Origin of the sequence: Flavobacterium sedimenticola (genome assembly GCF_030053345.1) — a bacterium.
Classification (GTDB): domain Bacteria; phylum Bacteroidota; class Bacteroidia; order Flavobacteriales; family Flavobacteriaceae; genus Flavobacterium; species Flavobacterium sedimenticola.
On record NZ_JASGBP010000001.1, the window covers coordinates 807401 to 865071 of the forward strand.

The following is a 57671-nucleotide window of genomic DNA, read 5'->3' on the forward strand; positions in this document are numbered from 1 at the left end:
AGTCAAAGCCGATTTAATTACCAAAATCAATACCAATTCCTTGGCCTTTGTTTTTCAGCAAAACAATTTAAAAATCAACAAACTGCCGGTGGAATTCAACGGAAAATTCGACTTCCTGAGCAATGGGTATGATATGGATTTTAATATCAAATCCGAAGACAGTAAACTCAACGATTTTTTCACCGCTTTGCCGCCGGCCTATGTTACTTGGCTCGAAAAAACCAAAGTCAAAGGACGAACCGATTTGTCGTTTACACTCAAAGGAAAATACATCGCTTCAGTGAACCAAAAACCCGATGTGGCTTTCCATATGAAAATTCGAGACGGATTAATCGAATACAAAGACGCACCCTTTCCGGTGTCGAATATCTTCTTGAATTTTGATACGCAATTGCCTTCTTTGGATACCGAAAAACTAAAAGTCAATATCGATTCGGTTTTCTTTAATGTCGATAAAGATTACGTAAAGGCCATCATCAAAACCGAAGGATTGTCAACGCCAACGATTAAAGCCCGAATCCATTCCAAAATAGATTTGGCACAAATGGACAAAGCATTCGGATTGCAAAACATGGATTTGCGCGGTATCTTACAAATGGATATCCTGTCGAACGGAGTTTATGATAAAAAGAAGAACAAAATACCGGTAACCCACGGTAAAATCAATTTCCGAAACGGCTATGTAAAAACCGATTACTATCCCAATCCGATTCAGAAAATTAATGTCATCGCCACAATTCTAGATAAAAAGGGCTCGCTCGACGATCTCAGCATTCATATTACACCGGCTTCTTTGGAGTTCGAAGGCAAACCGATTTACGTCAATGCCAAACTGCGTAATTTCGAAAACATTCAATACGATATGAAAGCCAAAGGCGAACTCGATTTGGGCAAAATATACCGTGTCTTTTCTCAAAAAGGACTCGACTTAGAAGGCTATATCCATGCCGACGTGGCATTCAAAGGATCACAGGACGATGCGGTAAACGGCAGGTATCACAAGCTGCAAAATCAAGGTACGCTAAAACTTCGCAATATTAAAACCACTTCCGAGTATTTGCCGAAACCGTTTGTGATTAAAGAAGGTACTTTTGCGTTCCGTCAGGATAAGATGAGTTTCAACGATTTTGTTGCTGCATACGGTCAATCCGATTTTAAAATGAACGGCTACCTGCAAAATGTCATCGATTTTGTATTGACCGACAAAGCCGTTCTCAAAGGCAACTTCCAATTGCATTCGGACTATATCAATGTCGATGAGTTTATGATGCCGGTGGCATCAACTGCTGTAACCGATTCGACAAAAACTACCGAACCCGCTGTTGCTTCAGGAGTTGTGGTAATACCTGCTAATTTCGACTTGCAGTTTAATGCTACTGCAAACAAGATTAACTTTGACGGTTTGACTATCGATAATCTTAAAGGCAATATGACCCTTAACAAAGGACAATTAGGACTGAAACAATCGGGTTTTGAAATGGTTGGCGCCAAAGTCACTATGGATTTGGCTTACGGGAGTCAGTCGCCTGAAAAAGCCTTTTTCGATTTTAAAATTGCAGCCAAAGAGTTTGATGTGAAACGCGCCTACAACGAAGTCAAACTGTTCCGTGAAATGGCCACTGCAGCCGAGAGTGCCGAAGGCATTATCTCATTAGACTATCAATTGGCCGGAATCCTCAATGCCGAGATGATGCCGATTTATCCTTCACTTACCGGCGCCGGTACCTTATCGGTTAAAAAAGTCAAAATGAAAGGCTTTAAAATGTTTGGCGTGGTGAGTAAAAAAACCGGAAAAGAAGCTATTAAAAATCCCGATTTATCGCAGGTAGACATCAAAACCAAAATCAAAAATAACATCATCAATATTGAGCGTTTCAAATTTAAAGTGGCCGGTTTTCGCCCGAGAATAGAAGGACAAACCAGCTTCGACGGTCAATTGAATATCAAAATGCGATTGGGCTTACCACCGTTTGGCCTCCTCGGCATTCCCATTAAAATTACCGGTACCCAAGATGAACCCAAAGTGCGTTTGGGTAAGCAAACCGAAGACTTGCAGGAAACCGAATACGAAGGCGAGGTGCCGCAACCAATTTCTACCCAACCACAACCGAATTAGTAGGTTTGAAAGTGTATCTTTGCACTAATTAATTCAGTACTTTTTTACTATGAGTAATGCAGTTTCGGGCTTTTCTAAATTGTCCAAAGAAGAAAAAATCAATTGGATTGCCCAACAATATTTCAGCCAACCTGAAGTAGCGGTTGCTACACTAAAGCAATATTGGAACAGCGATACCCAATTGCAACAGCTTCACGATGAATTTATAGAAAATACGATATCCAATTTTTACCTTCCGCTGGGCATTGCGCCTAACTTTCTGATTAACGACCGCTATTATTCGGTACCGATGGTTATTGAGGAAAGTTCGGTGGTTGCAGCCGCAGCCAAGTCGGCTAAATTTTGGAGTACTCGAGGCGGATTCAAAGCCACGGTTATAAACACTGAAAAAATAGGACAGGTTCACTTTTTGTTTTCGGGAGAGGCAGACAAGTTACAGGCTTTCTTCCGTTCCGTAAAGCCGGCTTTATTGAATGCCACAGAAAGCATTACTAAAAATATGCAAAAAAGGGGTGGCGGCATCGTATCGTTAACCCTTCGCGATAAGACTGCCGATTTGCCTCAGTATTACCAACTCCATGTGACTTTTGAAACCAAAGACAGCATGGGTGCTAATTTTATCAATTCGTGCTTGGAACAATTAGCTAAAACACTACGAGAGGAAGCACAAAAATATGCCGAATTCAGTGAGGCCGAAAAAGACATTACGGTTGTGATGAGCATACTGTCTAATTTTGTCCCGAATTGCCTGGTTCGTGCCGAAGTATCTTGTCCGGTAGAAGATTTGGCCGAAAAGAAAATCGAGAATCCGCAACTGTTTGCCGAAAAATTTATACAAGCGGTTCGCATTGCCGAAATCGAACCGTATCGAGCGGTAACGCATAATAAAGGTATCATGAACGGTGTAGACGCCGTAGTATTGGCAACCGGTAACGATTTTCGAGCCGTAGAAGCCGGAGTACACGCCTATGCTTCTAAAAACGGGACGTATTCGAGTTTGTCACATGCCAAAATTGAAAACGGTATTTTTAGTTTTTGGATGGAAATCCCGTTAGCATTAGGTACCGTTGGCGGATTGACTTCTTTGCATCCGATGGTGAAAATGGCTTTGGAAATTTTAGGCAAGCCATCGGCACAAGAATTAATGCAGATTGTAGCCGTTACCGGATTGGCTCAGAATTTTGCGGCACTACGTTCGCTAACCACTACGGGTATTCAGGAAGGACACATGAAAATGCATTTGAATAACATATTAAACCAATACCAAGCCACCCCGGAAGAGCGAAAAGCCATCACCACCCATTTTCAAAACCATACCGTGTCGCATGCATCGGTGGTAGAATTGATTGAAAATTTAAGAAAATAAAACTGTATCTCTCGAGGATTTCAGGGAAACCAATAGCATGAAACAACGCTTTTACAGTAACGGAAAATTACTCATCACCGGCGAGTATGTCGTGCTCGATGGCGCCAAAGCTTTTGCGTTGCCCACCAAGTTTGGTCAAAGTCTCCAGGTGGAAGAAGCATCCGGTAATCTCATTCATTGGACCAGCTATGACAGCGACGGCAGTATTTGGTTTGAAGATACTATTTCGTTTGCTTCGGTGATTCGAAAAGAACACGCCGATGAAACCGGAAATATCAAAAATACGCTGATTGATATTCTTCACGAAGCCTATTTGATGCATCCCGATTTTATAACCCAAGGCAATGGCTATCGCATTGCAACCGAACTCACCTTTCCCAAAAATTGGGGATTGGGTACGTCTTCCACTTTAATTAATAATGTGGCGCAATGGTTGCACATTGATGCTTTCGAATTGCTGCAGCGAAGTTTCGGCGGCAGCGGGTACGATATTGCTTGTGCGCAGAATAATTCAGGGATTTTGTACCAATTGGTTGATGACAAACCAATGGTAGAGTTGGTGGAATTTCATCCTGATTTTGCCGATAAAATCTTTTTTGTTTATCTCAATAAAAAGCAAAACAGCAAAGCCGCCATCGCGTCCTATTTTGGGAAACACGGCGCTATTTATAAAACCATTCCGGTAATCGATTCTTTGACTCAAGAAGTCATCGAAGCCCAACAACCCCAAGATTTTGCCAAGGCATTGGCTCAACACGAAATTGAACTGAGCAACATCCTTGAGTTGTCTACTGTGAAGGAAATGTTATTTGATGATTTTGACGGTGTTATTAAGAGTTTGGGGGCTTGGGGCGGCGATTTTGTACTCAGTATTTCCAAAGAAAATCCAACCGCTTACTTTAAGAGTAAAGGTTTTGAAACGGTCATTCCGTACCATGAGATGATATTGTAATAAAAAAAAAACCCGTTAGTGAATCTAACGGGTTTTTTTAAGTTGATTTTTTATCTTAATAAAAATTAGCTCTGTTGTCTACAATATCAGCATCGTCTCTCAAAGCTTGTAAAAAGCGTTGTGCATTGCTGATGGCTTGTGGCTTCATTTTATTGATGTAGTCAGTATACTTTTGAATAGCCGGTGCTTTGGTGGTGGCTTTAGTCACGACAACATAAACACCCGAATTGCCGTCGATAGGAGCAGAAACTTGTCCCGCTTTAGAAGCAAAAGCTGTACCTACCACTTTAGGCTCGTAACCGGCACCCGGAACAGCAGGATTTTCAATAGTTAAATCCACTGCATTCAAAACCGTAACTTTGTTAGAAGAAGCAATAGCCGCTAAAGAAGAACCTTTCATTTTTGCTTTAATCATTTCCGCTTTTTTCTTGTTCTTAAGGATGAACTCTACTTGCGGACGCGCTTCTTCCACCGACATTAAGCCTTTCTCGGTTACTTTTTTCAGTTTGGCAATAATATGACCCATATTAATCACTTCAAAACGCTTTACATCACCAATTTTGGTATCGTCAGCAAAAGCCCATTTCACGATTTGTCTTTGATTGTTTACAGCACCAAAACTTTCGTCAATCGCTTTTACACGAACCGATGGATTTACCGTTAACTTCATTTGCTTAGCTAAAGCAGCAAAATCTTTAGTAGCCGCATCCATTTCAAATTGAGTAGCTTGCGTATAGATTTTATTGTTGGTTGCTTCTGAGGGTTCAATTTTTTGGGCAATAGTAGCCAAACGAATAGCATCTTGTTTGTCCGTTACATTGATGATGTGGTAACCGAATTCAGTTTCTACCAAACCGATTTTTCCAACCGGATTGTTGAATACAAAGTCATTGAATGGTTTTACCATTTGACCCGGACTGAAATAACCCAAATCACCACCTTGTTGTGCAGAAGAATCATCAGAATTGGTTAAGGCCAACATCATAAATGAGCTCGGATTGGCTTGTGCTTGCGCGAACAAACCTTCTGCTTTGGCTTTGGCTTGTTCTTTGGTTCTTTTTTCTTTTTGGTTCGGAACCTGAGTGCCTTCCCAGCTAATTAAAATATGACTGGCTTTGGCTTTAGCGCTTGCTTTTCTGCCTAAGGCTTTAGAGATACAATAGTAGTTGGCAAACATATACGGGCCGTAGATTTCTCCGGCAGCCAAATTGAATAATTTATCAGCATGTTCGGCCGGTAAATCTTGTTTGGCAATATAAGAAGAATCATAAGGGATATCAGAGTTGCTGTTTACAAACTCGGCAATGTTGGTAGCCGAACGGAAGCCCGGAATGGTGTCGTTTTTACCGGTTTCTTTATTGTACGTAACACTTGGCACCAATAAACGATCCACGTTTTTCTTAATCTCAGCTTCATCTTCAGCAGATGGCTTTTCCTGAATCATTACATAATCCAATTCGCGTGTTTCTTCTGACTTGAATTTTTTCTCTTTGGTTTTCATGTAAGCCAAGATTTCTTCATCGGAAATTTTAACATCGCTGTCTTTGATAGAAGAAAAAGGAACCGTCACAAAGTCAAAACTTACTTTGTTGTTTTCGGCTTCGTACTTAAATTTACCTTCGGCATCGGTTACGTACATAGCGCCTTTGATTAAAGATGCATAGATATCGTATTTTGCACGCAATTCAGCGTTTTCTTCTCGTTGTTTGAAAGCGGTCATGCCTTCCGGATTGGATTTGAAATAATCCTCGAATTTTTTCTCGTCAAATTTACCGGCGGCATTTAAAAAAGCAGGGTTCTGACCGATATTCGGATCGGCTTTGAAAATTTCTACTATATGTTTTTTGCCGACACGCAAACCTAATTTTTCAAATTCTGCGGAAAGTAGGGCAATATCCACCTCGTTATTCCAGACTTGATTAGAAGCTTGTAAGGTAGATACCGGCTGACCGTTTTGTCCGCCTTTTTCCACTTCAGCAACTTTGATTCTGAAGTCTTCATAAGAAATATCTTTTCCATTTACGCTACCTACTTCTTTAGAGATGCTGTTAAAGCCTTTGGTAAACAAATCTTGCACCACGAAAGCTAACAAAGCAAATCCGATTGCTAATAAAAGTAATCCTGAGCGATTTCTAATTTTTGATAAAACTGCCATTTCTATTCTTGTTATTTTTTATTTCAGTTTGCGAAAATACAATTATCTGTGAAATAATAATACTCACTTCCTTATAATTTCATTTAAAATATTGATTTTTTGACAGAAATTAGTCCAACAGAATTAATTTTACCAATTCAATCTTCTTGTCGGTGGCTTCTTCAATAACAAATTGGAAGTTTTCCATGGTAATTTGGTCGCCTTTTTGCGGAATTTCTTTAGAGAAATCAACAATAAATCCGCCTAAAGTCCCGTAAGAATCACTCTCGGGAATGTTTAATTTATAGGTTTCGTTGAGATATTCCACATCCAATCGGGCCGAGAGCAGGTAGGTGTTGTTGTCCAATTGTTTTTCGATAAGTTCCTCATCGGAATCGTGTTCGTCTTCAATTTCTCCGAAAAGTTCTTCCACAATATCTTCAATGGTTACGATACCCGAAGTACCACCGTATTCATCTAAAACCACCGCCACACTTTTTCTTTTTTTAGTAAGCAAATTCATCACTTCTTTAATAAAGATGGTTTCGGGGACAAATTCCACCGGAATCATAACCGATTTGATGGTTCTGGGTTTTTTGAAGAGTTCAAACGAATGCACATAACCTACGATATCATCCATAGTATTGAGGTAAACCAGGATTTTGGAATACCCGGTAGTGATGAATAATTGGCGCAAATCGGCTACCGAACTGTACAAATCCACAGCGACTAATTCCGTTCTGGGTGTCATGATGTCGCGTGCTTTCACACCCGAAAACTCCAGGGCGTTTTGGAAAATTTGGATTTCGGAATCGACCGTTTCGTGGTCTTCGACCGAGTTCATTTGTTCGGTGATGTAATGGCCCAACTCGGTTTTGGTAAACGATAAGTTGATTTGGTCGCCTTCTGTTTTAAAAAATTGTTTCAGAATAACATCGGAAACCCAAATCATAAAGGAAGAAATATAGTAAAACAGTCGGTAAAAAAAGTAGGCCGGCAGTGCAAAAAACTTGAGGAAACTGTTGGCGTAAATCTGAAAAAAAACTTTGGGTAAAAATTCCGAAGTCATTAATACAATGATGGTGGAAATAACCGTTTGAAAGAGCAAGCTCGATAAATCAGTCAAAGCCAAACCGAAATGGGTGAAGCAACGCATGAGCAAATCGCCCATAAAAAAACCATAGACAACCATGGCTACGTTGTTGCCAACGAGCATGGTGGCGATAAATTTCGATGGTTTTTCGGTGAGTTTGGTCAGGATTTTGGAAACAAAATCGTCCTGTTTTTTTTCAATCTCCAGATAAATTTTATTAGAAGAGATAAAGGCGATTTCCATTCCGGAAAAAAAAGCGGAAAGTATCAAACACAGAATGATGATTCCGATTTCCATGGGTTATGGTTTTTTGTTTCGCTCTTCGAATTTTTTGGCAAAATTTCTTCTGAAGAAAAACAGAAACACACAGCCCAAGGCAAAAAGCCCCATCAAAATCGCTTTGTTGTTGTCGCCTTCCTGCAGTTTCAAAAACGCTTCCACAGCAAAAAGAATGGCAGCAATAATGTAAGCGTACGAGGTAAATTTTAAATAGTTCATGTTATTCTGATTGGACTTGTCCTGATATTTTTTGTGAGTTTACTTTTTTGAAATCTTTGCTAAAATCGATGCCTTCACCGTAGGAAACGCCTTTGGGTGACGTAAATTTAAACTTTTTTTCGGTAAAAAACCATTCGTTTTTTTGGTCGTAATACAATTGCTCGGTTTCCAACTGTTCACCACTTTGATTGGAGATTTTTACATTCCCTCTCAAATCAATAAGATTGGTGTTTTTATAGGAAACGGCATAATTCGCATCGATATAGGTTTGCTTTCCCTTATTGTCATACAGTGTTAGATGCATGCCTTTAGGAAACTCGGTGTACGGAAATTGTACCGTGGCATAATCCAACATTTTCGGACTGATTAAGTTGGCGGTAATGCGTCCCGAATCGGTGTATTTTAAATTAATCGAATCGGCATCACCACTGGGAGCAAATTCGGAAACCCCCATTTTTTGAACGTCTTTAAAATTGCTTTCGCAACCAATCATCCACAGGCTAAGACCTAACGCCAAAAAACGGAAGCTATTTAGGCAATAACGATTCATTTACTTGGCGGGAAAGGTGATGGTTTCATTAATCCAACAACCAATAGCATAGTCTTTACCGGCCAATTTGGCTTTGTTGATGTCCGCCTGAGTCAAGGCTTGGGCTTTAAAATCGTCGGCCATTTTCTGAGCAGCAGCCTTCAGTCCCGGATCAGCTTCACCGGCTTTCAAAGCGGTCTTGACCGCCAAATAGTAAATGGCTTTCTTTTCAAAATCATCTTTGCCGCAATCTTTTTCCGGGGCATAAGAGTACATTTGGGCTAAGAACAATAAAGCCCGACCCATTTTAGGATCGTTTTGAACAGCCTTGTTTAAATTTTCTTTCGATTTCGCCATATCGTTGGCCAAAATTCCGGTGCCGAGTATGTAATAAATCTTCGCTTTTTTAGCCGGGTTGGTTTCTAAGTTGGCCGCTTCATTATAGTACTGTTCGGTTTCGGCAAATTTTCGTTGTTTGATAGAGGCTAAGGCCATGTATTCTGCCGAATTGGCCGTGGCTTTGATGCGGTACAGTTTTTCGGCCATACGCGCATAAATAGGATTGGCACTGCATTTAGCGGTTAGGGTAGAGAGGGCTTTATCCAACCAACCAGCGTTGTCTTTATTTTGTTCAAATTTTCCTTCGTAATATTTGGACAGGTTTTCACAAGTCATTAATTCACGGGTTATCGATTTGAGGCTGCGCATTGCGGTTTTGTATTCGGTGGCTTTGTCGGAATGTGTAGTTTCCAATTCGGTAAGCATGCCTGAAGCCAAGCTGTATTTGTCTATCAGGAAGTCGAATCCGTATTTACTGTCGCCTGTTTTGTATTTTTCGTGACACAAACTAAAATAGGTAAAGATGGTGTTGGCATCGGTTATGCTTTGCGGAACTTTGGAAAAAGCACTGTGTAATAGCCCGAAAATTTCTTCTTTGGCTTCTATTTTATTGTTGTACAAGGCCATGGCCTTTTTGACTTCAAAATCAGGAACGGCATCAGGAAAATTTTTGTTGTATTGGTCGTACAATTTCATCATCTCGCGAACCAAGGTCTCTTTTTCTTCGGCAGACGCGGCATTATCTGTTTTGTATTGTAGTATTTCAATACCATCGGTGTAAATGGTTTCACTTTGCTTGGGGCAATTTTTTCGTACTTCATTCCAACTTTCAAAAGCCGAATTCATATTTTTAGCCTTGTAAAAGGCTTGGTATTCGGCTGTTTTTGATGTGCAATCAAATTTTTGAGCGTTGGTCACTGCAAAAAGCAGTAAGGCAACTAAGGAAAAAATTGCTTTCATAATAAAAATGTTTAATCAAATTTACGCTTTACAAACCATTTATCACTAAAAGATAAACCGACACTGATGTTAAAATAGTTTTCTTCCACCAAATTGTAATACTGGGTACCTCTTTTGCCCATTTCCAAACCAATGTTGATTTTTGAAAAAGTACCGCTTAAAGGCAAACCAAAACCTAAGGTAGCAGCAAAGTCAGTTATGGATTTATTCTGAATGACCAAACCGGTATTTTCGTAACGAAGACCGGCCCGATACGTGATTTTCTTGAAATAACTTGAATACGAATTGTAATTCGGGATGTAATAACCTCCCAAGCTGTAACGCACCGAGTTTTCAAAAGTAGCGCCCTCAATATCCACAAAACGATTCGACATTACACTGTTGTTTATTAAGGTCACCTCTCCGCCTACTAACCATTTTTTTACTTCCCCGTAACCGGTTCCTATGGCCAGCTTTGAAGGCAACTTTATTTCGGTGTCTGCGACGTCAATATCTTGAGATTCTACCACGCTGGTGGTTCCTGATGTAATCAAGACTACGGCTATATTTCTGGAATTGTTGAGTCGTAGGGTGGATTCCGGAGTGTAAGCCAAACTTCCGAAAAAAGTGTGCTTACTGTTTACTTTTGTTTGATAAGTAGCTCCAAAATCAACATTAAAGCCTTGTATATCGGATTCGTTTTTTTCGCGAGTACCGTTTTCTACTAAATCAACACCGGTTTGATAGCGTAAATTCTGGGTTTCGATGGTTCCGAAATTATACTGAATGTCGGCTCCGATATTGATTTTTTTGGTTAACTGATACCCAATTCCGGTAAACACTTTATTAACACCTCCCACTCCGGTGTATCTTGAATACACGGGACTGTCGCCCTCTGTTAAATCTTGAATTTTGTAGCCCACAGAAGAATAAGGGACTAATCCTAAACTGAACCCGAGTTTTCCTGCCGGTATCCCTACGGCCAAATAATCTAAAGAAGTTCTTCTTGCTTTGCCTTCGTCGGTTTCGGTTTGAAATTTAGTAGTAGCATAAGTGGCACCTACAGAAAACGCAGTTAGTTTTAAGCTGGCTAAATGGGCCGGATTTTGCAAATTAATATGAATACTATCGGAAAAAACATTCAAACCACCCATGGTTCGGGTATCTACGGCGCCTTTAAATTTAATGTCACCGATACCATAAAAAGAATAAGGCGAAGAGGTTCCTTCTTGGGCTAAAGTGGTAAGAGATAAAAGCAAGCACAAGCTTGCCGCCATTTTTTTAATCATTTTTGATTGTATTGAAAAGTTTGGTTCAAACTTTCAAGCAGAAAATTTGAATGGGCAAATATGGTATTTTTTAATCGGTTAGCCAAAAATTCTGCATCACCACCCGTTAAAATTATGATAAATTTAGCGTATTGGGCTTGGTATTCGGCAATGAAGCCTTCAATTTCGTGAAGTACACCGCCAATAACGCCCGAATGAATCGACTCTGAAGTAGAATGACCAATGAAATTTTCCGGGGCCTGACGCGTCAGTAAAGGCAACTTGGCGGTAAACTGATGTAACGCTTCATAACGCAATCGGATACCGGGCGATATGGCACCGCCCCAATATTCGTCTTTCTCATCAATAAAGTCATACGTGATACAAGTGCCGGCATCAATGACCAATCGGTTCTGACGGGGAAATTGCAATACGGCACCGGCGGCCAACACCATGCGATCAATGCCCAACGAATTTGGAGTAGCATAGCGGTTTTTAAACGGAAACTTGGTTTGAGGCGTAATTAGGAAAAGTTTCGCTTTGTCTTCAAAGGAAATCCAAGCAGCCGGATCTAATTTTCCCACCGAAGCCACTGCTATAGTATTTATTTTGGGGTGTTTTTTTAAAATAAAATCAATTTCATTTTCCACCATCTTCAAGTCGAAGACAACTACATCCAAAAGGGTATTCTCTTCAAAGACAGCGGCTTTGATTCTGGTATTTCCAACATCAACGGCTAACAGCATACAGTCATATTTTATGAGGCTAAGGTACGAATAGATTTTTTTTATTATTTGTTTTGGATAAATTAAAAATCGTTCTATATTTGCACCCGCAACAACGCAAGGTACCTTAGCTCAGTTGGTAGAGCAATGGACTGAAAATCCATGTGTCCCTGGTTCGATTCCTGGAGGTACCACTTTAAAAATCCGTAATACACTTGAAAATCAAGTGATTACGGATTTTTTATTTTGTTTTTGTACGGTTTTTGTACGGTGTTTTAAATATAGTTTTAGAAAATATTAATTATTGAATACAAACCTTTTTTGCTTGTCTTAGCTTGTAAATTCCATTCTTGATACAATGGAAGCATTTCACAGAAAACATCGTTATATGGCTTTGCATAGCCTTCTTTTATCATAATTTCGTTCAAAACTCTACCATCATTTAAAATAAGATAGCCTAAATGTCTTCCGTATTTATCAACTAAATTATTTTGTTCCTGTACTAATGTGCAATAATCACCCAAATTAACTTGATCTTTTAAAAAGTTAAATGATAAATAACCTAATTTGATTAATAGTGCAGCTGGAACTTGCAACTCTTTTTCATCTTGTTTTATTTTGTTACAATAATTTATTTCGGGTGCATCTATACCCAAAAATCTAACTTCAAATTCCTTTTTTGAAATAATATCTTCTAAAATAATTCCATCACCATCAACAAACTTTACAATTTTGAGAAGGTTTTTTTTAATCGTTGTTTCTTTTGCGTTAAAATGCATTATTTTACCTTATTTAATATGTTGTAAATCAATACTTTACGTTGTAAATTTAAATGAAATTTTTCACAAAACATAATTATTTTTTTTAAGCTTATGGCTCAACAAAAAGGACATGTTAAATATGTCGGGACGTTAGGAGAAGTTCGTCACTTCAAAATTAAAGGTAACACTGGTTACTATGCAGGATTAAAAGGTGGACCAACAGGAGAGCAAGTAAAAACCGCTCCGGGTTTTGTTCGTACTCGTGAAAACATGTCTGAGTTTGCAGCATGTGCAATGGCAGGAAAATCTGTTAGAATTGCTTTATCAGCTTTAATGAAACAAATGACTGATAGCCAATTTACAGGTAGATTAACTGCTATTATGAAAAAAATAAATATTGAAGATGGTTCAGAAGCCAGAGGACAAAGAGCTGTCTTGGTTTCACAACAGCCTCAATATTTAAGAGGATTGGATTTTAATAAGAACATTTCTTTTAATGGTATTCTTAGTGCTCCATTTACATTAACTGCTACAGTTGATAGAAACGAAAGTACTTTATCATTACCAGCTTTTAATCCGTTGAGTTTTTTAAATGTTCCATCAGGAGCCACACATTTTAGAATTATCAATGCCTTAGCTGCTGTATCGGATTTTGTTTATAATCCCGCTACAAGTGCTTATGAGCCTGCCGAACCAACATTGAATGAGTTATCAGATATTGCCTATTCTGCTTATACTCCTGTTAATGCTGTGACTTCATTAATTGATATTACAGCAACTTTGCCAGGTTCTCCAACCTTAACAACTAATATAGCTGTTTTAGGTTGTGTTGGTATTGAGTTTTATCAAGAAGTTGGAGGAAATTACTACTTATTCAATGCAGGTAACGCAATGAAAGTTCAAGAAGTATTCTAAAAAGACCATCAGTTTGCAAGTTTGCAAAGTCTGCAATGTTGCAAAGTAAACCCTTTCGAAAGAGAGGGTTTTTTATTTTGCACTCATTTATCTATAATCCGCACTTATATAGGGGTTATAGTGCATTTAAGTACGGAATATCTACGAATTAAGAGAAAAAAGAACAACCGTTTTTTTATCCATTCCACAATCGCAAGGAAGCCCGAACCTTTCCATTCAAAAATCAACATTCGGATTGGTTAAAATTTGAGCTGTTTTTTTTGAAAGAATGCCTACCGCTAAATTTCAATCGGAGTGAAAAACGTCTGGCATTATTTTAAAAAAAATTGCACCCTAAGGGGTTTGGGGAAATGGGAGATTTCCCCTACTGAACTCTACCTAGTGCGTTGGCAGTAGCGAAACAAGGGTATAGTTTTTTATTTGCTTTACGGTTTTTTCTGATTGTTTTTATTGACGGCTTGATGCTAGATTGGTCTTTTTAAAATCGGGGTTGTTTGTTTATTGAATTGTTCTACGACATTGTATAGCATCAAGACGACTTAAAAACAATTTACTACCAATGTTCTGGCAAATTAAAAACTATACTCTTGTGGGCAAATTTGATTTTTGAGGATGCCTGACTTGTCTTTTGAAATGGGTATTTTCTATTTACCACAAATGTTGTTGTGATACGTTATGGCATCTTCAAAAAACAATGAAAATACTGTTCCTATTTCGGGTGGGAGCGTTGGCTGAGCGGATATTTTACATAATGAAATTATAGTTCTAAAAAAAAACCATCGAAAATATTAACGCTTTTTTTTGAACTATAATGTTGCCTTCATTATGTAAAATAGCTTGGGAGTGGTTTTTAGCGTTGGCAAGCTCTTGTTTTTCGAGCGTTGGGAAAGTGCAGGGCTTTTTTTGCCTGTTTTATGTGCGATGGGGTTGGGAAAATAAAACAGGCAAAAAATGCTTTGCACAGCATGGGAAAAAACAAGTGCTTATTGCGCTGGGAGAAAACCACTAGAGCGTTGGCAGAGCGTTGGGTTGGGTGGGTGAAAATACGTCAGCGATAGCGTTCCTATTTCAATATTATATTAGATATTTATAAAATGTAAGTACTTTTGTAAATATTTAATTAACTGTAAGAATGAACAATATTACTTTTGTTATATCTCCATTAGAAGAAGCTGTAGATAGTATATTAGAATTAATTGACGATAATTTTAATAAAAAAGATGATGATAATTTTATTGAGCAAGAACTGTACAAAATATTTGATGAATTAAAAGAAGATTTATGGGTAATTATAGAATATCCATATGTTGATAAGATATACAGAGATAGCTATTATACATACTTTGCTTCTAAGCATAATCATTATTATAGAGATTGTTTGAGAGTTTCATTTTTTTCCGACGAAATAACAAATGAACATTTTAGAAATGAAGAATTAGTATCTGAGTTAAATGAAAAATTTTTAGGATATCTAGTAGTTAGACCAACTTTTACTTGTCCTATTGGTAGGTCTTTAATTAGTAAAGACGCTTTTGAAGAAAATAATTTCATCACTTGTAACTATAAAGGAAGTGTATTAGTAAATGGTGTAAAGTTAACCGTGGAAGGCTATCCACATAGCTCACAAGACACAGAAAGCATATCATGTGCCGAAACAACTATATGGAGTGTAATGGAATATTTTGGTAATAGATATCCTGATTATAAACCAACAATGCCTTCAAATATAATTAATGTATTAAATAAATTTTCTAAACAAAGATTATTACCTTCAAATGGTTTAACAGTTGATCAAATATCTTTTGCTTTAAAGGAGTTTGGTTTTGGAACAAGTATATACGCAGAAGACGATGCCTTTGAAAATGAATTAGATAATATTATAGCCTATTATATTGAATCGGGTATTCCTGTAATTGCCGCAATTGAAAATGAAAATATAGGTCACGCAACTGTAATCATCGGACATGAATATGATGATGAATATGATTTTGGCACTGTTAAAACCAGAGAGTTAAGTTATTCCGATGAAATTATTAACTATATTGATTATACGGATTTACCAAAAAAATATGTTGTAATAGATGATAATTTAGCACCTTATAGGTTAATTGATTTGAATAATCCTGTTGAACATTATGAAGATGATGATTTTAAAGGAGCAACGATAGAGTCTATAGTCGTACCATTATACAAAAAAATCTATCTCGAAGTTATAAATGCCAGAAGTTTAGCAATAAGTATAATTTCAGATGCAAATTTTGGTTATAAATTTAAAAATGGTTTTGTATTCAGGTTCTTTCTCACATCTAGTAGATCATTTAAATCTCATGTAAGTAAATTAAAATCAAACGAAGATATATTGATTGAGGCATTGGTATTAGCTAAAATGCCAAAATTTATATGGGTTGCTGAAATATATGAGAATAATAACTTTAATACTGGTAAAGCTGATGGTTTGATAGTTATTGATGCTACAGAAGCTAATAAAAACTTTATAGATTCATTATTATTTGCAGGTTATCCAGATAAAATATTTGTAAAAAGTGAAAAAGATTTTGTAGATTTGCCCTATAATTTAGATTTTTACACTAAATTTAAAAATAATTTAAAATAAAATGAGTACCAAAAAAACAATTATTTCTTTAACTGATATGTTGAAAGACCTAAAAAGAGTTGAGAGCGCAAAGCTTATCGAGTCAAATAGTCGTATCAACACATTAATGAAAGAAACTGTTCGAGAATTTAAGCAGAAACAAAATGTTTCTATAGAAAAGTCATCACAAATTGTTTTGAACGCATAAAAGATATCAACATAAATCCAAAAAAAGAGAACTAATCGGTTCTCTTTTTTTATTATTATATAAGCTAAAAGTATTAAAACTAAATTAAATCAAACCTCTTAATTGAGGTTTTTTTTGGTTTAAAAAAAATATTAACGAAATAAAGCAAACAAAGAATTGATGCTAGGAATACTTGGACTAGGAGCGATTTTTGTGCAGATGAATGAGGTAATATTTATTGTTTTCTCCATTCGGATGGTTCTATAGGATTATTGTCTATCCATAAACCTATTTTATTCTTTTTAGCATTATCTTCAAATAAAGCTAGTTCTTTTGACTTAGAATATCTTTTGTAATGCCACCCCATACCTGCTTTTATTATTTCTGCCGATAAATATTTATTATCTACGTCATAATAAATCATAGCTATTGAGCGACCATATCTATCTGTATCTGTAACCACATATTTTATTGTTTTAAGATATATTTGGTCTGATGTGAATTGTTTTGCTTTTGTACCGAATGGTTGACTTTTTTCTGGGCAATCAACTTCAGCTAATCTTAATGTAATTTGATTATTTAAACTATCTAAAACAACAACTGTATCACCGTCTTTAATTCCGACAACTTTAGCCGTTAATGTTTTTTGACTGTAAATAAAATTAGTTACAAGTAAAAATAAGAGTATTTTAAAACTGTATTTCATTATTTAATTACTTGTTTAATTAAACTCATAATATATTCTAAATCGTTATCGTTTTCAATTTGTATTTGATATTCACCATTACCTCTATGTCCAATATTTGAAACATCTTTTGCTATATTTTTAGGGTCATTTATTGAACCAAACTTTGCATTGATAAATATTTTCAATGCTTTTTTTTGCATTTCAATATCTGTAATATTACTACCTTTTTTAAAAGCAATGTAGGTTTTTTGGGGAAGAATTTCAATATTGTCAGCTAAATTAAGAATAGAAGATTTAAACTTTTCATATAACTCAATTGTTGCATCAGAACCATTTTTAAAGTGATCTTCTTCTGCATAAACTTTTATATTTTCTTTTACTTCTTTAAAACTTTCATTATTTTCCAAGAGTGGTTTAATACTTTGTGCGGCATTACTTTTCTTTATACTATTTACACTTAAAATATTATTTTCAAATTGCTTTACCTCCCATAATTCAATACCCAAATCTTTAAAGTCACTAGCAGATATTTGGTTTTCAGTAAAACTTGGCGAAACAAATGCAACTCTAGATTGTGTCCAATCAACGTCTTTACTATGTAATGTTTCGTTTAATGTTTCATTGTATGTTAATATAAATTCTGCTCTATTTTGTAGCATAATATTAAGATAAGTTAAACCTTGGTCGACAACACTATAATTTTTATCTCTTTTATATTCTATTATTATAAAAGCTTGAGATTGCTTGTCAAATGCTAAAGTATCTATTCTTTTGTTTTTTATTGAAAACTCTGATTTAACTAATTGTAAACCCATTATTTCAGACAAATTTTCTTCGAAAATATTTTGAATATCCTTCTCCAATTTAAAAGAATTTTCTTTTAAAGATTTGATTTTTGATGCATTTGAAGAGTTGTATAATTTCATTTTTTTTTAGTTTGTATTTTTATAATACCTTAATGAGGATTTAATTAATTAGAGATTCAAATTTGAATTTAAATAACTAATCATAACATCTTTGGTTTTAAGTTTTTGTGAAATAATCGTTGTTGATGATGTACCTTCTTTTACATATGAGTCTGCTAGACTGAAATGTATTTCAGATGTATTTTCATTATCGCTTGGAATTATTAATGCACTAATTGTTTTGTTCTCATCTTTATTAGACTTTAACATTTCATGATATGAATACTGCTTATAATTCAAATGGTCAAGTACATCATAATACTTAGCATCAAAAATGTATTGTAAATCATCATCTATAAAGTAATGATCTGGTTCTATAGTAAAATTGTTTATAGATTTATCAACTTGAAAGGTTTTTTTAGAAAATCTAACTTTCGAATTAATGTTTTCTGTCTCAAAATACAGATTATTATCATTGTCTATATGAGAGAAGTGATTATTCAGATAATGCCCTATCATTTCTTCCCACACTAGATTGAAATATTTAATTTTTACATGAATATCTCCTCCTTTTTTATGACCTTCTATTTCTGTAAAATAATTAATCAAATCACTTATCAATCTCTTATTAATATCTTTAAACACCTGATTTTTATATTCTTGCAATTTTCTAATAACAAAATCTATATTTTCTAAGAAGTCAAATGTCGTTTTTTTGTGATTAGTTTTTGCTAGTTGAAATAAAAACGGAAATCTTTCTAGAGTATAATCAATTACAAATGCCATACAGTCACTAATAAAAACTTGTTTTGATTTATTTTCTTTAATATAGAGTGGTAAATGTATAAGGTTACCATTGCTGTATATTTTATGAGATTTTCTTATTGTATCTTTCCATGATATTTTTCCTTTATAACCAACTTTAGTTTTAGTTATTCTCTCATTATAAATACCAAATTGCTTAAAATAGTTGTAAACAGAAAAAAAAGAAGCAAAAGGGTAATCAGATTCAAAATCTAGTTTTTCACCTGCAAATTTTGTAGCAGTTGATTTCCTATTAAAAATATATTTTTGAATTACATCAAATAATAAATGAACATCCTGTTCACTACTATTGTTGTCTTTTTCATTTTCTTTTAAAAGATTATTTGAATAATAGTGTTTAGGAAATACTACTAACGTTTTGTCTTTCTTGCATACAAGCCCTACAAAGTCATACACTTCAGAATTAATATCTTTATTTTTAAATCTTGTATCCAAACCTTGAACCAACTCAAATTCTTTTTTTGTTGATTCAAAAATAAAAGTACCGTCTTGACCTAAAAATATATCTTGCATAACTTTTATATTAATAATTTACTATTTCAAACAATCAAAAAAATCAACTGAGAAAATATTTTTATCTTCTTCGAATAAATCATATAACTCAGAAAAACTTGATATATCTTTAGAGAAAAGATGTATGTTTCTTTTAAACGATGCTTTATGAATATCGCTCCAAAGAAATTGTAGTAATTTATTTTGAATTTTATATTTTATTTGTTCATCACTTTCATTAGACGAAAATTCAATAAAAAACTGACCTATCTGTTTATCCTCACCTAAATCAAGATAATCTTTGTGAGATATAAACTTATTTAAACCTTTATAAAATTTAACCCATTCAATTTTTTGTAATTTATTTGAATTGTCACAAATATTTAAATTTACATTGTTTAAATATATATCACCTTTTTTTACAGGTTTAGTACTAACATATTGCCAATCAAATCTTCTTTTAAAAGCTGTATCCATAACAAATACATTTTGATCGCTAGTATTTACTGTGCCATAAATAAATAAATTTGGTGGTAATTTGATTTTGTTATCAATAATAGATGTTATGTCTTTGGCAATTATATCATTATTTATAAAGTATCTACTATAACCGGCTAAAGGTCCTTCTTGAACCCTATCTAACAACTGGAATATATCACCAAATATTGCCGCAACATCACCTCTTGACATTTCTTCTAAAATCAAAAAAACATTTATAGAAGTGTCTTGATATGCCTTTTCTAGAGCTTGAGTGAAAATACCTTTTGTAAATTCATAATTAATCTCTTTTTCACCATCAGTATTTGTTTTTACACTGGGAAGTAGTTGCCCAATAAAGTCCGAATAAGTATATTCGGGATGAAAAGTTACACGAAAAATATTATCATCAAGGATATTATCAGTTTTAAGCATTTCGTCAATTAAAAAACTTTTACCTGTGCCAGGTGTACCATAGTATATCTTTTGTATCATGAGTTGTATATTTTTTTGAAATAATTTATAAATGAATCAACCGTTTCGCTATTTTCATTATTTACAATTTCATTAATATCTGATTCGTAACCGTTCAAATAAGAAAGTTTTAATGCTGGAAATTGTCTAGATAAAAATTCGTATCTATCACTAGTACCGTCTTTTAATCTATTTCTACCTGTATGAAAAGTAACCTTTTTTGTTGTTTCATCTATTGAAAACCAATTATTGTTAATAGAACCACTTAATCTAATTAATTCCTGATTATATTCTTCAAGACTATTAAAAGGAATAAAAGAATTGCTATTTATAATATCAATGTAATGTAAACCCATGTTTAAAGAACCTCTAATTGTTGCAATTTTAGAATCTTGTAAATCATCCTCATTGGTATTAATTATATAGACAGGTTTATTGAAAATGTCGTTGCATATTGAATCAACGCAATATTTATTAAAAATGTTGTGAATGCCACTATAAGCTTGTTGTGACAAAAACATATTTCTTGCAATGGAACCTGGAGAAATAAAAAATACATACGCTATTTCAAAATTACTATCCTCATCTACGATTAGTGCAGTATGCATATTTCTATTATCTTTTGTATTACCAACAATTATACTCTGTAAGTTAAACTTACTATTGTAATTGTTTATTTTAAAAATTATATAACTGAATAATTCCTCTACATTTGAAATATTTATATTTTGCCAAGTAGATAAACTAAAATCTGTAGACTCAAATTTTTTAAATAGTTTTTCAGAAATAATTAGACTTGATTTCATATTTCAAAATTTTTTATTAGCACTTCATTTTTAGCATAACGCCACCCAGAAGTACCTGCGTTGACAATTTTAAAATTGTGTTCTTGTATCCATTCTATAAGCATATGATTTGTTTTATCTCTGTGATGTAATACGTTAGAAAGTATAAATTTATAATTTAATTTGTCTAATTTAGTAAGAATACTCAACAATTCAATTTCTGAGTCACCATTCCATCCTTTCATACCTCTCTTACCATCATTATATGCTGCACTTGTAATAAAGTAAGGAGGGTCAAAGTAAAAAACTGTGTCCAATGGATAATCTTCCCATTTTATGTCTGTATAGCAACCGTTTTTTAATACAATATTATTTATGTTAGTTTTTGTTTTGAAATTTAAAATACGATTTTTTATATCATCACTATATCCAGCTACTCCAATAGGGGTATTAAATTTTTGTGAATTATTAAATCTTATCATATTTTGAAAGCCATACATATGTAAAATATATAATAATAATGCTTCCGGTTTTTCATTATTGTAGTAATCTCTGAGTAATAAGTATTCTTTTTTGCCTCTCTTTGTGAGTTTGAATTTTGAAATAGTATTTTCAATACTACTAACAATATCTTTTTTATCATTTAATAAAAGCCATTCTACAATACCGAAAACTTTATCATTTATTTCATTATATACTATTTTATCAGTAGTAACTACATTTGCCCCAACATTAAATGCACCACCCATTACATCAACGAACGTTCCAATATGTTTAGGCATTTCTTTTATAATATTTGGTAATAATGTGTCTTTACTGCCAGAATAATTTAATGGTGACTTAGTAAAGTCAATTTCTTTTTTGAAATATATGATTACTTCTTTCAAGGTATCACCATTTCTTTTATTGCTTGATCTGTGATTTTGATATTCTTTATAATTAACATTCTCAACATGAACTATATTATCAATTGAAAAAAGTTTAGCTAATTCAACTAACTCCTCAAGTGGAACTATACTTTGATTACTATAACTGATTAAAATGTGTTTGAATTCTGATTGTCTGAATAAATCTTCAAACTGTTCTAATGCAAATTGTTTCCTGCTGTAAAGAGAAATGTATTTACTTTTGTCTCTTTTACCTCCAACCCCTTTGATATCTGGAAAGTCATATCTTGCTACAGTTTCAAGAACGTGGTATGCTGATGCGTATTGTGTTACAGAATATGGTGGGTCAATATAAAGAATATCGCCTTTTATTTTTCTGATAATAGAATTGCTATCCTCATTGTATATTATGTTTGAAAATTTAGTTTGAACTTTATGAAATTCAAGAGGTTCAATATTAAATTCTTTTGTAGCTCTTGATTCCCAAAATTTAAAAAATGCTTCATAAGTGCCAGAAGTGTTTGAGACTTTGGTTATACTTTCTAAAAGAGATGCTAGTAGAAAAAAATATTCGTTTTCATTTATTACTAAATCACGATACAATTCTTCAATACTTATCCTTATGCCATCTATTTTAAGACCATTATTTTCTGTAAAAAACATTCTATTACCGATTGGCGTATAGTTGTTGTATATAAAAAAATGTTTGTTTTGCTCATATTTTTTTTCATTTAACCAATTAAAAATACAAGTATGATATTTAGAGTTAAAATTTTCAAATTTAGGAACATCACTATTTAATAATTTGGCACGATTGAAAACATACGAATAATACATAAAATCATTAGAAATGATATTATATTTATTTTTAAAATAATCACCTACACTACCAGTCCCCGCAAATAAATCTGCAAAAATTTCACCTTTAATTTTGTGTTTATTGATAACTTTTTCAATAAAATGAAGAAGCTTTGTTTTGTTGCCTATGTATCTCATTTATAGTTGCTTATATAGTGCATGTAAATAGTATTAGAAATCTAACAAAAATAGTAATTAAAAACTTATTTATTGGCTTGTTTGTTGATTTTCGTATATATCCCATAATCAGGCTGTTGTAAGTATCTTCCTAAACATGATTTAAGAAAGTTACCCACTGAACGCTCTCCAATATCAAACTTTTTACCGATTTCAATTGCTTCTTTTCTTTGGAATTTATTAGGTAATGCATCAAAGAATTTCTTTTTATTTTCACCTGATTTGAATGATCCTTGTTCTCCTTGTTTTGGTAGATTAGTAAACATTATTACACTGTGTTGAATGTAGGTTTTTGTTAGTGTTAATGCTGTTTCAAAATCAATATCTGAACAATAGATTTCTTTGTGATAATCATTTGTTGCAAACTTTCTTAAAGCTGTGAAAATCATGCAAAAACGATATAATATCAATCCTAAACGCTTAACTATACTTAGGGCATCTTCACTGACAAACGTGTTTATTTGTTCTAAAAACGAACTGAAAATAGGGTTAAATCTATCCCATTGTTCATCAGTTAAATGTAAAATTAATTCGTCTCTTTCGTAAAACTCTACCAACTTTAAAACTAGTTTTGATTGTGTTGTGAAATAGTCTGTTAAGTTTACAGGATTTCCTTTTGGTGATGGGTCTAACCAAACTGCATCGGTTTTAAAAACATAGAATATAAATCGACTAAACAAACCATCTTCTGCTGATGCAATGATATTAAATACTTGTTTTGGTGTTCCTGACAAGGCAACTGATAATTGTGGATTATTAACTTCTATATATTCTCCATCTGTTTTAATACTTTTTGATATTTTTTCGTGATGAAATGATTTTCTCAACATATCCGAATACGAACCCCACTCGTTTTTAAAAGTTTGTCCTAATGTATCTGCTTCGGTTTCACAAATAATTCCTCTACCATCGTTCCAATCTAAGTGCTGCATTATTTTTGCATTACTTGTATTAGCCGGAATATAAACAACTTTAAATTTTGGAGGCATTGGCAATTCTTGTCCTGGTTCTAGTTTACCTTTTCCTTTTAGCATTTTATAAGCTGATAATTTTTCATCATAAATCTTTTTATCTTCTAATGAAAGTGCTAATGTTTTATCGTGATATTTATCTGCTAATGATTTAGCAAATTTCAACGCTCCTTTTCCTGAAGCTGCTGGAGCTAAAATGAAAGAAAACAAACTTGGATAAACAATACTTCCACTATACAAACCTGATACATTAGGTAAACAACCTGAAAGAATTGCCAATGCTCCTGTAAGATATACATCTCTTTCTCTTTCTTGTGTAAATACTTTACAGCTTTCAAACAAAATAGGCGGTAAATTATCGTAAACCGATTGTGGAATTATTGGAGTTGCTTTTAGACAATCTTCATAATCTTCAAAACTACTTTCTACTCTTGTTTCGTTGGCTATTATAGAACTTTGCAGGTTTGCAAAGTTTGCATACTTTGCAAAGTCGGCACTTTGGTTTCTGTATGTACTGTTTACTGTTGCTTTTATTTCTCTTTCCTCTAAATCAAAATTATTTAAACAGAAATTCAATGTGTCTTCTTCGTAAATACCATATTTATTTGCATTGCAGGAGAATAGGAAAATGAAATTGTTTCTGTTACCATTGTAATACTGTTCTTTGTTTTCTGTGAACTTTAAGCATTTATCTAATAATTCATCCGTTGTAAGCTTGTGTTTAACTTCTCTTATTGGTTCTGAATTTAATGGTTTAACTTCTTCCTTTACTTCAAAAATTACTGCATTTTCATTTAAAAATAAATCTGTATCACAAGAAACAAAACACAATCGGGTAATGTCTTTACATTTTGCATCAAAATCATAACCTGATAACTCTTTATAAAAATTTGCGATTTGATTGTAAACTGTTGTGTGTTGTGCTGCATTTGAATTGACTTTAATGAATACTTTTAAACCTTCGTTACTTGGACTTATAAATGATGCGAACGTGTATCTACAGCCATTTACAAGCGTTACAAGATTGTTTATTTCGGTTAATGGTATATCATCAAAATCTAAACATACTACTTGTGAATAGGTTACAATATTTGCTTTTGTTCTGCTTTGTCCAAATGTTCCAGAAGTTGTAAAGCCTAATAACCCGTTTTTGATTTCTTCGGCTGTTTTTTCATCTCCTTTATGCAAAGCATATCGTATAGAATTAATTTCACTTTGGTATTTATCGGATTTGATTTCTTGAAAGACATCTATAAGATTTCTTTCTCCTAAGTTGTGTTTGAACTCTTGATAAACACTAACCATCAGTTTGTTATTTGCTATCTGTTCCATTGTTACTTAGAATTATAGTTATCATTTAGTAATTTTTGAATGTCTGAAAGTCTGTAATAGATTTTATTACCTACTTGAGAGAACTCGATAATTTTCTTGTTTCTCCATTCCTGTGCTGTTCTTTTACTAATGTTCATTAGTTTCATAAATTCACCGTTATCAAAAAACACATCTTCGGGATCTAATTTGCCACCTATTTTCATTTGTGCAACTATTAAGGCAACACTCTCGTCTAACCTTTTTAATACTTTTTCGGCATCGTCATAAAAATTATTCATAGCTTACTTTTTTAATAGGGTTAAACATTCCATTATTTCAGACTTTTTGTAGTAACGTCTTGCACCTATACCATAAGCTTTAACTTTACCATTGTTTGTCCATGCCCATAAAGTGCTGCTATCAATTTTTAGAAATTGGCAGGTTTCTTCTCTGGTCATTAATTCTTCTGAATTGTCTTTTGTTTGAATTTCCTTTTGAAGTTCAATAATACCGTTTCTAACGGATGTGCCTATTAGCTGTTGAAGCTGTTCAACAGTTAGGGTTTGAAGTAAAATTGCATTGTTTTGCATATCCTGTATTTTTATTGTTATACAGGACAAAGGTTGTTGGGCGGTCGTGTTGTGGATTGAATGAAATCGTGTGTTTTATAACACGGTTGTTTTGAGCTATTTTAAATTCTATTATAAATACCTTCTCTTAAATCATTATTACCTAATTGGCTCTTAGGTTTTATTCTACTTATGTTAATATCAAATTCCAATAAAAAGTAAACAAACTGTATTTGTTGATAGTCATCAAAAATTAGTTTATCCTTTTTCATTCTGTGATAAACAAAACTGTAATTAGCTAAATTCTCATTACCGGTTCCAAATTCATCTAAAAGATTTTTGAATTTTATATAAGCACCAACGCTTGTGAAAATTCTAGGATATGGATTTTCTTGACTTGGTATTTTGCTTTCCGTTTCTTTACTTTCAACTTTTACTACTTCCGAGCTTTTGGTTGTAGGTTTCATTAAATCAGAAATTGATTTTTTCCTTGTTTGTTCTTCAACTTCATCTGGAGTTTGAAAAGAATTAAATTCTTCAATCCTGTCCCAAGCTATTGAAGTTATTACATCACAATCATGGCAAAACGCTTTATTGTTGTATGCTTTTACATTTTCAAAGTTTGTTTTATCATAATCAACTCTGATTTGTTCTGTTAGTCCCCAATATTGCCCAACACGTTTACAGTTTTCATAATTGTAATTTTCTGATTTTCTTGTGAAATAAAACAACTCTGTAAAAGCAGTATTAAAATCAAAATGTTTGTAATCGTTTATTGTACCTGACATGAAAGCTTCCAATTTGAAAAAAGCATCATTAAGTTTTTTAACTACTTTATCATAATTCAATTCGCTATCGTTAGGAATATCAAGGAATGATTTATAAGTGAAATAACTATTTACATCACAAACCCCTTGAACAAAGTCTTTTAAAGGTTTGTAATCATAACCTAAATTTTCAATAACACTTTCAAATTGATAACGCTCTAAATCTTTAATATCACTGTTTACTAATTCTTCAAATAACTCATAGTATTCAGTAAAAAGAAAATTTTTAGTGATGATTTCTCGTAATTCTTCAAACTCAGTATTTAATGGGTCGGGAGTTGTTAAAGCGTTAAGATAACCTGCAATGATTGGATTGCATTTACTTAGTCTTTTTTTGAATTTCTGAACCTTTTTAGTAGTTATAGTTTGTTTTTCGGCATCATCAGAACATAGAGAATAGTCAAGTCTGCCCAAGTCTCTTTCTTGCTGCTCAATGCTGAAAATTTCCATGTTTACAAAATCCAACAGGAAGTCTAAAACTTCCTGTTCTTTATCGCTTAACTTACCCATCAGTTTGCGTAATTATTTAAAAAATGTGAAAGTATGAAAAACCTTTAAAATTTAAAAGTAATTTGTTAGCTCCATTGCTATATCCTTGTTACTCTTACCGATGTAAGTTAAAAACATTTGCTCTGTACTGTGACCGGTTACATAAATTAAATATGTAGTTGGAATAGTTCCATAAAAATTAGTTGCAAATGAACGGCGACCAATATGTGAAGATACTAATTTCCATTTCTCGTAATTGCCTGATTCTTTTCTATAGATTTTACTTTCTGGAGTGATTTCAACTTTTAAGCTGCCAGGTACAATATCATTTATTTTTGCTATTCGACATACTTCTTTTATGTATAGGTTGTATTTTTGATCAACAATAGGTTCAGGAAATTTGCCATTTCTTTTCTTTAAAATCTCTAAGACTTTTGGATGAAGCGGAACAGTCATTAATTTACCTGTTTTAACCTGTTTAAATTCTAATAAATGTTTACCTTTTTCAATACGAATATTTTTTTCTGTTAATCTCATAAAGTCGGAAATTCTTTGACCAATGTAACAACTAATGATTAACCAGTCTTTTGCATCTTCGTAATGAATATTGTATGATTTTACTTTTGCTTTTTCAATCTTTTCTAAGTCTTCAAAAGTTAAATAAATATTATCAACAGCTACTTGTTTGCTCTTTATGTTTCTCAATTGATTACTTGTTTCTAAACCATTTGATTTAGCATGGTTGCATATTGTTTTTATAAACTTGAAAGCTATGCCAATTGTATTAGGAGCATAGTTGTTTTCTAAACAATAGTTTTCAAAACTAATTTTGAAATCTGCATTTATATCTGTTATTGATAGTCTTTTTTTTGTGTGGTCGATATAACGTAAAATAAGCTGTTTTATGACGTTTACTTTTTTAATGGTATTCTTGGTTATGTCATTCTTTTTAAGCTCTAAATACTTGTCTAAATAAGCGATAAAGTCGGTAGGAAGTTGTTCTGGTTCAGCTGATGGATTGTAAAAATTGTGAATTTGGTTTTCTAACCATTTTTTATCAACGAAATTAATATCTGTATTATCAAAAGCTTTTAAAATAAATTCTTCGATTTTACCTATTTTTTCATTTACTTCATTACGCTGAGCAATTGCTTCACTATCTTTTAGTCTTTTATTGCTGTGTTGTTTCGACCAGTATTCTTTAGTTACCTTTATTTTAGTTGAAGCACCAAAAACAAAATCTTTGTTGTTGTGTCTAAAAAGTAATCTCAAAGTTAATGGGGCTTCTTCTTTTGTGGAGCGGAATAAAAAGTTAATTGTTGCCATCGTTTTTTATATTTTTAATTATACTCAAATATACAAAATTTGTACGATAGTTGTACGGTAAAGTCAAAATATATTCAAACATATTCAAAGCTATACAATATCAAATAACCTTGTAAAGCCTTGTGTTTGTTGGGTTTTGTAAATAAATTACAAAAAAATAAGGTGTTTTAAAAAACAGGGATTTTGGTAATATTGGTACTGGAGGTACCACTTCAAAACCCCGATAAGAAATTATCGGGGTTTTTCTTTTCAGGTTGGTGGTTTTTATTTTTGGGCGTTTCCCTCAGTGCCTTCGGGTCGGGTTTTCCGCAGTACACGCTCGCCTGCGGCAAGCGGGGTACTCGCTTCAACCCCTAACGCTACCTTATAGTACAATAAGGAAACCCTCTTTTGCCGGCTAAGAAAACCTCAAATTCCGGTTTAAAATCGCATTTAACACAAAAACCGACGGTATATTGTAAAATTTTCACTAAAATTGACGGTTTTTTATAATCAATCAATACAATGAGAATTAAATCTGCTCTTGCACTGTTTATATTGTGCTGCTTTTCACTAACAGCACAACAAAAAATAACAGTCGAAGAAATTTACACCGGGGCTTTCCGAGCCCAAGCCATGGACGAACTCTTCGCCATGAAAAACACCAACCAATATACCGTATTAAATTTTGACCGAAGCACGCGAAGCATGCAAATCGATTTGTATGATTTTGCGACCTTAAAAAAGGTAAATACGATTATTGATACCAAAAGTTTCCCGGAGTTGGCCAACGGTATCGACAGTTTTGTATTCAGTGCCGACGAAAAACAACTTTTGATAGCCAACAATTCCAATCCTATTTTTCGGCACTCTTTTACCGCTGATTATTTCTTGTATAATTTAGAGACTAAAAAGCTTTCCAAACTGTTAGAGCAGGTACAACAACCTACATTTTCTCCCGACGGGACCAAAATCGGTTTTGCCAAAGCCAACAATCTTTTTACCTACGATATCGCCTCCGGAAAAACCACTCCGATAACTTCCGACGGGAAGAAAAACAGTATCATCAACGGAATTACCGACTGGGTGTACGAAGAAGAGTTCGCTTTTGTCAGGGCCTATGATTGGAGTGCCGACGGCAAAAAAATAGCGTACATCCGTTTCGACGAAAGCGAAGTACCCGAGTTTTCCATGAACGTTTATAAAAAAGATTTATATCCTGCTGTTGAAACGTTCAAATACCCGAAGGCGGGGGAGAAAAACGCCGTTGTTTCTTTGCATATTTACGATGTGACGACCGGAAATACCAAAACGGTTGCTTTGGGGAACTATACCGATTTTTACATTGCCCGCATGAAATGGACGAACGACGCCAATGTGTTGTCGGCTCAAGTCTTAAACCGTCATCAGGATAATTTAGACTTGTTGTTCATCGACGGAACAACAGCCGCCGCAAAAGTGGTGTTAAACGAAAAAGACAAGGCTTATGTTGAGGTAACCGATAACCTGACTTTCTTAAAAGACAACAGTTTTATTTGGACCTCCGAAAAAGACGGCTACAATCACATTTATTTGTACGACAAAACCGGAAAGCTTAAAACCCAAATCACCAAAGGCAATTGGGAAGTTACAGCATATTACGGCTTTGACGAAAAAACCAAAACGGTGTTTTACCAATCGGTCGAAAAAGGGTCAATTCTCAGAGATGTCTACCGTATTGGTTTAGACGGAAAAAATAAAATTAAATTATCACAGCAAATCGGAACCAATTCGGCTACTTTCAGTCCGAATTTCCAGTTCTTCATCAACAGTTATTCCAGTGCAACCCAGCCAACCGTGTACAGCTTGCACCATGCCAAGGACGGAAAACAAGTACAGTCTATTATCGACAATAGTGCTTTGGCCGAAAAAATCAAAAAATACAATTTACCCAACAAAGAATTTTTTGAATTGACCACTGAGAAAGGGCACAAACTCAATGCTTGGATGATCAAACCAAAAGATTTTGACGCGGCTAAAAAGTATCCGGTATTTATGTTTCAATATTCGGGGCCGGGTTCACAACAAGTGGCCAACGATTGGTTGGATACCAATGATATGTGGTTTATGATGTTGTCACAGCAAGGCTATATTGTGGCTTGCGTAGACGGCAGAGGAACCGGTTTTAAAGGGGCGGAATTTAAAAAATGTACGCAAAAAGAATTAGGAAAATTCGAAGTCGAAGACCAAATCGATGCTGCTAAAGTTATCGGGAACTATACGTATGTGGATAAAACCAGAATCGGTATTTTTGGCTGGTCGTATGGCGGATTCATGAGCAGCAACTGTTTGTTTAAAGGCGCGGATGTGTTTAAAATGGCTATTGCAGTAGCACCGGTTACGAATTGGCGTTTTTACGACAGTATTTACACCGAACGCTACATGCAAACCCCACAAGAAAATGCGAGCGGTTACGACGATAATTCACCGATCAACCACGTGAGCAAACTCAAAGGGAAGTTTTTGCTAATTCACGGTACAGCCGACGATAATGTGCACGTGCAAAACAGCATGCAAATGATTGAAGCCTTGGTTCAGGCCAACAAACAATTTGAATGGGCTATTTATCCCGACAAGAACCACGGTATTTACGGCGGTAAAACCCGTATTCAGTTGTTTAACAAAATGACCGATTTTATCAAAGAAAATTTATAACAACCAATTCAAGACTAAAACCAATTTTATGAGTGAAACTACAGTAAAAACAGGACATCCAAAAGGACTTTGGGTACTCTTCGGAACCGAAATGTGGGAGCGATTCAACTTCTACGGAATGCGAGCCATTCTAACGCTGTTCATGGTGAATTCCTTATTGATTAAAGAAGCTGATGCCGCTATCATCTACGGTGGATTTTTAGCGCTTTGTTATTTAACACCGCTCTTAGGAGGATTCATTTCCGATAAATACATCGGAAACCGCTACAGCATCATGTTAGGCGGAACCCTGATGGCCATTGGTCAGTTTTTATTGTTTATTAGTGCTTCCACTTTTGATTCCAGTATCGGTAGCGCCAAACTGTTTATGTGGGTGGCCTTGTTTATTATCATCTTCGGAAACGGATTTTTCAAGCCTAACATTTCTTCCATGGTGGGTAGTTTGTATCCGAAACAGGAAAAAAGCAAGTTAGATTCGGCTTTCACTATTTTCTATATGGGAATCAACATCGGCGCTTTCTTAGGGCAATTCATTTGTCCGTGGGTAGGCGATGTAAAAGATGCCGAAACCGGAGTGCGTGATATTTTTGCGTTCAAATGGGGCTTTTTGGCCGCTTCCATTGCCATGGTTATCGGAACGGTTACCTTCTTTTTGTTGAAAAATAAATATGTGGTTACTCCCGAAGGAAGGCCTATCGGAGGGTTGCCTAAGCATAATATAGCTGACGATTTTGAAGAAGGAGAAACGCAAACCGCACAATTCAGCAGCAAAGCTATTGGAGTGGCTTTGGTTTTATTTACTGCTTTGTTTTTTGTTTTCCGATATATTTTGGTAGGGGAGTTTGGTTTTTCTTCTGTCGAAATGGGTCAGTTGATTAAAGGAATCATCTATCCGTTTATTTATTCTGCCGGTATTTCTTTGGCTTATTTGATTATGAGTTCGGCCGAAACCAAAGTAGAAAGACAGAGAATCTGGGTAATTTACATTGTTTCATTTTTTATTATTTTCTTCTGGGCGGCGTTTGAGCAAGCCGGTTCGTCACTTACCTTTATTGCTGATAATCAAACCGACAGGAATATTTTCGGATGGAATATGCCGCCTTCGATGGTACAAATCTTCAACGGAATTTTCGTAGTGATGATGGCTTTACCTTTCAGTTTGTTGTGGGATAAGCTGAGAGCTAACGGAAAAGAACCGGTTTCGCCTTTAAAACAAGCAATCGGTTTGGCTTTAATTGCGTTGAGTTATTTTATCATAGCACACAATGTAAAAGATTTAGGAAACTCCGGTTTATTAGCCATCAAATGGTTGATGTTGTTGTATTTTATCCAAACCTTGGGTGAACTTTGTTTGTCGCCAATCGGATTGTCTTTGGTCGGTAAATTAGCGCCTAAAAGATTTGCGTCATTATTGTATGGTGTATTCTTCATCTCCAACGCCGCCGGTTATGCTCTAGCGGGTTCCTTGGGAGCCATTATTCCGGCTACCGGAGACAAGTTTGCAAAAGCTGAAAAGTTAGGGATTAACCTTCAAGATGTTTTAGATAAAAAAATAACACTAACTCCCGAGCAAGTGGCTCTTTTTGAAAAAGAACAGTTGCCGTTGGAGAATACGTCATTTGCCGGATTCGAAATCCACAATTTGTATGAGTTTTTCATGGTGTTTGTAGTGTTGTGCGGTATAGCAGCGATTATCTTAGCGCTTTTATCGCCGCGCTTAAAGAAAATGATGAACGGCATCAGGTAATTTACATATCAAAATATTTTTATATCTTTCAAACCTCCAAGATTCTTGGAGGTTTTGTTTTTTAAATTCAAAAAATATGTGGAAAAGTCATCCTAAGGCACTGCCTTACTTGTTTTTATCGGAAATGTGGGAACGCTTCGGATATTATTTAATGATTGGAATTTTTACTCTATACCTGAAAGATGTAGAAGCCGGTTATGCCATGACCGAAAAAGAAGCGTCCGATTTATACGGAACCTTCATTGCTTTGGTGTTCTTAACACCGTTCATAGGCGGTTTGATAGCCGACCGGTATTTCGGATATAAAAAATCAATCATTATCGGCGGAATCATGATGGGCGCGGGGTATATGATGATGGGGATTCACGATATCAGGATGCTTTATGTAGCCATGACCTTAGTCATTATAGGGAATGGATTCTTCAAGCCCAATATCTCAACCTTGCTGGGGAATTTCTACAATGACGAACAATACAAAGACAAGAAAGACGAGGGCTACAATATTTTCTACATGGGAATCAATGTCGGGGCTTTCATCTGTAACTTCTTCGGTGCCGCCTTCAAAATCTTATTTGGTTGGAAATATGCCTTCATGGCGGCCGGAGTCGGAATGTTTATTGGCGTAGTCGTCTTTTTATTGGGTACGAAGCACTACGGCGATAAAACCGAAAAGAAAGGGGTACAACCCGGCGACATGCCTTTTTACAAAATAGTGCTTTTTATTTTATTACCGTCGGTTGTTTTCGGGATCATCGGATGGTTGCTTAAAGGTGTACAATCGGATGCCAATCCGGATTGCGCCATCTTCGGTTCGGATAGTACCGATGCCTTTATTTTTGCATGTCTCCCTGTGATTTTCTTTTACGGAAGCTTGTATTTTAAGGCTAAAACCGAAGACAAAAGACCTATTGGAGCTTTGTTGGCGATATTCGGTGTAGTAATTTTATTTTGGGCAGTTTTCAAACTCAACGGTTCGGCATTAAACAACTGGGGCGATAAGTACACCGACAGAGAGTTGACCGGAACCGCGCAACAAATAGGCTCTAAGCTGATTTTGGTCGATACCTTAACCTATAAAAAAGACTCTGTGGCTTTGTATGATGAGGCTTTTCGCATTCAGAAAGAAGACGGGAAAGTGGTTAAAACAGTCGATTATCCTTTGTATTTCAGAAATGTACATCAGGAAAAATTACCCGAAGAAGGCAGTAAAGTCTTTACGTGGTCGGCCAATTTGAGTCAATCGATTAATCCGGGATGGGTCATTATTTTGACACCTTTGGTGGTGGCTTTTTTTACCTATTTACGAAGCCGGAGAAAGGAACCGAGTACACCTACCAAAATTGCTTTCGGGTTATTAATTTCAGCCCTTTCCGTTCTGGTCATGGTCGCCGCTGTTCACATAGGGAACAACGGTTCCGAAAAAGTTTCGGTTTGGTGGTTGGTCGCCAATTATGGTGTAATCACTATTGGTGAATTGTTTTTGAGTCCTATGGGATTGTCAGTGGTGTCGAAACTTTCGCCTAAAAATATTACTTCACTAATGATGGGCGGATGGTTTTTATCGACATCTATTGGGAATAAAATGTCGGGTGTCTTGGCCAGTTTATGGGATACCTATGACAACAAAGCCAACTTCTTTTGGGTAAACTTTGTATTGCTGATGTTTGCCACCTTATTGATGTTTGCTTTGCTGAAACAATTGAATAAAGTCATGAAAGAAAAAGGAATAAATTAAGTATGGAGAAAAATCAAACGTTAGAACAAATCAGAAATTTTAAAGGAGCGTATCCGAAACAGCTTTGGTATTTATTTTTCTCCGAAATGTGGGAACGTTTCAGTTTCTACGGCATGCGTGGAATGTTAGTCGTTTTTATGGTTTCTCAGTTGGGAATGGACGACAAAACCTCACAACTCCAATATGGTGCTACGCAAGCTTGGGTGTATGCCTTTACCTTTATCGGAGGTTTATTTGCCGATAAAATTTTAGGATTTCGTAAATCTCTTTTTTGGGGTGGTTTATTGATGATAGTCGGGAGTGTTATTTTGGCTGTCGATCCTAAGAATTTCTTTTTCTTAGGAATTAGTTTTACCATTGTGGGTACCGGGTTTTTCAAGCCGAATATTTCTTCTATAGTAGGACAATTGTATCACGATGGGGATGTGCGTCGCGATGCCGGATTCTCTCTTTTTTATGCGGGAGTGAATTTAGGGGCTTTGATAGGCGGTTACATTTGTATTGCGGTCGCCAATGGTAATTTATGGTCATCGTTTGTGCCCGAAAATCTCCGTTGGAATTATGCTTTTGGATTTGCTTCCATAGTCATGATTGTGAGTTTGCTGACGTTTACCCAAACCCAAAAAAGTTTGGGAGAAATTGGTTTGTCGCCTTTGGCAGCGCTTCAGGCCAATAAGAGAAAAACACTCGAGCTTGTCACTTATATAGGTTCTTTGGCTTTGGTGCCACTCATTATTTTAATGGTCGCCAATACCAAATATACCGATTATTTTATGATGGTAATTGGACCGGCTTCGATAGTGTATTTGTTTATTGAAATGCGCAATTTTTCGGTCGCAGAAAACAAAAAGTTATTAGCGGCTTTGGTTTTTATTATTTTCTCCATTTTCTTTTGGGCCTTTTTTGAACAAAGCGGCGGGTCATTGAGCTTGTTTGCACTGAATAATTTAGATAATAAATTAATCGGAATTGAGTTAGATCCCAATGGAGTCAATAATTCGGCCAACTCTTTGTTTGTAATTATTTTTGCCGCTTTAGTAGGTATTGTTTGGGTTTGGATGGCCAAAAGAAAGATTGAACCCAATACCGTAGTGAAATTCGGATTGGGATTCTTGTTTTTGGCCGGAGGGTTTTGGGTATTTTATTACACCAAATTCTTTGCCGGTCCTGACGGCAAAACTTCATTGGATTTGTTTACGCTCGGATGGTTTGTAATTACGTTCGGCGAATTGTGCTTGTCGCCTATCGGGATGAGTGCTATGACCAAGTTATCGCCTCAAAGGACCCAAGCGGTTATTATGGGGATGTGGTTTTTGGCCAGTGCATACGGACAGTATTTTGCCGGATTATTGGGGGCAAATATAGCCGAAGCTTCTGAAAATGCGACTAATCTGGAAAAACTGAACACCTATGCCGATGGGTATCAGCAATTGGCCGTTTATGCCTTAATAGCCGGTGTGTTGCTTATTGTAATTTCTCCTTTGGTCAAAAAATTGATGCAGGATGTAAAATAGCCGACATTAGTTGGTATTATTTTTGTATATATTTGTAAAAAAATAAATAACACATGAAAAAATTTGCACTTACATTGTTCCTTGTTTTGGGTTCATTAACGATACAGGCACAAGAGTTAAAATGGGAAACCGACATCAATAAAGCGATGGAGATTTCCAAAAAATCAAAAAAACCTTTAATGCTGTTCTTCACCGGAAGTGACTGGTGCGGATGGTGTATTCGTCTTCAAAAAGAAGTTTTAAAAACACCTGAGTTTGCTAAATGGGCCAATAAAAATGTGGTTTTGGTAGAGCTTGATTTTCCAAGAAGATCACCACAACAGCCGGAACTCCAAAAACAAAATCAGGAATTGCAACAAATATTCGGAATCCAAGGATTTCCGACGGTTTGGTTTGCCAAAGCTTCCAAGAAAGACGGTAAAATTAATTTTGAACAGTTAGGCAGTACCGGATATGTAGCCGGTGGTCCGGCAGCTTGGTTATCGGGTGCGGATAAGATTTTAGCTAAAGATAAAAAGTCGTAACGCAACTTTTTAAAATTTATAAAATCCCTTTTCACAAGTAGCATGAAAAGGGATTTTTTCTTGGTTACAGGTCGCTTGCCATAGTTTTATGTAGCTCTTATAGTTGGTGCCGTCGGCAACAATTTGTTTTGGTTTACACGTTTGAATCAAGCGCTCTAAGTTGAGTTTAGGAGAATGGGTAAGAATAACTATGTCAGGTTTAATTTTATCTGAAAGCAAGGCCAAGCTGTCTATCAATAGTATTTTTTGATGCTTCAAATACAAGACATTCTGGGATTGCTTTCGCTCTTTAATGACACAAAAGTTCGCGGTAATATAATTTTGAAACATTGTATTTGCTTTAAACGAGCTCCAATTTTCTGCATTGCAATACAAGGTGACCGAATTCTGTTTCCGATGCGACAATAGGCTGGCTTCTTTGCTGTTAAAAACAATCACCTCTTCTTCAGTTCTGATTTTTTTTATTCCTACATACAATAGTTCAAAACAAATGAAGGCCAACAGTAGTAATGCGAATCGTTTAAAATTCGGATTGTTGTACCATAAAATGAATAGGATTATCATGAGATATGAGAGCAGCATCATGGAGGTGTTGAATGATATGTTTTGAATAACAAAAGCTTCCATTGAGGCTACTTTGTGAATGATGTAATTTTGCCAAGCAATCAAAAGCGACTCGATTTCAACGATAAATAAGGGTACTTTTCCGAAACACGCGATAACCACCGCAATCAAACCTACAGTCATAACAACACCTAATAAAGGAAGAATTACAATGTTAGTAACCAAAAATAAGCCGGGAAACTGATGGAAATAGTACAAACTCAACGGTAATGTTCCTACTTGTGCAGCGACAGAGACCGTCACAATATCCCAAAAATAGATCATTATTTTGTGTTTAGTTTGCCAAGTCGCTTTTAGTTCGGGTTGCCACCACAAGATAAAGAACAGAGCCAGATAACTCAATTGGAACCCAATATCGAATAGAAAATACGGATTCCACAGTAAAATGAGAAATACAGAGACCAATAAGGTATAAAAAGGATTGATGCTTCTTTTGAGATGGTGACCGATGGCCACAAACGAAAACATCACAACCGAACGAACTATGGATGGAGCTAATCCGGCCAGTATACCATAACTCCATAAGATCATCAGTATCAAAATCAGTTTGATGAGTTTGTTGCGATGGGTATTTGGAATCGGCTTAAGTAAAAAAGTAACCAGCAGCATCAAAAAGCCCACATGCAAACCTGACACCGATAAAATATGAACCGCACCGGCCAATTGATAATCTTGTAAAACTTCCGGGTCAATGTCTTGTTGTTGTCCTAACAACAGAGCCGCCACAATGGCTAATTCGTTTTTTTGGAATTGTGACCGCTCTAAATTCCGGATGATTTTTGTCCTGAAATTAGCAAAATGAGTCCACACACTCGATTCTATACCGGTAATATTCAATTTTTTATCCTCGTTGAGGTATAACCGGCCATAGATTTGCTGGTTTTCTAAATACTTGCCATAATCGAACTGATTGGGATTCAACGGTTTTTTGTTTCGGATTATAGTGCCTGTTGCTTCTGCAATGGAACCCATCGGAATTTCTTTTACGGGATTCGATTTGGGAATGGAAAGAATTATTTTTCCGAAACAGGGCAACTGATTCAGCGCTTTTATTTCGGCTACATATCTAACATTTTTGGGTGTACTTTTTAGTTTTTCGGTTACCCTTAAAGTAATTGAATACGCAACATTTTCTTCAATAAAATGGATGAAATGGGTCGATTTTAAACACTCTTTGTTGGTTGTTGTAGTTGATACTCCGAGTAAAAAGGAAAGTGTTAAAGCAACACATCCGAAAAGCCACTTAAAAATGATTTTCTTTTTGATAAAAAAGTGAAATAGAATCAAAAAAAACAAGAGAAAACCTGAAAGACTATTAACTGAGTTCGCCTCCGGTTGAAACTTTTGATAAAAAAGAATCCCGAAAATAAAACAAAGAGTGACTTTGGTCAATGGAAATTGTAAGATTTTCATGTAACTAAATTACATGAGAAACTTTACTTATGCAAGAAAATTACTGTAAAACTCTATTTATTTGTACGAAAGTCCTGTTATAATAAGGCTCTTTCGTAGAAGAAATAATCACGCCGCTTTGGGTAGAAGAATGAATAAATTTGACTTCATCATTACTCACTTCTACTACCATGCCCACATGATTGATGCGGCGCTGGCCTCGGTTAATAAAGAAAATCAAATCGCCTTTTTTGGCATCCGACAAATCAATTTTAGTCCCGATAGTCGCCATTTCATGGGAAGAACGCGGTAAAGTGATGTCAAATTTTTTAAAGGTTGAATAGATTAATCCTGAGCAATCAAAGCCTGCTTTAGTGGTTCCGCCACCGCGGTAACCCACCCCTAAATTCTCGGAAGCGCTGTTGATGAGCTGTTTGACTAAGTAACTTGCATCCTCGTCATCAATAATAATGTCGGATTCATTTTGATTGTTGAGTCCAGTTCTTTTAGCAGTATTAGAGGGGTTGTGAGAAGGCTTCAGGGCGACTTCCCTGACTTGATTTTTTTTTCTCTTTTCCGTATTCCTAATCTCGGTAGTTGCTACTGCTTTCGGCTCGGTATACATGCCTTTTTTTACTGCTGTATCTTTGGATGTCACTATAGAGGAAGTGGGTTTACAAGCTGTAAAAGCAATGAGAATAAGTGTTATGAATACGAGTTTTTTCAATCCAATAATTTTTTTACAAAAATAATAATTCGAAACGCTTACTAAAACTAACGAATGTCATTTATGATAAATTTAGCAGTTTTTTCGCTGGCACCAACGCCTCCTAATTTGATTTCCAATTGGTTGTATTTTTCTAAAAGAAGAGCTTTGTGTTGCGGATCCAATAGCTTTTGAAGTTCTTTTTTCAAATTTTTACGATTGAACTGATCCTGAATTAATTCGGTGACCACGGCTTCATCCATAATTAAATTTACTAAAGAAATGTACTTCAGCGTGATAATTCTTTTGGCAATTTGGTACGATACCCAACTGCCCTTATAACACACCACTTCGGGCACTTTAAAAAGAGCGGTTTCTAAGGTAGCCGTTCCCGATGTTACTAATGCCGCTTGCGCAATACTCAACAAATCATAGGTTTTGTTGGCTACGAATTTTACATTTTTATTGGTTAGGAATTGTTCGTAAAAATGAAAGTCCTGACTCGGGGCGCCGGCAATCACAAACTGATAGTCGGTAAAATCGTCGGCAATACTCAACATTACCCCTAACATTTTGGCAATTTCTTGTTTGCGACTGCCCGGGAGTAATGCAATAATCGGTCGATTATCTAAATGATTGGCGGCTCGAAACGATACATCATTCGTTTGAGGGCGATTGTGGATGGCATCAATCAGCGGATGCCCAACAAATTCCACCGGGAAATGATGTTTTTTTTCAAAGAAATCTTTCTCAAACGGCAGAATCACAAACAACTTGTCAAAGTCTCTTTTAACGGCTTTGATGCGATTTTCTTTCCAAGCCCAAATTTGAGGCGCAATGTAATAGTGTGTTTTGATGCCACGTGATTTGGCCCACTTAGCGATACGCATGTTAAACCCCGGATAATCAATAAAAATAATCACATCGGGTTTAAAGTGTTCGATATCGGCTTTGCAAAACTTGATATTATCAAGAATGGTTTTTAAATTCATCACCACTTCGGCAAAGCCCATAAACGCCAAGTCGCGATAGTGTTTAACCAGCGTTCCTCCTATACTTTGCATCAAGTCGCCTCCCCAAAAGCGAATTTCGGCAGCTGCGTCTTCTTTGTAAATCGCTTTCATCAGATTGGATCCGTGTAAATCGCCCGAGGCTTCGCCGGCTATAATGTAGTACTTCATGCTGTATGCTTTATAAATCCCAAGAATTTAACTGTTGTATGGCGTGGTATGCGGTTAAGTCAAATTGTACGGGAACAATAGAGACATAACCATTTTGCAAGGCCCATTCATCAGTATCTTCGCCTTTGTCCTGATTGACAAACTCTCCGGTCAACCAATAATAATCTTTGCCGTAGGGTGTTTGCCTTTTGTCAAATTTTTCCATCCAAATGGCTTTGGCTTGACGACAAATTTTGATGCCTTTAATGGCTTCTTGAGGTAGTTTAGGGAAATTTACATTCAAGATAGTGCCTTCGGGCAATTTTTCAGTCAAAACTTTTTGGGCAATTTTTTGTACGAAGGGTTTTACAGCCTCAAAATCGGCTTCCCATGTGTAATCTAACAAGGAAAATCCGATCGCGGGAATTCCCTCAATTCCGGCCTCAACAGCAGCGCTCATGGTTCCCGAGTAAATTACATTGATCGACGAATTTGAACCGTGATTGATGCCCGATACACATAAGTCGGGTTTCTTTTTTAAAATTTCGTTAACGGCTAACTTAACACAGTCCACCGGTGTTCCGGAACAAGCGTACTCCACTACATTTGCGTTTTCGGGCGAAATCTTATTCAAGTACAAAGTGCTGTTGATTGTAATAGCATGCCCCATGGCGCTCTGCGGGCTGTCAGGAGCCACCACGATAACATCCCCTAACGTTGTCATAACTTCAATAAGCGCGCGGATTCCCGGAGCATTGATGCCATCATCATTGGTTACTAAAATGGTCGGTTTTGGATTCATATTTATGGTAAATACTGTAACAGAACACGCTTTCGAGGCGTCTTATGCTATCAGCAAAATTAACCATTTTAAACCTTTGAAGCCATACAAATTTTTATAACTTTGAAGCAATCGGTGTTTTCAGAAATAATCCGAATTGTTTTTTAACAAAAATTTATCTCGTGCGGAAATTCTTGGCATGGTTTTTTGTTTAATTTAGAGTAAAAAATTAATGAATATTATAATGCAGTTTATGAAGAGAAATTATAAAATACTGCTGGTAGTTTTAACACTGTCGGTAGCCTTGTTGGGTTTTAGTTTGTTTCCAAACAAGAAGGAATCCGATCCTGAAAAGGACAAATTGCTGATAGAGTTACTGACTTTTGTTATCGAGAAAGGCCATTACAATCCGGCCGAAATTGATGATAATTTTTCCAAAGGGGTTTATAAAGATTATCTGAATGCTTTAGATCCTTCTAAGCGTTTCTTTTTGCAATCGGACATTGACGAGTTTTCTAAATATGAAACCCAAATTGATGATCAAATTTTGAATAAAGATTTGACTTTTTTTGAGTTGACATATACCCGTTTAATGAAACGTATGGAGGAAAGCAAAGCCTACTACAAAGAGGCTTTGGCTGCTCCGTTTGATTTCAAAAAAGACGAGTCATTCAATACTGATTATGAACATTTGCCGTATTGCAAATCGGTTAAGGATTTAAAAGAGAGATGGCGTTTACAAGTCAAGTTGTCAGCCTTATCCACTTTGGTTGAGAAACAAAAATTGGAAGAAGACAAAGCCAAGAATAAAGAAGAAGCGGCCAAATCGACTCCGAAAACTTTTGAACAGTTGGAGAAAGAAGCTCGTGAAAGCACTTTAAATTCTTTGAATGATAATTTTAGTTTTATTAAAGATCTAGACCGTGAAGATTGGTTTTCAGTGTATGTTAATGCCATAGCGTCCCGTTTTGATCCGCATACTTCCTATTTTGCGCCAAATGAAAAGGAGCGTTTTGATTTAAGTATGAGCGGAAAATTGGAAGGAATTGGTGCTCGTTTGCAAAAGAAAAACGACTTTACCGAAATTTCAGAATTAATATCCGGCGGTCCTGCTTGGAGAGGAAAACAACTGGAAACCGGCGATGTTATTTTGAAAGTAGCCCAAGGCAATGCCGAGCCTGTAGATGTAGTAGGCATGCGTTTGGATGATGTGGTGAAAAAAATTAAAGGCCCAAAAGGCACTGAAGTTCGTTTGACCGTCAAAAAACAAGACGGAACCATCAAAGTTATTACCATCATTCGCGATGAAGTGGAAATCGAAGAAACCTATGTGAAATCGAGTGTGGTAGAAAAAGACGGGTTTAAATACGGGGTGATTTATTTGCCGAAATTTTACATCGATTTTGAAGACCAAAACAGCCGCGACGCCGGAAAAGATGTCGCTATTGAAGTTGAAAGATTGAAAAAAGAAGGCGTCCAAGGAATTGTTATGGATGTTAGAGATAACGGGGGCGGATCCTTGAAAACCGTGGTTGATATTGCCGGATTATTTATTGACCAAGGACCAATTGTACAAATTAAATCGGCTGCCGGTAAGAAAGAAGTATTGTACGATCGCGATGCCAAAGTACAATGGGACGGACCATTAGTTGTAATGATTAATGAATTTTCGGCTTCGGCGTCTGAGATTTTAGCTGCAGCCATCCAAGATTACAAACGGGGCGTGGTTATCGGCAGTAAGCAGTCGTACGGAAAAGGAACGGTACAAAATGTAATAGACCTGAACCAATTTGTACGTGGGAATACGTTTGGGGATTTAGGGGCGTTAAAAACAACCACCCAAAAATTCTATCGAATTAATGGGGGGTCTACCCAGTTAGAAGGCGTGAAGAGCGACATCGCTATTCCGGACAAATATTCATACCTCAAAATGGGAGAACGCGACATTGATAACGCCATGCCGTGGGATAAAATCGATCCGGCCGATTACAAAATTTGGGACAAACAAAACAACTTCGATTTGACCATCAATAAGAGCAGAGCGCGTATGCAAAACAATCCACAACTGCAGTTAATTGACGATAATGCGAAATGGCTGGATGAGAGAAATAAAGAAAACGTGTACAGTTTGAATATTGATAAGTTCAAAGCGGAACAAAAGGCCTTGGAGGAAAAGAATAAGAAATACAAACCCATTGCCGATTATAAGAATGCTTTTGAATTCAAATCGTTGCCGTACGAAGAAGAAACTATGAAAAAAGACCCGGTACTCAAAGAAAAAAGAGACCGATGGCACGAAAGTTTATCCAAAGATATATACATTGAAGAAGCCATTCATATCTTAAACGATTTACAATCGGAAAACGATAAAGGATTATCCAACAAAGTGAAAAAAGACAAAGTGGTAATTAAATCCTAACCCATTAAAAAAGCCTCCAAATTTGGAGGCTTTTTTTTAATTTCTGAGTTTATTCACTTTCTTTTCAGATTTATCAATATCTTGTTGAAGTTCCCTGATTTTAATTTCCTGTTTGCTGATTTTGATATTCTCTTTTTCAATTTCAATATCGGTTAACTTTCCTTTTCGTTTGTTTTTCTCGAGTTTGGATTTCATCTTTTCCAAATCCTCTTTGGCATCGTTGAGTTTTTCTTTTTGCCTGATGAGTGATTTTTCGGCAGAAGCGATTCGCTTTTGTTCTTTTTCAAAACGCTTTTGTTCTTTTTCCAACGCCCGTTGCTCTTTGGCTAGTTTTTCAGCTAGTTTTTCGGCTTCCGCTTTCATTTTTTCGGCTTCCTGTTGCTTTTGCAATGCATCTTTTTGTAATGCTTCCATTTGCGAGGCGGTGAGTACTTCAGCCGGCTTTGTTTTCTCTGCCGTTTCAATAATGACTTGCTTTAAAGCAACAGAGTCGATTTTAACAGCTGCTGAGTCTTGAACGGTTTGAGCTGAAAGAGTGACTAATCCGAAAAAAGGTAAAAGGAATAGGGTACATTTTGTTTTCATGGTTTGAAAGTATTGGTGCAATACTCAAAGTTACAAAAACCATTTCTAAGTGTTACCACTCATTCACTTTATTAGCATCCATTTTTAGGAAGATAAACAGTAAAATGGTAAAACCCCATAAACCCGAACCACCATAAGAAAAGAAAGGCAGCGGTACGCCAATTGTAGGGAAGATGCCCACTACCATGGCAATATTAACGAAGAAATGAATAAACAAAATACCTGCAACACAATACCCGTAAACCCTACTAAACTTGGTCTTTTGCCGTTCGGCCAGGTAGATAATACGAATAATGAGAAGCACAAAAAGAGCTATCACAAACAAAGAACCCACAAATCCCCATTCTTCGCCAACGGTGGTAAAAATATAATCGGTGTGTTGTTCGGGTACAAATCCGCCTTTGGTTTGTGTGCCCTCCAAATAGCCTTTTCCGAACCAACCGCCCGAGCCAATGGCAATTTCCGATTGGTTGGTGTTGTATCCGATTCCTTTCATATCAACTTCTTTTCCTAAAAGAATATTGAAACGATCGCGGTGGTGTTGTTTGAATACATTTTCAAATACATAATCGACCGAGAATACAAATCCGCCGATGAGTAGAAACACAATGGTGCTTAAAATCCAGTTGCGGTTAATAATCCGACTTCGGTAATACACAAAAATAATCACGGCTAAAGCTACCCCCGTTAGTACTAAGGGTTTAATCATCAAAGCCAAAACAAACAGCACCAGGGCGATAAAACCGGTCCAAACATACCATGACGGCAATCCTTCACGATACAATACTAAAATAAAGACCCCATAAATTAGAGCACTTCCGGGATCATGAGGTACAATGAGTAAAATGGGAATGGCCAATATACCCAAGGCCTGTATTTGCCGGTTGGTGTCTTTTAAATTGACCTGAACATCGCTAAGATATTTGGCCAAAGCCAAAGAGGTTGCTGTTTTTACAAATTCTGATGGTTGTAAACCGAAGGAGCCGAAAGAATACCAGTTGGCTTGTCCTTTAACGGTTTTTCCGAAAACAAATAAACCGGCTAATGAAAGCAAACCTACGATATAAATGACACTCGAAAATTTTTCATAGAATTTGCCGTCCACAGATAACACTATGAATATCAAAGGAATTGAGAGAATAATAAATAAAAACTGTTTGCCGTAAATCTGAGTGAAATCAAAAATCGAAGTCTGATCTTCAACCGATGATAATGAAGATGAATAAATATTCAGCCATCCTAATATCACTAAAATGATATAGATGAAAACACTCATCCAGTCGAGATTGTTGGTTACACTTTGGTTTTTCATATCCTCCGAAATTAGTTTCCGGTACTGTCTTTAGCTTTAGAATCTTTCGTTTTAATCGCTTCTTTAGAAACCAATTTTACCGGTTTTTTAGCCATTTGATTGATCAACGTATCTTTCACCGGATTAGGAATATACTTGTTGTATTCGGCCTCTAAGCTTCCCTCTAGCATGCGTTTTTCAAGATCTTTACGGGTAATTTTTCGTTTAATGTATTTTTCAATCATTAAACTGGTAATCGGTCCGGCCCAACGTGCACCCCAATAACCGTTTTCTACAAAAACCGCAATGGCAATTTTCGGATTGTCTTTAGGAGCGAAAGCCACAAAAATGGAGTGATCTTGCAATTTTACGCGTTTTCCGTTGATTTTAGCAAAGTTCTCAGCGGTACCTGTTTTTCCGCAAATATCAATCCCTTCCACGTTGAGTCCGTGCGCAGTACCAAAATTATATACGTCAAACAAACCACTAATCACCGGGTCAAAATACTTTGGATTAACGGTGGTTACATGTTTGGTACGGAACTTTTTATCGATAGTGCCGCCTTTAATTTTTTTAATGATATGGGGTGTATAATAAAAGCCTCTGTTAGCCACAGTGGCAATCATATTGGCTAATTGTATTGGTGTCATCAGTACTTCACCTTGTCCGATGGCATTGGAAACGATAGTTTTACTCGACCAGCCCCAACCCGGATACATTCTTTTATACGTTTTAGAAGTGGGAATTTTTCCTCTTCTCCCGGTTGGCAAATCATAGCCCATAAATTCACCCAAACCAAAACTTTTCAGGTGGTTACTCCAAACATCAACGCCTCGCGGCGGATTGTTGAACTTGTCGATGATTCGCATATAAGACGAAGAAAAATAGGTGTTACACGATTCGTAGATGCCTCGGTGTAATTGTAACAAACCGCCATGACAGTGACAGCGCATAAAGCGACCCGGTGCGTAACTGAAACCATGACTACAAGAGAATCCGGTGTTTTCATCGATGACACCTTCTTGTAACGCCACCAAGCCGGTTAAAATTTTGAATGGAGAACCCGGCGTGTATTCGGCTAACAAACCTCTGTCATATAATGGTTTGGCGATAGAGTCATTGTAAAGCATCGTGTAGTTTTTAGACCGTTGTCTTCCCACCAAGATGGCCGGATCGTAGGATGGAGCCGTTACCAAAGCTAAAATTTCGCCGGTTTTGGGTTCAATGGCCACAATTCCGCCACGCTTGTTAATCATCAATTCCTCGCCGTATTTTTGCAATTCGGCATCAATGGTTAGGTTGATGTCTTTTCCTTGAACTGCAATCGTATCAAATCGGCCTTCTTTGTACGAACCAATATCTCTGTTGTATTTGTCTTTTTGAATGTATTTTACACCTTTAATACCGCGTAAGATCTCTTCATAACTTTCTTCAACACCTTGTTTTCCGATCAAATCACCCGAGTTGTAGTATTTGTTTTTGTTGATGATGTTTTCATTCACTTGGGTAATAAAACCGAATATATTGGCGCCGTAATTTACCTGATAATCCCGAAGTGATCTTTTTTGGATGTAAAAGCCATTGAAATTTCGTTGTACCTCCTGAAAGGCCGCATACTCTTTTTTGTTGAGCTGTGCCAAAAACACAGAAGGTAATCTCGGACTGTAAACCCGGGCTTTTTCAATTTTTTTCAAAAAATCTTCCTTGGTAATATTCAGCAAACTGCAAAACGCTGTAGTATCAATATTCTTAACGTCTTTGGGGATTACCATAATGTCATACGACGGTTGATTGGCGACCAAAAGTTTACCGTAACGGTCGTATATATAGCCTCGTTCCGGATAATCGTACTTAATTTTTATCGCATTATTATCCGATTTAAGTTTTAAAGAATCATCTATCACCTGTAAATAAAACAAACGCATTACCAATAAAATAGTAACCACGAAAATGATGGTAGGCAACAAAACTTTTCTCATCGTTTGCTGGGCTTAATAATGTAAATGATGATAATACAAGTAATCAGCGTAAAAATGGTGCTTAAGAGTGTTCGCAGCAAGATATCCCAAAGGAAACTTAGCTTAAATACTTCCAGTAAAAATAATATACTGTGGTGCAAAACAACAGCAATCAAAATGAATGAAAAACGTTCGGGAGTTAAGGAATCATTCAGTTTCACCGTTTGGTATTCGTAACTTAATCCAAAAGAAAATTTAAAAATGGCGGGTCTGTAATAAGCTAAAATGATACAGGAAGCTGCATGCACACCACCGGAATTACAGAACATATCCATCAATAATCCCAAAAAGAAACTGGACAGTAATAATCCGGTTTTGTTTCCGTTTACCGGAAATAAAATGATGAATAGGATGTAAGGAAACGGATTGATGAATCCAAAAAGTTCAATCCGGTTGAATATCAATATTTGCGCAGCCAGCAGCAAGATGAATCGGGCAATATTTCCAATTACATTACTGTTCATCTTTTTTGGATTGTTTTTCTAAGTTTAAAATCTCTTCTGCGTCCTTATTCTTAAGGACATATACATGTCCTAAATTCGTCATATCATTAAACAATCGGATATTCAGCGTATAATAATTAGTTTCTTCTTCGGTGTATACATTTTCAATGGTACCGATGCCAATATTAGGCGGGAAAATAACCGATTGGTCTCCGGTCACTATGGTATCGCCTTTGCGAACCGAGGCCAGTCTCGGCACATCGATCAATTGTACAAAACCGGTACTTTTCCCGTTCCAAATCAATGAACCGAAATGATTAGACTTTTTGATTTTGGCATTGATTTGCGATTTTACATTCAGGATGCTGATCACAGTAGCATAATTTTTGGATGTCTTGTCAACAATACCCACTATACCGGCGCTGTTAATTACGCCCATATTCGGTTTAATTCCCGAAGACGAACCGTTGTTAATAGTCAGGTAGTTTTCAAAAACGCTGTACGAGTTATGAATTACCTTCGATACAATAATGTCGGTTTTTTTAACCCCTTTGATGGTATCTATTTCCGGTAACTTGGTAGTGTCTTTTAAATTAAAAAGCAATGATTTTAATCGGGCATTTTCTTTGGCTAATTCTTCGTTTTGAGCGCGCAAGCCAAAATATTCGTTGATATTGTTCACCTTCTCGTAGATGCCGCCGGTAAAGAAATTAGCCGAACTAATCACTTTGCTCTTGTGGTAGGAATGGGATTGAATAGTAAGCGATAACGATACGACTAAAAGCAGCAAAAACAGTAAGCGATTACTGTTTTTTAGTATAAAATTAAAAATTTGCTGCATCTTTTTTTAGTGTTCAGTGTTCAGTATTTGAGTTCGGTTTGTTGAAAACAACACCCTGTTATTTGATAAGGATGCTTCTGAATTTCGGGATGTTTTTAAGCGCCATACCGGTACCGCGAACAACAGCTCTCAACGGATCTTCGGCAATATATACCGGTAAATCCGTTTTTTGAGAAATACGCTTGTCCAAACCTCTTAACATCGAACCACCACCGGCTAAATAAATACCGGTGTTGTAAATATCCGCTGCTAATTCCGGCGGTGTTTGCGATAACGTTTCCATGATCGCATCTTCAATACGTTGGATGGATTTGTCTAAGGCTTTGGCAATTTCTCGGTAAGACACTTCTACTTGTTTCGGTTTTCCGGTCAACAAGTCACGCCCTTGAACCGACATGTCATCCGGTGGTGTTTCCAAGTCATCGGTAGCAGCACCAATCGTAATTTTGATTTTCTCTGCAGTGCTTTCGCCCACAAATAAATTATGTTGGGTTCTCATGTAATACACGATGTCGTTGGTGAAAACGTCACCGGCAATTTTAACCGATTTGTCACACACAATTCCACCTAAAGCGATAACTGCAATTTCGGTAGTACCACCACCGATATCCACAATCATGTTTCCTTTAGGTTGCATAATATCGATACCGATACCAATAGCCGCAGCCATCGGTTCGTGAATCAAATACACTTCTTTTCCGTTAACGCGTTCACAACTTTCCTTTACCGCACGCATCTCTACTTCGGTAATTCCGGAGGGAATACAAACGACCATGCGCAGGGCAGGAGTAAACATTTTTTTCTTGAGAGCCGGGATGCTTTTAATGAACATACTGATCATTTTTTCAGAGGCATCAAAGTCGGCAATAACACCATCTTTTAACGGACGAATAGTTTTGATATTTTCATGGGTTTTTCCCTGCATCATGTTCGCTTCTTTACCAACGGCAATGATTTTTCCTGATATTCGATCCCGGGCAACAATCGACGGGCTGTCAATTACTACTTTGTCATTGTGAATAATCAGCGTATTCGCCGTACCAAGGTCAATCGCGATGTCCTCAGTCATGAAATCAAAAAATCCCATAAGTCTGTTAAGGGTTTAAAATGTTTATATAAATTTTAACGCACAAAGTTACACAAATTAATGTTTAAAATGACGTGTTCCTGTAAATACCATTGCAACTTTATTTTCGTTGCAAAAATCAATACTCAGCTCGTCTTTTATCGATCCGCCGGGCTGAATTACAGCCGTAATTCCTGCGTTGTGTGCAATTTCCACACAGTCCGGAAACGGGAAAAAAGCATCACTGGCCATTACGGCTCCCTGCAAATCAAACCCAAAACTATGAGCCTTTTCAATAGCCTGTCGTAAGGCATCAACACGTGATGTTTGACCGGTTCCCGATGCCACTAATGTACTGTTTTTTGCCAAAACAATGGTATTCGATTTGGTATTTTTACAAATTTTTGAAGCAAATAACAAATCGGCTGTTTCTTGTTCGGATGGCGCTGTATGAGTCACCACTTTTAAATCGGATTTCGAATCGGTCACGTTGTTGCGGTCCTGTACTAAAAGTCCGTTTAAGCAAGTTCTGACTTGACGTTGCGGTAAAGCCACATCGTGTTGTACTAAGATGATTCGGTTTTTCTTTTCCGATAAAATGGCAATGGCTTTTTCATCGAAATTCGGGGCAATCACCACTTCACAAAACAAACTGTTGATTTCGTGAGCTGTGGCTTCGTCAATCGTGCCGTTTGCAATTAACACACCGCCAAAAGCCGAAGTCGGATCACCGGCCAAAGCGGCCAAATAGGCCTCTTTCATAGTGGTTCTGGTCGCTAAGCCGCAAGCGTTGTTGTGTTTTAAGATGGCAAAGGTTGGGTCGTTATCTTTAAATTCCAAAATCAAATTCACCGCTGCATCCACATCTAATAAGTTGTTGTATGACAATTCTTTGCCGTGTACTTTGGTAAACATTTTGTCGAATTCCCCAAAGAAAAATCCTTTCTGATGCGGGTTTTCACCGTAGCGCAGCACTTGTCCGTTGGCCATACTGACTTTGAAATAGGTGTCATCGGTGTTAAAATAAGTAAAGATAGCGGTATCATAATTCGATGACACATGAAAGGCTCTGGTGGCTAACAATTTTCTTTGATCCAAAGTGGTAGCGCCGTTCTGGGTTGAAATCAAGTCGAGGAGTAGCGCATATTCGTTTACCGAAGCCACGATTACGGTGTCTTTAAAATTTTTAGCGGCTGCTCGGATAAGCGAAATGCCGCCGATATCAATTTTTTCAATAATATCCGCTTCGCTCGCCCCTGAAGCCACGGTTTTTTCAAACGGATACAAATCCACAATAACCAAATCGATTTGCGGGATTTCAAAATCTTTCATTTCCGCTACATCGGAAGCGTTATCTTGGCGATTCAAAATGCCGCCGAAAATTTTCGGATGTAATGTTTTGACACGGCCGCCCAATATAGACGGATACGAAGTGACATCTTCTACCGGAACGACCGGAATGCCCAGGTTGGTAATGAATTCTTCTGTGCCTCCGGTAGAATAAATGGTGACATTTTGTTGGTGCAATTGTCGCACGATAGGCTCTAAGCCGTCTTTGGAAAAGACCGAAATCAAGGCCGATTGGATTGTTTTTGTTGTACTCATGTGTTGTGTTGTGTTAGTCTGCAGACCTTTTAATATAAGGTGACAAAAGTAGTTTTTTTAGCTGCAAAATTCAAGTATGTATTGTAACAATATTTTATTTTTTGACACCTATAGGACATTGTATAAAAATGTGGCGATTTCCATTATTTTTATTGAAATTTACAAAACCAAAAACCACTGCTGATGTTGCTCTATTTACGATTACTCAAAGAAAGTTTTGCGTTTGCGATGAATGCGCTTCGCAATAACAAACTGCGCACCATGCTTTCTTTATTAGGAGTGACTATAGGTATTTTTTCGATTATTGCAGTTTTGGCAGCGGTTGATTCATTAGACCAGAAGATTCAAGCCGATTTAAGTACGCTAGATAAAAATACCATTTATTTAACCAGTCAATCGTTTGGGCCAACTGATGTTCCGCGTTGGAAGCGAGAGCAATTCCCCAATGTCACTTTTGAGGAATACCAATATTTGAAAAATACGTTAGGTAATGTTGAAGAGTCTTGTTTTCAGTATTTCACGGTATCGCAAAATATCACTTACGAATCAAAGACTTCTTCAGCTGTCAATATGGTGGCCGTGACCTCGGAGTTTGTCGATGTGCAACGTATGGAGTTTTCTAAAGGACGTTTTTTTAATGATGCCGAATCGTATTCGGGGAAACAAGTGGTCGTTTTAGGGTTTGATATTGCCCAGAATTTATTCGATGATGTTGACCCGATTGGCAAAACGGTGCGTATGTACGGTCAGCGTTTTTTAGTCATCGGTGTTACTAAAAAGAAAGGGGAAACCATGGATATTGGAGGTGGTGATGATACTTCCGCTTTTTTTCCGGCTACTTTTTTGAGAAAAATATACGGAGATAACAATCCGCAAGTATTGCCGGTAATCGTGATTAAGCCCGAAAAAGGAATTGATATCGACGCACTGAAAGGCGATATTGCACAAAAGCTTCGAAACTTCAGAGGTGTAAAACAAGGAGATATTGACAACTTTTTTATCAATATACTTTCGGGGTTGACCGATATGATTGACGGTGTTTTGAGTAGTTTGCGCATGGGCGGGATAATTATCAGCTTCTTTTCGTTTTTGGTAGGCGGATTCGGGATTGCCAATATTATGTTTGTATCGGTTAAAGAACGTACCAATCTTATCGGAATTCAAAAGTCGTTAGGCGCTAAAAATCGCTTTATCTTGTTGCAATTTTTATTTGAAGCCATTATTCTTTGTTTGTTTGGCGGTGCTATCGGATTGCTCATTGTATGGCTTTTGGCTATGGTACTAACCAACATACTCGATTTTGAATTTATCTTGAGTTTTACCAATATTGTTATCGGAACCGGATTATCAGTGATTGTAGGGTTGATTTCCGGTATTGTACCGGCTATCTCGGCTTCCAAATTAGATCCGGTGGAAGCCATTCGCAGCGGAATGTAAGTTGTTTGACCGATTGGTCAATTGTAGAAAATAAAAAAAGACACAAAATGTAAACTTTGTGTCTTTTGTTTTTTTAGAATAGTGTAACTATCGGATATCCTGATTCAAAATCAAATCCAAATACAAATTGATTTTGTTTTTCAATTCTTTACGATGGGCAATAAAGTCAAGGAAACCATGCTCCAAAACAAATTCAGCCGTTTGGAAACCTTCCGGTAAATCTTTTCCGGTGGTGTCGCGCACTACGCGTGGACCGGCAAAACCGATTAAAGCACCCGGTTCTGATATGTTAATGTCACCCAACATCGCATAGGAAGCTGTCGTTCCTCCGGTAGTGGGATCGGTACACAATGAAATGTACGGAATTTTAGCCTCCGATAATTGAGCCAATTTGGCCGAAGTTTTGGCCAACTGCATCAAGGAATAGGCCGCTTCCATCATACGCGCGCCACCCGATTTGGAAATCATTAGAAAAGGAATCTTGTTTTTAATAGAATAATCGATACCGCGTGCAATTTTTTCACCTACAACCGCTCCCATAGAACCGCCGATAAACGCAAAGTCCATACAACAAACCACTAAATCTTTTCCTTTGGATTTACCAACAGCAGTACGCACCGCGTCTTTCAATCCGGTTTTTTCGATGGCATCTTTTAAGCGATCGGAGTATTTTTTGGTGTCCACAAAGTTCAGAGGATCTTTGGCGGTCATTTTGGCATCCAATTCTTTGAATTCGTTGTTGTCAAATAAAATTTCAAAGTATTCTTTACTGCCGATTCTTACATGGAAATCATCTTCCGGGCTTACCCATAAGTTCCGCGCCAATTCATCTTGATCGATGATTTTTCCGGTGGGCGATTTGTACCAAAGTCCTTTAGGAACGTCTTTTTTATCTTCTGTAGGGGTTTGAATCCCTTTTTCTGTTCTTTTAAACCAAGCCATTCTTTATTCGTTTAAGGTTAAAAAGTTTCAAGTTTCAAGGTGCGATTTTTTAACGCGAAACCTTGAAATTCAAACCAATTTTATAATGTATTTACGTTATTCAAGTCGGCAAAAGCTTGTTCTAATCGTTTGTTAAAAGTTAACTCGCCCTCGCGAACCCATTTTCTCGGATCGTAATGTTTTTTGTTTGGAGAATCCGGTCCTTCAGGATTTCCGATTTGTGTTTTTAAGTACTCGATATTTTTAGTGATATAATCCCTGATTCCTTCGGTAAAAGCAAATTGTAAGTCGGTATCGATATTCATTTTTACAACACCATAGGAAATCGCTTCTCTGATTTCTTCCAAAGTAGAACCCGAACCACCGTGGAAAACAAAGTCAACCGGATTGTGACCGGTGTTGAATTTATGTTGAACAAAGTCTTGTGAGTTTTTCAAAATTTTAGGAGTTAGTTTCACATTTCCCGGTTTGTATACCCCGTGAACATTTCCGAAAGCCGCGGCAATAGTGAATTTCGGAGAAACTTTCATTAACTCCTCATACGCGTAGGCCACTTCTTCGGGTTGCGTATATAGTTTAGAGCTGTCTACATCAGAATTGTCAACGCCGTCTTCTTCACCGCCCGTGATACCCAATTCGATCTCCAAAGTCATCCCCATTTTACTCATACGAGTTAGGTATTCTTTACAGATTTCGATATTCTCGTGTAGCGGTTCTTCCGATAAATCAATCATGTGGGAAGAGTACAAAGGCTTACCGGTTTCAGCAAAATGTTTTTCGGAAGCGTCTAACAAACCGTCTAACCAAGGCAATAAATTTTTAGCGCAGTGATCGGTATGTAAAATTACGGTAGCGCCGTAGGCTTCGGCTAAGGTGTGAATGTGTTTGGCTCCGGCAATGCCGCCCAAAATGGCTGCTTTTTGACCTTCGTTTGACAATCCTTTTCCGGCATTATAGGCTGCACCACCGTTGGAAAACTGAATAATAACGGGTGCTTTTAGTTTGGCTGCGGTTTCTAATACACCATTAATGGTACTCGATCCGATAACATTTACGGCAGGAAGTGCAAATCCTTTTTCTTTAGCATAATTAAAAATTGCTTGAACTTCATCTCCGGTAGCAACGCCCGGTTTGATATTGTGAGCCATTGTTTTGTGTCGTTTTTAAGTTAAGGTTACAAAAATAATAATTTCTGATTTTAGAAAGGATAATTTATTCCAATATTTAAAACCGATTGGTCAAAGCGCATTTGCTTGAACCATTTGTCTTGTACAAACTCCGAAGGATTGTAAGTTTTAAAGCCTAAATCCATTCGTACGATAAAGAAATTAAAGTCGTAACGGAATCCGAATCCGGAGCCAACGGCGATGTTTTCCAACGATTTTAATCCGCTGAAAATATAGGCTTCATCTTCGGTGCTGTCGAGTACGTTCCAAATGTTACCGACATCGGTAAACAAGGCCCCGTTTAATTTCTGAAAAATATTAAAACGAAATTCGGCACTAAAGGCCAATTTCATGTTGGCTTCATTGAAATCCAGAAAACTACCGCTCGCACCCGGACCTAAACTATACGATTGCCAAGCCCTGTTGTCGTTGGTTCCGCCGGCAAAATAACTTCGGGAAAACGGAATGTCTTCCGAGTTGCCGTAGGGAATGGCAATTCCCGCAAAAGCTTTGGCGGCCAGCACTTTTTTTCGACTCAAGTCCCAGTGTTTGATGTACTCGAATTCGGTTTTAATGTATTGGGAAAATTCGACATCCAAAAAGGTATTGGCACCGTTCTGATTTTGTAATTGTTTGGAGGCGCGGGCAATCAGCGATAAGAGATTTCCGGCCGATTCAATTTTAGCCTTTATCGCATAAAAATTGTTGCTTAACAAATCTTTTCTGGAAGTCTTAGTGAAGGTAATGTTCGATGCGAAAATTAAATTATTCTCTATCAATCGTTGCCTGCGTTCCATAATGCTCAACAACGATTTTAGGTCGGATACCGAAAGCGAAACATCACCCGCTGCCACATCATTCACAAAATTTAAAACCCCGTTTTCAATGATTAAGTTCCCGTTTTGAAAATAACTCGGATCAACGGTCGGATAGCTTTGGGCAATCTCGTTGATGGTGTTGTAGGAGGATTTGTAAATGTTGAAATAGTTAGACGGATTCAAATTTTTTACGAATTGAATATTGACTAAATCGAGCTTGAAGTTAGTGTTTCTTTTCGGCGTCCAATTGTAGGTGAGTGAACTGGTAAAGTTTTGTTTATCGAGACCGATGTTGGTTTGTTTCGAATATCCGACACTCAACGTGGTGAACGGAATCATGGTTTTCGGAATGATTTTATCGGTTTTGAAAGGTAAAAAGATACGCGGGAAGTTGAGTTTGGCATCGACCCCGATTTCCGAAATGTTAAAGAAAGTATTGTTTGGATTCGCCAAATCTTTAGACGAACCAATGTTGCCGCGGAACCCTATTTCAAAGGTTTCGGCACCGTTAAATACATTTCGTATGCCTAAAAAGGTATTTCCCGAAATCCCAAAATCTTGTATGTTGGAATGCGTAAAATCGGTCGAGAAACCAAACGTATATTTTTTTCTCGGTGTGAGATACACATTGGCAATCAAACTGTTTTTTTGTGTTTTGTCTTCCACATATTGAATCAGCGGGTAGTTAAATACTTTTAAATTGCTCAAATAACGCGAGGTAATGGTGGTTCTGAAATCGGAAAAATAATTGCCTTTAGTGACAAAAATACCATCAGCAATGGCTTTCGGACGGTATTTGAGCTTGTCTACACTATATAAATTGACATCATTGTAGGTAAGGCTGTCTTTGATGGGCGCGTTCGGGTTCGACGGACTGTGATCGGTGAACACATTTACTTTGCTGATTTTGTACAATTCAAACGGTTTAATGCTCACGCTGTCTTCGTTACGAACACTTTCGTTGTCGATGATTAAATCTACATTAGCCTTGTGGGTTTTACCCAACGTATCGATGTCGAAAGTGACATAATTTTGTTGAAATCGGAAAGCACCATTATTTCTGAAATCCTCCGTAATTCTTTTCCTTTCATCATCAAAATCGGTAGTCATAAAAGGTTTTCCGCGTTTTATCATCGCGTTTTGTTTGCGCAATTGATAAATGGAATCCAACGGTTTGCTCGCTATAAACGTTTCGATGCTATCGATAATGTAAGGTTTTCCGAGTATAATGTCGTAACGCAGTTTAGCTTTTTTAGGGCCTAAAGTGTCTATTTTATATTTGGTGGCAACATCAAAATAACCGCGATTGTAATAGTATGATTTTAATCTTTTGAGTGATTTTCGGGTGCTGACAGTATCCAAAATAACAGGAGCTTCACCGGTTTTTCTCAAAAAATTATCTTTACCCGAATACAAGAACGATTCCCCTAAACGCTTCACTTGTTTTTTAGATAACCATTTGGCTTTACGGTAATACCGTTTCGGATTTTTAATCATTTTGTCCTTAAATAAGGAATCCGATTTGGGTTTGGCCAAATTGTATAAATTCAAACGCAATCGATAACCCAATATCGAAGTGTTTTGTTTTTGGTACAATTGGTTGAATACGTCTTCGAGATTATTTTTTTTGTTATCTACAAAAATATCGTTTTTGGTCAGTAGCTTTTTCCCGTCGGGAACTCGTTTGGTGCTGTTACAACCTAAGATA

46 protein-coding genes and 1 tRNA gene (2 of these 47 running past the window's edge) are annotated in these 57671 nt (G+C 36.4%); 14 read left to right on the forward strand and 33 right to left on the reverse strand.

Annotated features, from left to right (window positions below):
- The 3 genes in view from QHT84_RS03655 to QHT84_RS03665 are tightly spaced (at most 49 nt apart) and all read left to right on the forward strand, a layout consistent with a single transcriptional unit that may run on beyond the window.
- A protein-coding gene (locus tag QHT84_RS03655) for an AsmA family protein (RefSeq protein ID WP_283238179.1) crosses the window boundary here: on the forward strand, positions 1 to 2116 show its 3' portion. 662 nt of this gene lie to the left of the window's left edge; the window shows 2116 of its 2778 coding nt (coding positions 663-2778); the start codon falls outside the window, past its left edge; the stop codon is at positions 2114 to 2116.
- Between the two features lie 49 nt (positions 2117 to 2165).
- Positions 2166 to 3482, forward strand: a complete 1317-nt coding sequence (locus tag QHT84_RS03660) for a hydroxymethylglutaryl-CoA reductase, degradative (RefSeq protein WP_283238180.1) — start codon at positions 2166 to 2168, stop codon at positions 3480 to 3482.
- A gap of 37 nt (positions 3483 to 3519) precedes the next feature.
- The gene (locus QHT84_RS03665; RefSeq protein WP_283238181.1) at positions 3520 to 4434 is read left to right on the forward strand and encodes a GYDIA family GHMP kinase; all 915 of its coding nucleotides are present in this window, start codon (positions 3520 to 3522) and stop codon (positions 4432 to 4434) included.
- A gap of 55 nt (positions 4435 to 4489) precedes the next feature.
- Here the strand turns inward: QHT84_RS03665 and QHT84_RS03670 are convergent, their stop codons facing one another.
- The 7 genes from QHT84_RS03670 to QHT84_RS03700 form a co-directional block, all read right to left on the reverse strand.
- On the reverse strand, positions 4490 to 6589 hold the full coding sequence (locus QHT84_RS03670) for a peptidylprolyl isomerase (RefSeq protein ID WP_283238182.1): 2100 nt from the start codon (positions 6587 to 6589) through the stop codon (positions 4490 to 4492).
- Positions 6590 to 6698: 109 nt separating this feature from the next.
- Positions 6699 to 7958, reverse strand: a complete 1260-nt coding sequence (locus QHT84_RS03675) for a hemolysin family protein (protein WP_283238183.1) — start codon at positions 7956 to 7958, stop codon at positions 6699 to 6701.
- 3 nt (positions 7959 to 7961) lie between these two features.
- Positions 7962 to 8159, reverse strand: a complete 198-nt coding sequence (locus QHT84_RS03680) for a hypothetical protein (RefSeq protein ID WP_283238184.1) — start codon at positions 8157 to 8159, stop codon at positions 7962 to 7964.
- A 1-nt stretch (position 8160) separates the two neighbouring features.
- Positions 8161 to 8676 carry an LPS export ABC transporter periplasmic protein LptC gene (gene lptC / locus QHT84_RS03685; protein WP_283238185.1) on the reverse strand — a complete coding sequence of 172 codons (516 nt, stop codon included), beginning with the start codon at positions 8674 to 8676 and terminating at the stop codon, positions 8161 to 8163.
- 33 nt (positions 8677 to 8709) lie between these two features.
- Positions 8710 to 9987 carry a hypothetical protein gene (locus QHT84_RS03690; RefSeq protein ID WP_283238186.1) on the reverse strand — a complete coding sequence of 426 codons (1278 nt, stop codon included), beginning with the start codon at positions 9985 to 9987 and terminating at the stop codon, positions 8710 to 8712.
- Positions 9988 to 9998: 11 nt separating this feature from the next.
- A complete protein-coding gene (locus QHT84_RS03695; RefSeq protein ID WP_283238187.1) occupies positions 9999 to 11255 on the reverse strand; it encodes a hypothetical protein in 1257 nt (418 codons plus the stop codon).
- Positions 11252 to 11980, reverse strand: a complete 729-nt coding sequence (locus QHT84_RS03700) for a type III pantothenate kinase (protein WP_283238188.1) — start codon at positions 11978 to 11980, stop codon at positions 11252 to 11254. The genes QHT84_RS03695 and QHT84_RS03700 overlap by 4 nt, the downstream gene beginning before the upstream one ends.
- A 100-nt stretch (positions 11981 to 12080) precedes the next feature.
- Here QHT84_RS03700 and QHT84_RS03705 point away from each other — a divergent pair.
- Positions 12081 to 12153, forward strand: a tRNA-Phe gene (locus QHT84_RS03705).
- A 93-nt stretch (positions 12154 to 12246) separates the two neighbouring features.
- Here QHT84_RS03705 and QHT84_RS03710 read toward each other — a convergent pair.
- Positions 12247 to 12738 (reverse strand): thermonuclease family protein, encoded by a 492-nt coding sequence (locus QHT84_RS03710; RefSeq protein WP_262319152.1) that lies wholly within the window; start codon positions 12736 to 12738, stop codon positions 12247 to 12249.
- Positions 12739 to 12831: 93 nt separating this feature from the next.
- Between QHT84_RS03710 and QHT84_RS03715 the strand changes: the two genes are divergently transcribed.
- From QHT84_RS03715 to QHT84_RS03725, 3 genes are all read left to right on the forward strand, one after another.
- On the forward strand, positions 12832 to 13635 hold the full coding sequence (locus tag QHT84_RS03715; protein ID WP_051604507.1) for a hypothetical protein: 804 nt from the start codon (positions 12832 to 12834) through the stop codon (positions 13633 to 13635).
- A 1132-nt stretch (positions 13636 to 14767) separates the two neighbouring features.
- Positions 14768 to 16249, forward strand: coding sequence for a cysteine peptidase family C39 domain-containing protein (locus QHT84_RS03720; RefSeq protein ID WP_283238189.1), 1482 nt, complete (start codon positions 14768 to 14770; stop codon positions 16247 to 16249).
- A 1-nt stretch (position 16250) separates the two neighbouring features.
- On the forward strand, positions 16251 to 16436 hold the full coding sequence (locus tag QHT84_RS03725; protein WP_283238190.1) for a hypothetical protein: 186 nt from the start codon (positions 16251 to 16253) through the stop codon (positions 16434 to 16436).
- 214 nt (positions 16437 to 16650) lie between these two features.
- Here QHT84_RS03725 and QHT84_RS03730 read toward each other — a convergent pair whose 3' ends face one another.
- From QHT84_RS03730 to QHT84_RS03780, 11 genes are all read right to left on the reverse strand, one after another.
- Complete coding sequence (locus QHT84_RS03730) at positions 16651 to 17121, reverse strand: thermonuclease family protein (RefSeq protein WP_283238191.1); 471 nt, start codon at positions 17119 to 17121, stop codon at positions 16651 to 16653.
- Positions 17121 to 18029 carry a DUF5655 domain-containing protein gene (locus QHT84_RS03735; RefSeq protein WP_283238192.1) on the reverse strand — a complete coding sequence of 303 codons (909 nt, stop codon included), beginning with the start codon at positions 18027 to 18029 and terminating at the stop codon, positions 17121 to 17123. Before QHT84_RS03735 ends, QHT84_RS03730 begins: the two co-directional genes overlap by 1 nt.
- Positions 18030 to 18077: 48 nt before the next feature.
- A complete protein-coding gene (locus QHT84_RS03740; RefSeq protein ID WP_283238193.1) occupies positions 18078 to 19346 on the reverse strand; it encodes an LlaJI family restriction endonuclease in 1269 nt (422 codons plus the stop codon).
- 21 nt (positions 19347 to 19367) lie between these two features.
- Positions 19368 to 20297, reverse strand: a complete 930-nt coding sequence (locus QHT84_RS03745) for an McrB family protein (protein WP_283238194.1) — start codon at positions 20295 to 20297, stop codon at positions 19368 to 19370.
- The gene (locus QHT84_RS03750; protein ID WP_283238195.1) at positions 20294 to 21082 is read right to left on the reverse strand and encodes a hypothetical protein; all 789 of its coding nucleotides are present in this window, start codon (positions 21080 to 21082) and stop codon (positions 20294 to 20296) included. Before QHT84_RS03750 ends, QHT84_RS03745 begins: the two co-directional genes overlap by 4 nt.
- Entirely contained in the window at positions 21079 to 22944 is a 1866-nt protein-coding gene (locus QHT84_RS03755; protein ID WP_283238196.1) for a Dam family site-specific DNA-(adenine-N6)-methyltransferase, read from the reverse strand. Before QHT84_RS03755 ends, QHT84_RS03750 begins: the two co-directional genes overlap by 4 nt.
- 65 nt (positions 22945 to 23009) lie before the next feature.
- On the reverse strand, positions 23010 to 25286 hold the full coding sequence (locus QHT84_RS03760) for a DUF3987 domain-containing protein (protein WP_283238197.1): 2277 nt from the start codon (positions 25284 to 25286) through the stop codon (positions 23010 to 23012).
- A gap of 2 nt (positions 25287 to 25288) precedes the next feature.
- Complete coding sequence (locus tag QHT84_RS03765) at positions 25289 to 25564, reverse strand: helix-turn-helix domain-containing protein (protein ID WP_283238198.1); 276 nt, start codon at positions 25562 to 25564, stop codon at positions 25289 to 25291.
- 3 nt (positions 25565 to 25567) lie between these two features.
- Positions 25568 to 25855 carry a helix-turn-helix domain-containing protein gene (locus tag QHT84_RS03770; RefSeq protein ID WP_158981134.1) on the reverse strand — a complete coding sequence of 96 codons (288 nt, stop codon included), beginning with the start codon at positions 25853 to 25855 and terminating at the stop codon, positions 25568 to 25570.
- Between the two features lie 101 nt (positions 25856 to 25956).
- Positions 25957 to 27171 carry a hypothetical protein gene (locus QHT84_RS03775; RefSeq protein ID WP_283238199.1) on the reverse strand — a complete coding sequence of 405 codons (1215 nt, stop codon included), beginning with the start codon at positions 27169 to 27171 and terminating at the stop codon, positions 25957 to 25959.
- 51 nt (positions 27172 to 27222) lie between these two features.
- Positions 27223 to 28476: a phage integrase SAM-like domain-containing protein gene (locus tag QHT84_RS03780; protein WP_283238200.1), complete on the reverse strand. Its 1254-nt coding sequence runs from the start codon at positions 28474 to 28476 to the stop codon at positions 27223 to 27225.
- Between the two features lie 504 nt (positions 28477 to 28980).
- Here QHT84_RS03780 and QHT84_RS03785 point away from each other — a divergent pair.
- The 5 genes from QHT84_RS03785 to QHT84_RS03805 all read left to right on the forward strand — a co-directional run bounded on the left by QHT84_RS03785 (position 28981) and on the right by QHT84_RS03805 (position 36669).
- Positions 28981 to 31149: a S9 family peptidase gene (locus tag QHT84_RS03785; protein WP_283238201.1), complete on the forward strand. Its 2169-nt coding sequence runs from the start codon at positions 28981 to 28983 to the stop codon at positions 31147 to 31149.
- 28 nt (positions 31150 to 31177) lie between these two features.
- Positions 31178 to 32896: a peptide MFS transporter gene (locus tag QHT84_RS03790; RefSeq protein ID WP_283238202.1), complete on the forward strand. Its 1719-nt coding sequence runs from the start codon at positions 31178 to 31180 to the stop codon at positions 32894 to 32896.
- Between the two features lie 76 nt (positions 32897 to 32972).
- Positions 32973 to 34631, forward strand: a complete 1659-nt coding sequence (locus QHT84_RS03795) for a peptide MFS transporter (protein WP_283238203.1) — start codon at positions 32973 to 32975, stop codon at positions 34629 to 34631.
- A gap of 2 nt (positions 34632 to 34633) precedes the next feature.
- Positions 34634 to 36145 carry a peptide MFS transporter gene (locus tag QHT84_RS03800; protein WP_283238204.1) on the forward strand — a complete coding sequence of 504 codons (1512 nt, stop codon included), beginning with the start codon at positions 34634 to 34636 and terminating at the stop codon, positions 36143 to 36145.
- A 53-nt stretch (positions 36146 to 36198) separates the two neighbouring features.
- Positions 36199 to 36669: a thioredoxin family protein gene (locus QHT84_RS03805; RefSeq protein ID WP_283238205.1), complete on the forward strand. Its 471-nt coding sequence runs from the start codon at positions 36199 to 36201 to the stop codon at positions 36667 to 36669.
- Between the two features lie 9 nt (positions 36670 to 36678).
- Here QHT84_RS03805 and QHT84_RS03810 read toward each other — a convergent pair whose 3' ends face one another.
- Genes QHT84_RS03810 through surE form a run of 4 tightly spaced genes read right to left on the reverse strand, consistent with a single transcriptional unit; the run spans position 36679 to position 41353 of the window.
- Positions 36679 to 38706, reverse strand: a complete 2028-nt coding sequence (locus QHT84_RS03810; RefSeq protein WP_283238206.1) for a ComEC/Rec2 family competence protein — start codon at positions 38704 to 38706, stop codon at positions 36679 to 36681.
- A 40-nt stretch (positions 38707 to 38746) separates the two neighbouring features.
- Positions 38747 to 39412: a C40 family peptidase gene (locus QHT84_RS03815; RefSeq protein WP_283238207.1), complete on the reverse strand. Its 666-nt coding sequence runs from the start codon at positions 39410 to 39412 to the stop codon at positions 38747 to 38749.
- Between the two features lie 47 nt (positions 39413 to 39459).
- A complete protein-coding gene (gene lpxB, locus QHT84_RS03820) occupies positions 39460 to 40572 on the reverse strand; it encodes a lipid-A-disaccharide synthase (RefSeq protein ID WP_283238208.1) in 1113 nt (370 codons plus the stop codon).
- A gap of 10 nt (positions 40573 to 40582) precedes the next feature.
- Positions 40583 to 41353, reverse strand: a complete 771-nt coding sequence (gene surE, locus QHT84_RS03825) for a 5'/3'-nucleotidase SurE (RefSeq protein WP_283238209.1) — start codon at positions 41351 to 41353, stop codon at positions 40583 to 40585.
- 211 nt (positions 41354 to 41564) lie between these two features.
- Between surE and QHT84_RS03830 the strand changes: the two genes are divergently transcribed.
- A complete protein-coding gene (locus tag QHT84_RS03830) occupies positions 41565 to 43751 on the forward strand; it encodes a carboxy terminal-processing peptidase (protein ID WP_283238210.1) in 2187 nt (728 codons plus the stop codon).
- A 36-nt stretch (positions 43752 to 43787) separates the two neighbouring features.
- Here the strand turns inward: QHT84_RS03830 and QHT84_RS03835 are convergent, their stop codons facing one another.
- Genes QHT84_RS03835 through purH form a run of 7 tightly spaced genes read right to left on the reverse strand, consistent with a single transcriptional unit; the run spans position 43788 to position 51600 of the window.
- Positions 43788 to 44336: a hypothetical protein gene (locus tag QHT84_RS03835; protein ID WP_283238211.1), complete on the reverse strand. Its 549-nt coding sequence runs from the start codon at positions 44334 to 44336 to the stop codon at positions 43788 to 43790.
- A gap of 52 nt (positions 44337 to 44388) precedes the next feature.
- Entirely contained in the window at positions 44389 to 45648 is a 1260-nt protein-coding gene (rodA, locus tag QHT84_RS03840) for a rod shape-determining protein RodA (protein ID WP_283238212.1), read from the reverse strand.
- Positions 45649 to 45659: 11 nt separating this feature from the next.
- The gene (gene mrdA, locus QHT84_RS03845; RefSeq protein ID WP_283238213.1) at positions 45660 to 47606 is read right to left on the reverse strand and encodes a penicillin-binding protein 2; all 1947 of its coding nucleotides are present in this window, start codon (positions 47604 to 47606) and stop codon (positions 45660 to 45662) included.
- Positions 47603 to 48109 (reverse strand): rod shape-determining protein MreD, encoded by a 507-nt coding sequence (locus QHT84_RS03850; RefSeq protein WP_283238214.1) that lies wholly within the window; start codon positions 48107 to 48109, stop codon positions 47603 to 47605. Before QHT84_RS03850 ends, mrdA begins: the two co-directional genes overlap by 4 nt.
- Complete coding sequence (gene mreC, locus QHT84_RS03855; protein WP_283238215.1) at positions 48099 to 48929, reverse strand: rod shape-determining protein MreC; 831 nt, start codon at positions 48927 to 48929, stop codon at positions 48099 to 48101. Before mreC ends, QHT84_RS03850 begins: the two co-directional genes overlap by 11 nt.
- 58 nt (positions 48930 to 48987) lie before the next feature.
- Entirely contained in the window at positions 48988 to 50016 is a 1029-nt protein-coding gene (locus QHT84_RS03860; protein WP_121312631.1) for a rod shape-determining protein, read from the reverse strand.
- A 57-nt stretch (positions 50017 to 50073) separates the two neighbouring features.
- Positions 50074 to 51600, reverse strand: a complete 1527-nt coding sequence (gene purH, locus QHT84_RS03865; RefSeq protein WP_283238216.1) for a bifunctional phosphoribosylaminoimidazolecarboxamide formyltransferase/IMP cyclohydrolase — start codon at positions 51598 to 51600, stop codon at positions 50074 to 50076.
- Between the two features lie 183 nt (positions 51601 to 51783).
- On the opposite strand from purH, the gene QHT84_RS03870 reads away from it, so the two are divergent.
- Positions 51784 to 53037 (forward strand): ABC transporter permease, encoded by a 1254-nt coding sequence (locus tag QHT84_RS03870; protein WP_283238217.1) that lies wholly within the window; start codon positions 51784 to 51786, stop codon positions 53035 to 53037.
- Positions 53038 to 53124: 87 nt separating this feature from the next.
- Here the strand turns inward: QHT84_RS03870 and accD are convergent, their stop codons facing one another.
- The 3 genes from accD to tamL form a co-directional block, all read right to left on the reverse strand.
- Positions 53125 to 53979: an acetyl-CoA carboxylase, carboxyltransferase subunit beta gene (gene accD, locus QHT84_RS03875; protein ID WP_283238218.1), complete on the reverse strand. Its 855-nt coding sequence runs from the start codon at positions 53977 to 53979 to the stop codon at positions 53125 to 53127.
- Positions 53980 to 54059: 80 nt separating this feature from the next.
- Positions 54060 to 55127 carry a class II fructose-bisphosphate aldolase gene (gene fbaA, locus QHT84_RS03880; protein WP_283238219.1) on the reverse strand — a complete coding sequence of 356 codons (1068 nt, stop codon included), beginning with the start codon at positions 55125 to 55127 and terminating at the stop codon, positions 54060 to 54062.
- 50 nt (positions 55128 to 55177) lie between these two features.
- Positions 55178 to 57671, reverse strand: partial view of a translocation and assembly module lipoprotein TamL gene (gene tamL, locus QHT84_RS03885; protein ID WP_283238220.1) — the 3' portion only. 50 nt of this gene lie beyond the right edge of the window; 2494 of the gene's 2544 nt are visible here — the last part of the coding sequence; the start codon falls outside the window, past its right edge; the stop codon is at positions 55178 to 55180.

Coding starts and splice junctions, on each gene's coding strand:
- QHT84_RS03660 (WP_283238180.1), top strand. CDS start 2,166: ATGAGTAATGCAGTTTCGGGCTTTTCTAAATTGTCCAAAGAAGAAAAA.
- QHT84_RS03665 (WP_283238181.1), top strand. CDS start 3,520: ATGAAACAACGCTTTTACAGTAACGGAAAATTACTCATCACCGGCGAG.
- QHT84_RS03670 (WP_283238182.1), bottom strand. CDS start 6,589: ATGGCAGTTTTATCAAAAATTAGAAATCGCTCAGGATTACTTTTATTA.
- QHT84_RS03675 (WP_283238183.1), bottom strand. CDS start 7,958: ATGGAAATCGGAATCATCATTCTGTGTTTGATACTTTCCGCTTTTTTT.
- QHT84_RS03680 (WP_283238184.1), bottom strand. CDS start 8,159: ATGAACTATTTAAAATTTACCTCGTACGCTTACATTATTGCTGCCATT.
- QHT84_RS03690 (WP_283238186.1), bottom strand. CDS start 9,987: ATGAAAGCAATTTTTTCCTTAGTTGCCTTACTGCTTTTTGCAGTGACC.
- QHT84_RS03695 (WP_283238187.1), bottom strand. CDS start 11,255: ATGATTAAAAAAATGGCGGCAAGCTTGTGCTTGCTTTTATCTCTTACC.
- QHT84_RS03700 (WP_283238188.1), bottom strand. CDS start 11,980: ATGCTGTTAGCCGTTGATGTTGGAAATACCAGAATCAAAGCCGCTGTC.
- QHT84_RS03710 (WP_262319152.1), bottom strand. CDS start 12,738: ATGCATTTTAACGCAAAAGAAACAACGATTAAAAAAAACCTTCTCAAA.
- QHT84_RS03715 (WP_051604507.1), top strand. CDS start 12,832: ATGGCTCAACAAAAAGGACATGTTAAATATGTCGGGACGTTAGGAGAA.
- QHT84_RS03720 (WP_283238189.1), top strand. CDS start 14,768: ATGAACAATATTACTTTTGTTATATCTCCATTAGAAGAAGCTGTAGAT.
- QHT84_RS03725 (WP_283238190.1), top strand. CDS start 16,251: ATGAGTACCAAAAAAACAATTATTTCTTTAACTGATATGTTGAAAGAC.
- QHT84_RS03730 (WP_283238191.1), bottom strand. CDS start 17,121: ATGAAATACAGTTTTAAAATACTCTTATTTTTACTTGTAACTAATTTT.
- QHT84_RS03735 (WP_283238192.1), bottom strand. CDS start 18,029: ATGAAATTATACAACTCTTCAAATGCATCAAAAATCAAATCTTTAAAA.
- QHT84_RS03740 (WP_283238193.1), bottom strand. CDS start 19,346: ATGCAAGATATATTTTTAGGTCAAGACGGTACTTTTATTTTTGAATCA.
- QHT84_RS03745 (WP_283238194.1), bottom strand. CDS start 20,297: ATGATACAAAAGATATACTATGGTACACCTGGCACAGGTAAAAGTTTT.
- QHT84_RS03750 (WP_283238195.1), bottom strand. CDS start 21,082: ATGAAATCAAGTCTAATTATTTCTGAAAAACTATTTAAAAAATTTGAG.
- QHT84_RS03755 (WP_283238196.1), bottom strand. CDS start 22,944: ATGAGATACATAGGCAACAAAACAAAGCTTCTTCATTTTATTGAAAAA.
- QHT84_RS03760 (WP_283238197.1), bottom strand. CDS start 25,286: ATGGAACAGATAGCAAATAACAAACTGATGGTTAGTGTTTATCAAGAG.
- QHT84_RS03765 (WP_283238198.1), bottom strand. CDS start 25,564: ATGAATAATTTTTATGACGATGCCGAAAAAGTATTAAAAAGGTTAGAC.
- QHT84_RS03770 (WP_158981134.1), bottom strand. CDS start 25,855: ATGCAAAACAATGCAATTTTACTTCAAACCCTAACTGTTGAACAGCTT.
- QHT84_RS03775 (WP_283238199.1), bottom strand. CDS start 27,171: ATGGGTAAGTTAAGCGATAAAGAACAGGAAGTTTTAGACTTCCTGTTG.
- QHT84_RS03780 (WP_283238200.1), bottom strand. CDS start 28,476: ATGGCAACAATTAACTTTTTATTCCGCTCCACAAAAGAAGAAGCCCCA.
- QHT84_RS03785 (WP_283238201.1), top strand. CDS start 28,981: ATGAGAATTAAATCTGCTCTTGCACTGTTTATATTGTGCTGCTTTTCA.
- QHT84_RS03790 (WP_283238202.1), top strand. CDS start 31,178: ATGAGTGAAACTACAGTAAAAACAGGACATCCAAAAGGACTTTGGGTA.
- QHT84_RS03795 (WP_283238203.1), top strand. CDS start 32,973: ATGTGGAAAAGTCATCCTAAGGCACTGCCTTACTTGTTTTTATCGGAA.
- QHT84_RS03800 (WP_283238204.1), top strand. CDS start 34,634: ATGGAGAAAAATCAAACGTTAGAACAAATCAGAAATTTTAAAGGAGCG.
- QHT84_RS03805 (WP_283238205.1), top strand. CDS start 36,199: ATGAAAAAATTTGCACTTACATTGTTCCTTGTTTTGGGTTCATTAACG.
- QHT84_RS03810 (WP_283238206.1), bottom strand. CDS start 38,706: ATGAAAATCTTACAATTTCCATTGACCAAAGTCACTCTTTGTTTTATT.
- lpxB (WP_283238208.1), bottom strand. CDS start 40,572: ATGAAGTACTACATTATAGCCGGCGAAGCCTCGGGCGATTTACACGGA.
- surE (WP_283238209.1), bottom strand. CDS start 41,353: ATGAATCCAAAACCGACCATTTTAGTAACCAATGATGATGGCATCAAT.
- QHT84_RS03830 (WP_283238210.1), top strand. CDS start 41,565: ATGAATATTATAATGCAGTTTATGAAGAGAAATTATAAAATACTGCTG.
- QHT84_RS03835 (WP_283238211.1), bottom strand. CDS start 44,336: ATGAAAACAAAATGTACCCTATTCCTTTTACCTTTTTTCGGATTAGTC.
- rodA (WP_283238212.1), bottom strand. CDS start 45,648: ATGAAAAACCAAAGTGTAACCAACAATCTCGACTGGATGAGTGTTTTC.
- mrdA (WP_283238213.1), bottom strand. CDS start 47,606: ATGAGAAAAGTTTTGTTGCCTACCATCATTTTCGTGGTTACTATTTTA.
- QHT84_RS03850 (WP_283238214.1), bottom strand. CDS start 48,109: ATGAACAGTAATGTAATTGGAAATATTGCCCGATTCATCTTGCTGCTG.
- mreC (WP_283238215.1), bottom strand. CDS start 48,929: ATGCAGCAAATTTTTAATTTTATACTAAAAAACAGTAATCGCTTACTG.
- QHT84_RS03860 (WP_121312631.1), bottom strand. CDS start 50,016: ATGGGATTTTTTGATTTCATGACTGAGGACATCGCGATTGACCTTGGT.
- purH (WP_283238216.1), bottom strand. CDS start 51,600: ATGAGTACAACAAAAACAATCCAATCGGCCTTGATTTCGGTCTTTTCC.
- QHT84_RS03870 (WP_283238217.1), top strand. CDS start 51,784: ATGTTGCTCTATTTACGATTACTCAAAGAAAGTTTTGCGTTTGCGATG.
- accD (WP_283238218.1), bottom strand. CDS start 53,979: ATGGCTTGGTTTAAAAGAACAGAAAAAGGGATTCAAACCCCTACAGAA.
- fbaA (WP_283238219.1), bottom strand. CDS start 55,127: ATGGCTCACAATATCAAACCGGGCGTTGCTACCGGAGATGAAGTTCAA.